Source organism: Streptomyces sp. NPDC002851, assembly GCF_053591935.1.
On sequence record NZ_JBSFUT010000049.1, the window covers coordinates 1 to 50,533 of the forward strand.

Here is a 50,533-nt window from a genome sequence, read left to right on the forward strand (position 1 = left end):
GTTCCGATACATCCGCAGATCCGTGGCGATCATGTAGAACTTGTCGCCCTGCGGCGAACGGATCACGAACGGATCACGCAGCCCCTTCTCCCCGAGATCCGAGGTCAGCACGGGCCTGCCGCCGTTCAACTCCCGCCAGTGCAAAGGATCGTTACCACGGCTGAGGGCCATGCGGATCTGCTCGCCGTCCGCGGTCCCCTCGCCCGTGAAGTACGCGAAGAGATAGCCGGTGTACGGATCCTGGCGGTCGGCAGCGGCGGCGATGCCTGGTGGCCCGGCGAGGAGAGTGGCGCAGAGCGCGGCGACGGCGGCGAGGGCGGCGAACAGCTTGCGGGTGCGGCTCATGGGTTCCTTGCGAGTGCGGCTCATGGGTTCCTTCAGCGTGAGCGGGTGGTTCAGGCGAGACGGATGACGTTCCACGACATCGGCTCCAGTTCGGCGCGGAGTTGCCCGTCGTGCAGGGCTGTGCCGGTGACGGGGTGCGGGATGACGCGGTCCTGCTGGTCGAGGGTGTTGCAGGCGTCGGGGTCGGGGTCGGCGAGGGCGGTGTGCTCGACGGTCTCGGTCACCTCGAGGCCGTGCAGGGCGACTTCGAGGGGCAGGGGCCGGGTCTGGTCTCGGTTGACGGCGAAGACGGTGACCGTGCCGTCGTCGGCGCGGACGGCGGTCGCGTGCAGGAGCGGCACCTCGCCGTACTTCTCCGTCTCGTACGTCGGGCCGTCCACGCGAACGTCGAGGACCTGCCCGCGCCCGTACCGGGAGGTCTGCGCGAACGGGTAGAAGGTGGTCTGTCGCCAGGCGGGGCCGCCGGGCTCGGTGAGGATGGGTGCGATCACATTGACGAGCTGGGCGAGGCAGGCGACGGTGACCCGGTCGGCGTGCCGGAGCAGCGCGATGAGCAGGGAGCCGAAGACGACGGCGTCGGTGACGGTGTAGTTGTCCTCGAGGAGGCGTGGGGCCTCGGGCCAGTCAAGTGCCTTGACCTGCGCGTCGGCCCGGGACAGGTACCAGACGTTCCACTCGTCGAAGGACAGGTTGATCTTCTTGGGTGACTTGAGGCGGGCGCCGATGTGGTCGCAGGTCGCGACGACGGACTCGATGAAGGTCTCCATGTCGACGGCGGAGGCGAGGAAGGAGCCGCGGTCGTCGTCGAGTTCCTCGTAGTAGGCGTGCAGCGAGATGTAGTCGACGAGGTCGTACGTCTCGGCGAGCACGGTGGCCTCCCAGGTGCCGAAGGTCGGCATGGCCCGGCTGGAGGAGCCGCAGGCGACGAGCTGCACGGTCGGGTCGATCTGGCGCATGGCGCGGGCGGTCTCGGCGGCCAGGCGCCCGTACTCCTCGGCCGTCTTGTGGCCGGTCTGCCAGGGGCCGTCCATTTCGTTGCCGAGGCACCACAGGCGGATGTTGAAGGGGTCCTTGTCGCCGTGGGCGATACGCAGGTCCGAAAGGGCCGTTCCGGAGGGGTGGTTGGCGTACTCCTGGAGCTGTAGGGCCTCGGCGACGCCGCGGGTGCCGAGGTTGAGCGCCATCATCGGCTCGGCCTCGCTGCCGAGTTCGCGCAGGAACGTCATGAACTCGGAGAGGCCGAAGTGGTTGGTCTCCGTGGACCGCCAGGCGAGGTCGAGCCGACGCGGCCGCTCGTCGACCGGCCCGACGGAGTCCTCCCAGCGGTAGCCGGAGACGAAGTTGCCGCCCGGGTAGCGGACGGTGGTGACGCCGAGCTCGCGGATCAGGTCGAGCACATCGGTGCGCAGGCCGTTGGCGTCGGCGGTGGGGTGGCCGGGCTCGTGGATGCCGGTGTAGACGCAGCGGCCGAGGTGCTCGACGAAGCCGCCGAAGAGCCGGGGATCGACGGAGCCGACGGTGAAGGCGGGGTCGAGGGTGATCCGGGCCGGGCGGGTGGGAGAAGCAGGAGAAGGCTGCGCCGGGCGGGTGGGGGAAGGCTGTGCGGACATGGGTCCTCTCTGTTACACGTGCGAAGGTCACTGACCGGCGAGGCCCGTGTGGGCGACACCGGCGACTATCTGCCGCTGGAAGAAGACGAAGACGATGATCAGTGGCAGGCCGGCCATCAGACCGCCGGCCATGAGCTGGGCCCACTGGATGCCGTAGGAGTTCATGACGGTCGCGATGCCGTTGGGCATGGTCATCAGGTCGGGGTTGTTGGTCACCATGTACGGCCACAGGAAGTTGTTCCAGGACGCGATGAAGGTGAAGATCCCGACGGCGGCGAGTGAGGGCCGCGACAGCGGGAGCACCACGGTGAAGAAGACCCGCCAGCGTCCGGCGCCGTCGATGAACGCGGCCTCTTCCAGCTCGCGCGGCACCGACTGGAAGAACTTGTAGAGGATGTAGACCATCGCGGCGGGCGCGCACTGCGGCAGGATCATCCCCCAGTACGTGTCGACCATGCCGAGGTCCTGCACGGTGGTGAACAGGGGCACGCCGAGCACGGCGGGCGACACCATGAGCCCGGTCATGATCAGGCCCATCAGGGCGCCCTTGCCGCGGAACTCGGTGCGCGCGAAGCCGTATCCCGCGAGGGCGCTGACGAGCAGCACGATCGCGGTGACGCAGACGGATACGACGACGGAGTTCACGAACCAGTTGGTGAGGTTCCCGGAGCCGAGGATCGCCGTCCAGGCCTGCCCGGTCCACTTTTCGGGCAGCCAGTGCGCGGGCACGGCGACGGCCTCGCTCTCCGACTTGAGGGAGGTGAACAGCGCCCAGGCGAGCGGCGCCACCCACACCGTGGAGAGCAGCGCGCCGAGCGCGGTGAGCACGACCTGGCCCGGGGTCCACGGCCTGCGAAGCGTTGTTGCTGTTGCGGCGGTGGTCATCGTGCGCCCTCCTCACGCTTGCGGAGCAGCCACATCCGGCCGAGGGCGACGGCCGCGATGAGGACGAAGAAGATGACGGAGACCGCGGAGGCGTAGCCGATGCGGTAGCTGGTGAAGCCTTGTTCCAGCGTGTACTGCACGAAGGTGCGGGTGCTGTCCTCGGGTCCGGGCGTGAAGTCGAGCATGACGACGGCCTGGTCGAAGACCTGGAGGGAGGCGAGGATCTGGAGGGTGAGCACGAGGCCGGTGATGTTCCGCAGCATCGGCAGCGTGATGTGCAGCAGGCGCCGCCAGGCGTTCGCGCCGTCCAGGGCGGCGGCCTCGTACAAATGCTGGGGGATCTCCTGGAGCGCGGCGAGGTAGAGCAGGAAGCTGAAGCCGACCGTCCACCAGAGGGTGGCGATGACGATGGCGAGCATGGCGTACGACTTGTCGGTGAGCCAGGGCGTGTCGAGCCCGAGGACGTGGTCGACCATGCCGGTGCCGGGGTTGAACAGCCACTGCCAGAGGTTGCCGACGACGGTCGACGGCAGCAGGAACGGCGCGAAGAAGCAGAGCCGCCACAGCCATTTGGCCCGCTCGATGTGGTGGGCGAGCAGGGCCATCAGGAGGGCGAGGACGACCAGGCAGGGCACGACGAGCGCGGTGAAGTAGGCGCTGTGCCCGAGGGTGTCCCACACCAGTGGATCGGCGAACGCCTCGCGGTAGTTGTCCAGGCCGACGTAACGCGCGCCGGTGCCGGAGATATTGGCGTCCGTGAGGCTCAGCCAGACGCCCTGCCCGATCGGCCAGAGCACGAACACCGCGAAGAGCACCAGGAACGGCGCGACGAACCAGCCACCGTGCTGCCAGTTGGGCCCGCGCCGGGACCGGGCGGCGGCAGAGGTGGAACCCGCGAAGGCGGAGGAAGTGGCGGCGGAGACGGATGAGTTGGGCACTGCGCTGGTCGTCATGCGACGGCACCTCCTTCGGCGGCGGACCGGCCCTCCATGGGGTTCTTCATGGCGAGGAGCTGTTCGAGGACATCGCGCATCCGGCGGGCGGCCACGTCGGGCCGGGCGGAGCCGACGTTGGAGGCGACGATCTCCGGGCCGATGCGCTGCGTGAGGGTGCCGGTGGAACCGGCGAACCACGTCTGCGGTTCGAGCGCCATCTGGTCCATGGCGCCCACGTATTCGCTCTGCGGCCGCAGCTTGCGGTACGCGGGGCTCTTCAGGGTCGGTGTGTACGCGGGGATATGGCCGCCGAGCGCCCAGGACGCGGCGTGCTTGACGATGTATGCGGCCAAGCGGTGGGCGCCCTCGTTGGCGGGGCCGCCCCGGTCGGCCTGGTGCGGCAGGACGAAGGCGTGCGCCTCGGCGTGTGTGGCCGGTTCACCGAAGACGGCGGGCAGCGGGGTGGCCCCGTAGTCGACCTTCTCGCCGCTGAGGACGGGCACGGACCAGTCGCCCTCCCAGATGAAGGGCGCGCCGTTGAGGAACTGCTCCGCGTCGACGGCCACCGGCACCGGCTTGGAGTAGCCGTCGGTGACATGCCGCCGCAGGAACTCCAGGACCTCGGTGGCCTGGTCGAGGTCGAAGACGACGTCGGTCAGATCGCGGTTGTAGTAGGCGCCGCCGAGCTGCTGGTAGAAGGCGACGAAGAACCACCAGGAGAAGTTGAGGTCGGTGGCCTTGATGCCGAGCGCCTGCAGCCCCGACCGTGCGGTGGCCTTCTTGGCCGCGGCGAGCGCCTTGAACCAATCCTCGGTGGAGGTGACAGGCACCAACTGCCCATCATCGTCGAGGAGTCCGGCCTTACGGCAGACATCCCGCCGGTAGAAGCAGAGCTGTACGTGGATGTCCAACGGCAGCGCGTACAACTCGCCGTCGATCGTGGCACGCCGCCACAGCACCGGGTCGAAGTCCTGCTCCCGCACGCCGTACCGGGCAAGCAGCTCGACGTCGAACGGGTCGAGCAACCGACCAGGTGCGAACCCGGCCATCCGGCCCAGGTGCATCACACCCAGATCCGGCGCGCGGTTACCCGCGGCCGCCATCGCGAGCTTGCTGTAGTAAGGATTACCCCACTGGAACGTAGAGTCCTTCACCGCGATCCCGGGGTGCGCCTTTCGGAACCCGTCGAGCATCGCGATCATGTTGCTGCCGTCGCCGCCGCTGAAGAGGTTCCAGTACCGCACCCGCGCCCGCGCGGACGAGGTCAGCTCCGCGGCGCCGCTGCCCGTCGCGGCGAGGCCGAACGCCCCGGCGACGCCGAGTCCGCCGAGCGCGCCCAGGACGTGTCTGCGGCTCAGGTGAGGTGGTCGTGTGAGGTCAGGTCGTCCCATTCCCAGCCCTACGTATCGTCGCGTCCGTTCGATATTTCGTATATCGCTCGTGACTTCGAACGGGAACGTAGGGTCGAACCACTTCCGCGTCAATGGATCTCACAAACTCCCGTCGAAACCATGGGTGTTGTTCGACTGGGCGGACGTGAGGGTTCGGTGCGGGTTCGGTCCGGTCCGGTCAACGGCTCCCGCGTCGCAGCAACTTCGCTATCTCGTCGTAGCCTCGGCGCTCGGCGTGTTGGAGGGCGGTGACTCCGTCGCGGTCAGCGAGGTCCGGATCGGCACCTCCGTCGAGCAGGAGCTCGACGGCCCGCTGGTGGTCACGGCCGCCGTCACCGAGGATCACGGCCTCCAACAGGGCCGTCCAGCCAAGGTTATTGACGTGATTCACGTCGACGTCGATGCCCGGGTTGCGCAGCACCTCGCGGATGTACGCGACGTGGCCGCGCTCCCCCGCCGGTATCAGGGAGGTGCCGCCGAAGCGGTTCACGATGTCGTAGTCGGGGTCCGCCTTCGCGAGCACACGCGCCATCTCCGCACTGCCGGTCACGCCGGTCACCAGCCAGGGAGTGTCGTGCCGGTCGTCCAGAGCGTCCGGGTCCGCCCCGGCCTCGACCAGGACCTTGGCCACCGCGACATGGTCCCCGGCCGAGGCGAGCAGCAGCGCGGTACGGTCCCGCCTGTCCCGCGCCTCCGGATCGGCGCCGTCGTCGAGGGCCCCTGCCACGGCGCGCGCGTCACCATCCGCCGCGGCCGCGAGCAGCGCGCGGTCGGCGGCCGGAGAGTGCGGCTTGCGGGAAGCGGTGCCCTTGCCGGAGTCGGTGTCCTTGCGGGAGGTGGTGTCCCTGCCGGGTCCGGTGGGCTTATCAGGCTCGGCGGAGTCCGAGATGGAGGCGGAGGCCGTGGACTGCTTCTGCGGTGTGGCGTCGGGGTCCTCCGGCTGGCCCGAGGCGCACCCCGTGAGGAGCACCGCCCCGGCCAAGAGCACAACCGCCGTCGTAACCGTGGATCCGTGTCCCCGCACGATGCCTCCTCCGTTGACGTGTTCGATCTCGTACATCCCGATCTCGTACATCCATCGTCGCGGCGGTCGCGGGCGTGGGCGTCGACGGACCGGCCCCCTTCGACGCGCGGGACGGATGACCAAGGCATCAACCGATCGGCCGATGCGGCCCCGGCGGCCCCGGCGGCCGTGTGCGCGCCCTGGCAGCCCGCCCCGCGCACACCGCTGTCCTCGGCGGACGCCTCCCGTCAGGTGCCGTGGCGCGGTTACGCTCGGGGGATGGACTTCTCTGCCGCGCTGGAACTGCTGCGGAAGGGGCGCCGCGTTGCCCGCCGCAGCTGGATCGAACAGGGCAAGTACGTCTACCTGGAACCGGATTCGGTGTGCCTCACGCCCGACGGCCAGGAGCATCCCCTCGCCGCCCACCTCCGGTTCGTCACCGCCTCCGGCGTCGTCCAGGTCGGCGTCCAGCCCTCGCACGCCGGGCTGCTCGCCGACGACTGGTACGACGTGGATGCGGAGGGGTAGCGGAAGAATAATCCGGTCGAACCCACGGCCCGGTGTTACCTAGCCTGGCCACATGGCCCACACGAAGACCTCGTACGTCTGTCTGCCCTGCCGGGGCTCGTACAAGCAGCCCTACGACCGGGACAGGCAGCGGCGCTGTCCGCGGTGCGCACGGCCGATGGTGCACGTGGGGTCGGCCTTCGCCCCGCCGCCCCGCCGGGACACGGCGGCCTGGCGGACGCTCTCCGTGCTGCTGAACGCGGGCGTCCGGTTCCACAAGAGCTGCTGCGGCGGCCCCGGTTACCGGCCGCGCACCCTGCGCGAGATCCGGGAGCGGATGACGTACGCGCGCCGGAGCGGGGAGCCCTTCGCCACGGCGCTCATACGGTGTGAGGTGCCGTGAGCCTGAGCCTGAGCCTGAGCGTGGGCGGTTGCCCGGCGCCGGGCCGGGCGTCCGGCGTCAGCTCGGGCCGACCGCCTGAGTGGCCTCGTCGACGGAGGCGTAGACGAAGCCCGCGCGGCTGATTCCGGCCGCCTGGACGACGCCCGGCACGTTCGGTCCGCCGGTCACGGCCAGGGTGCCGCCATCGGCGCGCAGCCTCGCGCGCGCCGCGATGAGCGTGCGGAGCCCCTCGATGTCGATCCGTTCCACCCCGGTCAGGTCGACGACGAAGTGGCGTACGCCCGTGGCGGCCAGTTTGAGCAGTGGCTCGCTCAGTTCAGGGACGGTGGCCGCGTCGACGACACCGTAAGCGTCGATGACGAGGACGCCGACATCGGCCCAGCGTGGCTCCAGACGCAACCGTTGCTCAGCCATGTCCCGCCCTCTGTCGCCTTTGGTCGGGCGGCATGCCCACCGGTCCGGGCACCACCGCCGCCTCGGAGCGCGCCTTCCCTGCCCGCGACAGATCATGCACGGCAAACCGGCCATCCGGTCGCACCACCGAAAACCGTACCTATCGCACCGCCGCCGGTGAGCTCGCGCCGCGGACGAGAAGCCGTGGCCGCCCGGTGCCGTCGGCCGGGACGGACCATACGTCGCTGCCCCGGCCGTCCGACGCCGGAAGGGCATAGGCGAGGGTGCCGTCGTCGAGCCAGGCGGCCTGGTCGTCCACGCCGCGCCGCTCGGCGACGGGGTGTTCGCGCATCGTGCGCAGGTCGAGGACGTAGAGCCGCCAGGGATCCGAGCCGCCCTTCCGTACCCGCTTCTTGAAGGCCAGGCGGGTGTTGTCCGGAGAGAGCGAGGGGCACTCGACGTTCTCGCGCAGGGTGCGCGCGGACCAGCGGCGCAGGTCGCCGCGGACCAGATACGTACGGCCCTTGGTGGAGACCGTCGCGTAGAAGGTGTTGTCGTCCTTCGCGAAGGTCACGCCCCAGTAGTTGACGTCCGGGGAGAAGTAGCGGCGGCCGTCCAGGGTGAGCGGGATCTGCTCCATGTTCTTGATCAGATAGCCGGTACGGGTGTCCAGGATCGACGTACGCGTGGAGAACGACGAGCCCGCGTACGAGTCGCCGGTCGCGAACATCGTCCACGACAGCATCCGCCCCGACGCCGAGACCCGCGCCCGGTTCGGAATCCCGGTCAGCGCGATACGGCGCCGCTCGCGCAGCCTCCGGTCCAGGACGACGGCGTACGCCTTGGGGGGTATGCCGGGCCGACGCTGCAGGCAAATCGCGGTGCCCCCGGCCGCGTAGAACCGTTCACACGCGGGTCCCCCCGTGGTGCGACGGCCGGTCGTATCGCCGCCACTGAAGGAGAGGCGGGCCACCCGACCGTCCTGCCTCTCCGCCCCGCCCGTACTACGTACGTACAGGCTGTGACCGGTCAGCCCGAACTCCGAGACCGAGTCCGCCGGTTGGGCTCGGCGGGCGGCGTGCACGGTGTAGACGACGGCGACGCCCGCGAGGGCGACGGCGGCCAGCGTCACCGCGAGGATCCGGAAGCGCAGCGAGCCCGGGCGCGGTCGGTTCATACGGGGGCCTCCGTGTTCCCGGTGTTGCCGGTGTTGCCGGTGTTGCCGGTGTTCACGGCGTTGTCGGTGTTCTCCGCCTTCTCGTCTCTCCCCGCCTTCTCGTCTCTCCCCGCCTTCTCGTCGCTCTCCGCCTCCTCAGTACGTCGCAGCAGCAGCGCCGCGCCGATCAGTGCCCCGGCGAGCGCGAGCACCGCCGCCAAGAGCGCCGTCCCGGTGCCCCACCACGTCCAGGCCGCCCCGAATCCGGCCGCGGCCAGGAGGCGGCTGAGGGCCTGGCCGGTCTGTAGTACGGCCAGGCCGCTCGCCCGGCGGGTGCGGGGCAGGACCGGGCCCGCGAGGGCCATGAGCACGCCGTCGGTGGCGGCGTAGAACAGGCCGACCAGGAGCAGGACTCCGGCGAGGAGCGCGGCGCCGCCCAGAGGTGAGAGCAGCAGGACGTACGCCAGGGCGAGCGCGGCGTGGCCGAGCAGGAACGGGACTCGTCTGCCGATCCGGTCCCCGAGCCGTCCGGCCGCCACGGCGAGCAGCAGATACACGGCGGCCGCACCGAGCGGCAGCAGCGGGAACCAGCTCTCGGCGAAACCGATCCGGCGCTGGAGCAGCAGATACACGAAGGCATCCCCGATCGTGGCCGCCCCGAGCAGCACAGCCGCCCCGAACATCCGCCGGAAGGCCGGAATCCGCAGCACATCACGGGTCCGCGACCGGGTCCGGCTCCGGCTCCGTACAGCCGTACCCGAAAGAGCCCCCGGAGCCGCCGCTCCAGTAGCCACCGCTCCCGAAGCAACCGCTCCCGAAGCCACCCCCGACCCCGGCACCCCCGGACCCCCCGGCACAAACGCCACAAGGAGCACCACCCCAAGTACCCCAAAACAGAAACTGACCACAAAAACCGCGTCATACGCGTCAGCGGTCGCCCACAGCAACGCGAACGCGGCAAGCGGCCCGAGCAGCGCACCCGTCGTATCCATCGCCCGGTGCACCCCGAAGGCGCGCCCCAGTTCCGCGGGCGGGCTGCTCAGGGAGATCAGCGCGTCACGCGGCGCGGTGCGTACGCCCTTGCCGAGGCGGTCGGCGGCGAGTGCGGCGCCGATCCCGGCCGTCGCGCCGCCCGCGAGGAGCAGCCCGAGACGGGACAGGGCGGAGAGCGCGTAGCCGCCGCCCGCGACGAGTTTGTGCCGCCCGCCGAGGTCCGCGAGGTGTCCGCCGACGAGCCGGACCAGGGCGGTGGCGGCGTTGTAGAGCCCGTCGAGGAAGCCGAACTGAAGGGGCGAGAGGCCGAGTTGGAGCACGAAATACAGCGGCAGGACGGCGGTGACCATCTCCGAGGAGATGTCGGTGACGAGGCTGACCGCACCGAGTGCGAGCACGGGCCCGGCGACCCTCCCACGCCGGACCCGTCGCCCGCCCTCGCCACTGCCACCGCCACTCTCACCGCCCGCGCCGCTGCCAGTCGTACCGCCGGAGTCGGCCCGCCCGGTGGTGGCGAGGTACATGAATGAAGCCTCCGCGGCTGACGCCCGGACAGGGATCAGTGGCAGTCGTACGAGGGGCTGGTGTCCTCGGTCTGGCCGTCGGCGCCGAGGAACTTCCAGGAGAACCCGTTGTCCGCGAAATCGAGTTGGACGACGCCGTACGTGTCGGTGATCTGCTTCTCGCTGTTCGGCTGCACTTCTTCGATCTTGTACGGGCTGGCGCCTCCCGTGCCCGCGAGGAGCTCGACGATGCCGTTCGGGTCGGCGTTGCCGTCCGGGTCCTGCGGGGCGAACCGTTCGTAGTGGTGGTCGTGGCCGCCGAGGACGAGTTCGGCCTTGGCGTCGTGCAGCAGCTTCCAGACCGGGCGGCTGACGGGGTCGTTGCCGTGCTCGCCGGAGGAGAACAGCGGGTGGTGCCAGTACGCGGCCACGCACTTCTTGCTGTTCGCCTTCAGGTCGGCGGCCAGCCAGTCGAGTTGTTCCTGGTCGTCGAAGCTGTTGGAGTCCAGGGCGATGAAGTGCCAGTTGTCCTGGTCGTAGCTGTAGTAGCTCTTTCCGTCCGGGTAGGCGATGTCGCCGAAGTAGGAGCGGTAGCCGGCGAGCGCGCCATCCGGATCGTACGTCTCGTGGTTGCCCGGGACCGGGTGGGTCTTCTCCTTGAAGGTGCCCCAGGTGGTGTCGTAGTAGCTCTCGAAGTCCTGGAGCCGGGCGTCGTCGTATTGGTTGTCGCCCATGGTCAGTACGAAGGCCGGGTCGATCTGCTTGACCAGGTCCGCGGTCTTCGGGTGCGCGCAGCCGCTGTCGTCCGCGGTGCACTGCTCGGCGATGTCCCCGGCGGCGACCGCCGTGAACGCGGCCTTGGGCCGCTGCTCGGGTGCGGCGCCCGCGGATCCGGGCGGTGACCAGAGCAGCGCGCCCGCGACTACGGCGAGGGCGGCGCCCGCGGCGGGGATACCGAACTTGGGGGTGCGGCTGCGCGACATGAGAGCCTCCTGGGTCTCCGGGGTCGGGCATGGGGGGTGAGCCGTCGCAGGGCATCCTGCCGTTCTGGCATGGACCGGTCAATGCGTTGAACCAGAATCTGTTAGGAAACTTTCCTACTAATGTGAGGAAGGGTTTTCATGACCCCTTTCCCAACCCCTTGTCGAAAGCGACACGGGCCCATAACGTGGCGCACCGCCGGGAGTTGACCGGGCACCGGGAGTTGACCGGCCACAGGCAGGAGGTCCCCGCACGTGAAGCGCACCTCGCGCGACATACGTACCGCCAACCGCTACCAGGTCCTGCGCCAGTTCATCGCCCACTCCCCCACGTCACGGCAGGAGTTGGCGGCGGCCACCGGCCTGAGCCTGGCCACCGTCGCCACGCTGGTCGGGGAGTTGGCGGGGCTCGGCATGGTCACGGAGGTCGGGTTCGCGGACTCCGACGGTGGGCGGCCGCGCGGGCTCGTGGCGCTCGACCCGGCGGGCGGGGCGCTGATCGGCGTGGACATCGCGGAGACGTACGTCCATGTGGAGCTGTTCGACCTCGGACTCACCGTCCGCACGCGCTGCGAGGCACAGGTGGACCCCGGTGAGCGCAGCCCCGAAGAGGTCGTTCAACTCGTCGCCGCCGGCGTCGCCGAGGTCGTCCGCGAGGCGGGCGACAGTGTCGCGGAGCGGGTGCTCGGTGTCGGTGTGAGCGTGCCGGGGCAGGTGGACCGGCAGGTCGGGGTCTCGGTGTACGCGCCCAACTGGGACTGGCACGACGTACCGCTGCTCGAACTGCTCGCCGCCCACGTGCCGTACCCGCTGTACCTGGAGAACCCGCTGCACGCCTGCACCGCCGCGGAGCTGTGGTTCGGGGCGGCGCGCGGGCGCGGGGACGCTGTGGTGGTCAACCTCGGCACCGGCGTCGGCGCGGGGTTCGCGCTCGGCGGCGCGCTGCACCGGGGCATCAGCAACAGCGCCGGGGAGTGGGGGCACACCACCCTGGTCCTCGACGGGCGGCCCTGCCACTGCGGCAGCCGGGGGTGTGTGGAGGCGTACGTGGGAGCGCCCGGGATCATGCGTACGCTGCGTGAACTCGCCCCGGGCTGCGCGCTGTCGGGGGACGGCGACGATCAGACGGCCATCGTCGGGCGGCTCGCGCGGGCCGCTGCCGCCGAGGATCCGACGGCGGTCCGGGTGCTTCGGGAGACGGCCCGTTTCCTGGGGGCCGCCCTCGCCGATCTGGTCAATCTCCTCAATCCGGAGGTCATCGTGCTGAGCAGCTGGGTCGCGGCCCGGCTCGGGGAGCCGCTGCTCACCGAGGTACGTACGGCCGTCGCCCGGCACGCCCTGCGACGCCCGCTCGCCGCCGCCGAGATCGTGCTGTCGCCGATTCCCACCGATCCCGTCTGCCTCGGCGCGGCGACCTTCGCCCTGGAGGGTGCCCTCGCGACGGCCGTCCGTACCGCCACCGTCCCGCCCACGAGCCGCACCACCTGAATCACCCCAAGAGCGCACCACCCCGCACCACCCGAACCCCCACGAGCCGTACGAACAGCACCACCTTCACGACGACGGAAGGGATGCACATGCCGCACGCTCGCACCACCAGAAACAGAGCCCTCACCGCCTCTGCCGCGCTCACCTGCGCACTGCTCTCCGGCCTCCTGGCAGCGCCGCCCGCACCCGCGGCCGACGCTGCCGCCACCGCCGCGATATCCGCCGACCCCGCCCAGACCATCGACAACATCGGGGCGTCCGGGGCCTGGTGGGTCAACGATCTCCAGAACTTCTCGCCCGAGAAGCGGGCCGAGGTGGCCCGGCTGCTCTTCTCCGCCGAGGGCCTGGACCTGAGCGCGTACCGCTACAACATCGGGGGCGGCGGCACCGGCGTCACCACCCCCGCCCGCGCGCCCGAGGATTTCCGGAACGACGACGGCTCGTACGACTGGAGTCGTGACGAGGGCGGCCGCGAGTTCCTCGCCCGGGCCGCGCAGTACGGCGTGGAGGATCTGATCGGCTTCGTGAACTCCGCGCCCGCCGAGTGGAAGACCAACGGCAAGAGCTGTGGCGGGCATCTGAAGGCCGAGAACGAGGGGGACTTCGCCGGGTACATCGCCGATGTGACCGATCACTTCGGAGAGCAGGGCATCAAGCTCGACCACATCAGCCCGTTCAACGAGCCGACCAACAGCTTCGCGGAGTGCGGCCAGGAAGGCATGCTCGTCGACGTCGGCCAGCGCGACGACATCGTGCGCGCCCTCGGCACCGAGCAGGAGCGGCGCGGCCAGCGGACCGGCATCATCGCGGACGAGTCGAGCAGCACCGACGGCTTCAACTCCGAGGTGCCGCAGTGGCTTTCGCAGCCGGGGACGGCACGGCACGTCTCGAAGCTCGCGCACCACACGTACAACAATCCCAGCGACGCCTCGCTCACCCAGCTGCGCGAGACCGCCGCGTCCTTCGGCAAGGACGCCTGGGCGACCGAGATCTGCTGCTTCGGCAAGGGCAGCACCGGCTGGAACAAGGAGTACGACCCCACGATCGACAACGCGCTCCTGATGTCCCGGATCATGTACAAGGACTTCGCCACGGCGCAGGACTCCGCGTTCCACTGGTGGGTCGCACTCTCCGACAAGATCGGCTCGGATCCGGAGGCCAAGAACGACGACGGCTGGAACGACGGGCTCATCTACTACGACCCGGAGTACGCGAGCAACGGCAGCGAGAAGCTGTACATGACGAAGCGGTACTACGCGCTCGGCCAGTACAGCAAGTTCGTGCGGCCCGGCGCCAAGGCGCACCCGGTCAGTGGCGCCCCGGCGGGTGTCGAGGCGACGGCGTACCGGCAGCAGGGCAAGTGGGTCGTGGTCGTCAACAACCACAATTCCGGGGCGACTTCGCTGGATCTGAGCTTCGGTGACGGTGTCGATGTGACCGCCGAGCGAGCGGTGCGCACCTCCGCCGACGAGAACTGGGCCGATGCGCCGCTGCCGGAGACTTCCGGCGCCAAGGCCACCGCGGACCTGGCGCCGCGCTCCATCACGACGTACGTTTTCGATCGCTCGTAGCTCCCTCAACCGCCCTTCACCTCCCCCCTGTTCGGGATGCTGTCCAGGCAACCGTCCGTTCGGAATCCCGAACAGAATCCATGATCTCGTACATCTCGCGACAAGATCTCACGACAAGGACGTCCGCCATGCCACGCAACACCACCCCGTCCTCCGCCCCACAAGGCCCCTGGGACCGCCGTTCCTTCCTGCGAGCCACCGGTGGGCTCGCCGCGCTCGGGGCACTCGCCGCCTGCGGGTCCAACACCGGCCGTGGGAACGGTGGTTCGGCGGGCGGGGCCGGTCTGACGCAGTACTTCCACGCGTACGGCGAGGCCGGGACCGAGCAGGCGATCAAGCGGTACGCCAAGGAGTTCGGCAAGACGGACATCACCACCCAGTGGATCACCGGGTCCAACTACGAGAGCAAGCTGTTCTCCGCGCTGCTCTCCTCGGACGCCCCGGACGTCTTCGAGTTCCACCCGCAGATCCACATGGTCAAGGCCAAGCAGATCGTGCCGCTCGACGACATCGTGGCGCCCGTCAAGGACGACTTCCTCGCCGCCGATCTCGCGTCGCACACGATGGACGGCAAGATCTGGGGCGTCCGGATGATCGACGACCCGAAGTTCCTCTTCTACCGCAAGTCGCTGCTCAAGAAGGCGGGCGTCCAACCGCCCACCACCCTGGACGAGTTGGTCGAGGCCGCCCGCAAGCTCACCACCGACAAGGTCAAGGGGCTCTTCCTCGGCAACCACCTCGTCGATGTCGCCCGGCCCCTGGTCTGGGGCGCCGGTGCCGATCTGCTCACCGAGAGGAACGCCATCGCGTACCACACCGACGAGTTCGCCGCCGCGCTCGGCACCATGCGGAAGCTGTTCAAAAGCGGCAGCCTGCTCCTGGACGCCCCCGCCGACTACTGGGACCCCTCAGCCTTCACACAGGGTCTGACGGCGATGCAGTGGTGCGGCATGTGGGCCATGCCCGTGATGCAGCAGGCGCTCGGCGACGACATCGGCATCCTGCCCTGGCCGCCCTCCACCACGAAGGGCAAGCCGTCGCTCATCAACGGCGGCTGGTCGATGTTCGTCAGCGCCAAGGCCAAGGACAAGGACCTGGCCAAGGAGTATGTGAAGTGGCTCTGGATCGACCGGACGGACCTACAGGAGGACTGGGCGCTCAGCTACGGCTTTCACATCCCGCCGCGCAAGTCGATCGCCGCGAAGGCCGACAAGCTCAAGTCGGGACTCGCCGCCGAGGGCGTCCAACTCGCGGAGCGGTACGGCCGGTTCGACAACCCGCACTGGACCCAGGCGATGATCAATTCACTGGAGAAGGTCATCGCGGACTGCGTGCGCAGCGATATGAGCCCCGAGGCCGCCCTCGACAAGTCCGACCGGCGGGTCGAGCGCGAGCTCAAGTCGCTCTTCGGATAGGCCATGTACAAGACCACCATGAGCCGTCGTCGTACGCTCGACTTCTGGCTGTTCACCGGGCCCTTCCTGATCGGCCTCGTGATCTTCGTATTCGTGCCGATCGGCTGGAGCGCCTGGCTCAGCTTCTTCGAGGCGCGGGCCACCGTCACACCCAGCGTGTTCGTCGGGCTCGACAACTACGTCCAGATGCTGACGAACGGCGACTTCGTCGGGAGCCTCGGCACCTTCACCGTGTTCGCCGCCATCGTCGTGCCGATCACCTGGGCGTTCTCGCTGGCCCTCGCCCTGATGGTGCACCGGCTGCGTTTTCTCCAGGCGTTCTTCCGGTCGGTGTTCTTCCTGCCGACGGCGTGCAGCTTCGTCGCCGCCTCGCTGATCTGGAAGATGTCCGTATTCAGCGGGGTGCGGTTCGGCCTGATGAACACGGTCCTCGGCTGGTTCGGCCTCGACCCGGTCGCCTGGCTCGCCTCGCCCGACCCGCCCTGGTACTGGTTCGTCATCGTCACCGTGCGGCTGTGGCTCCAGTCCGGCTTCTACATGATCCTGTTCCTGGCCGCGCTGCAGAACATCCCGCGCGAGCTGTACGAGGCCGCGGCCGTGGACGGCGCACGGCCCGGCTGGCAGACCTTCCGGCACATCACGCTGCCACAGCTGCGGGCCACGTCGACCGCGGTGATCCTGCTCCTTCTGGTCGCCGCCTACCAGGCGTTCGACGAATTCTTCAACCTCCTGTCCAAGGCCACCTGGGGCCAACCCCCGCTGGTCAACCTCTACTTCACGGCGCTCGGTGAGAACCAGGACTACGGGCGCGGCAGCGCGGGCGCCATGATCCTGACGATCCTCATCTGCGCGGTGACGCTGCTCCAGGGCAAGGTCCTGGGCTTCGGACACGGCGGGCGGAAGGGAGAGCGGGCATGACCGGCGTACGCACGAGACGCAGCACCCTCGGCACTGCCGGGCTTTACGCCGCCGTCGGCGTCTGCGCCCTGCTCTTCCTCGTCCCCTTCTATCTGATCGTCCGCAACGCCCTGTCCACGGACGCCGAGATCACCGGCGAGGACTGGCAGTTCTTCCCCACCGACGTCCAATGGGGCAATGTCGCCGAGCTGTTCGGCGACGAAACGGTGCCGTTCGGGCGCGCCCTGGTCAACTCCCTGGTGGTCGGCGTTGCCCACACGGTCGGCACCCTGCTGCTCTGCTCGCTCGCGGGTTACGGCCTGGCCCGCATCCCCTACCGGCACGCCAACAAGATCTTCTATCTGGTCCTGGTGACCCTGATGGTCCCCGCGGCCGTGACGTTCGTGCCGAGCTTTGTGCTCGTCTCGTCGCTCGGCTGGGTCTCCAGCTTCCGCGGCCTGATCGTGCCGGGCCTGTTCAGCGGGTTCACCTGCTTCCTCTTCCGGCAGTACTTCCTCGGCTTCCCCAAGGAGCTGGAGGAGGCGGGGCGCGTGGACGGGCTCACCACCTGGGGCGCGTACTGGCGGGTCGTCGTGCCGAACTCACTGAACTTCTTCGCCGCGATCGCGACCATCACGTTCATCAGCGGCTGGAACGCCTTCCTGTGGCCCCTGGTCATCGGCCAGGATCAGGAGGCGTGGACGGTCCAGGTCGCGCTCTCCTCGTACATGACGAACCAGACCGTCAACTTCCATCTGATCTTCATGGCCACGGCCGTATCCATCCTGCCCCTGGTGCTCGTCTTCCTCTTCCTCCAGCGCTGGCTGGTGCAGGGGGTCGCACAGACCGGTATCAAGGGCTGAGCCGAGCCCGCTCCCCGCCTTCCCGAAACGCCGGATTCCGGACTCTACGGAGAACGATGTCTTTCTCGTACGTCGAAGATCCCGCCCCCTGCCACGGCGAGCTGCTCCTGCCCCCGCGCGCCCGCTTCCCGGAGGCCACCACCCTGTCCCTGAACGGACGTTGGCGCTTCCGCCTGGCCGCGCACGCGGACGCGCACGACGCGTCGTTCGCCGCGCCCGGATACGACGCGTCCGCGTGGGACGAGGTGACGGTGCCCGGGCACTGGGTGCTTCAGGGCGACGGGGCGTATGGCGCGCCGCAGTACACCAACACCGTGTACCCGTTCCCGGTCGACCCGCCCCGCGTCCCGGACGCCAACCCCACCGGCGATCATCTGCGCGCCTTCGACCTACCCGACGACTGGCCCGGGGACGGGTCCGGGACCGCGGTGCTGCGCTTCGAGGGCGTCGAGTCCTGCGCGAAGGTGTGGCTCAACGGGCAGGAGCTCGGCGACTTCCAGGGCTCCCGGCTGCCGCACGAGTTCGACGTCACCGGGCTGCTTCGCGCGTCCGGGAATGTGCTCGCGGTGCGGGTGCACCAGTGGTCGGCCGGGTCCTATCTGGAGGACCAGGACCAGTGGTGGCTGCCTGGCATCTTCCGGGACGTCACGCTCGTACACCGGGCCGACGGCGCCGTGGGCGACTTCTTCGTGCACGCCGGGTACGACCACCGCGACGGCACCGGCACCCTGCGCGTCGACGCGGATGGCGCGTTGGACGTGTTGTCGGCGGGTCGGGTCACGGTGCCCGAGCTCGGGGTCGACATCGCCACCGGGCAGTCCGTGACGGTGCCGGTCGAGCCGTGGTCGGCGGAGCGGCCCCGGCTCTACGACGGCCAACTGGCCACGCCCGGCGGCACGGTGCCGCTGCGGATCGGGTTCCGCACCGTGGCCCTGGAAGACGGCCTGATCAAGGTCAACGGCACGGCGGTGCTGTTCAAGGGCGTCAACCGGCACGAGTTCCACCCGGAGACCGGCCGCACCGTCGACCTGGACACCATGCGGGCCGACGTCCTCCTGATGAAGCGGCACAACATCAACGCCGTGCGCACCTCGCACTATCCGCCGCACCCCGCCTTCCTCGACCTCTGCGACGAGCTCGGCCTGTGGGTGATCGACGAGTGCGACCTGGAGACCCACGGCTTCGTCGACCTGGGCTGGCGGGACAACCCGGTCGACGACGACCGCTGGACCCCGGCCCTGCTCGACCGCGCCGCCCGCATGGTGGAGCGGGACAAGAACCACCCGTCGGTCGTCATCTGGTCCCTCGGCAACGAGTGCGGCACCGGCCGCGGCCTCACCGCCATGGCCGAGCAGATCCGCGACCGCGACCCGGACCGCCTGATCCACTACGAGGGCGACCCCACCTGCCGCGACACGGACCTGTACGCCCGCATGTACGCGCCGCACGCCGAGGTCGAGCGGATCGGCCAGGGCCTGGACGGCGGCCCGGCGCGCCGCCGCCAACTCCCCTTCATCCTCTGCGAGTACGCCCACGCCATGGGCAACGGCCCCGGCGGGCTCACCGAATACCAGCGGCTCTTCGAAACGTACGACCGGCTACAGGGCGGCTTCGTCTGGGAGTGGATCGATCACGGATTCGCGCACGAGCGGTACGGCTACGCGTACGGCGGCGACTTCGGCGAGGAACTGCACGACGGCAACTTCGTCTGCGACGGGCTGCTCTTCCCGGACCGCACGCCGTCGCCCGGCCTGACCGCGTACAAGAAGGTCATCGAGCCGGTACGGATCGAGGGCGACGGCCCGGCGGGCACGGTACGCGTCACCAATGGGTACGACGTCACGGACCTGTCCCACCTGGCGCTGCGCTGGTCGTACGAGGTCGACGGCTCGGCGGTCGCCGAGGGCGGGTTGGCGGTGCCGGTGCTCGGGCCCGGCGAGTCGGCCGAGGTGAAGCTGCCGGAGCCGCCGGTCGCGGGGCGCGGCGGCCCCGGCCCGGGGGCGGATGTGCGGTGGACGGTGCGCGCCGTGCTCGCCGGGGATACGGCGTGGGCCGAGGCCGGGCATGAAGTCGCTTGGGCCCAACTGGCGGTGGCCGAGGCGGTGTTGCCTGAACCGGCCACTGGGTTCCGGCCCGGACGCGGCGCGGGCGACGGGATCACGCTCGGCCCGGCCGTCTTCGACGCCCGTACCGGATCCCTGCGCGCCCTCGGCGGCATCCCGCTGACGGCCGGGCCACGCCTGGACATCTGGCGGGCGCCCACCGACAACGACGACGGCGCGCCCTGGCAGCCCGACGCCCGTCACGGCCCGCTGTGGCGCGGCCTCGGCCTGCACCGGATGCACCACCGGGTGGATTCGGTCGCGTCGACGGACGAGGCGCTGACCGTGACGACCCGGGTGGCACCGGCCGCCCAGGACGTGGGGCTGCGCACGGCCTACCGCTGGACGTCCGACGGCACCCGCCTCCGCCTGACCGTCACGGTCGCCCCGGAGGGCGACTGGACGCAGCCGCTGCCCCGGCTCGGGGTCCGGCTCGGGCTGCCCGCCGCGGTCGGTACGACAGTGCGCTGGTTCGGCGGCGGCCCCGGTGAGGGCTACCCGGACACGGCCGCGGGCACCCGGATCGGCAGGTGGCAGCGGGACGTGGCGGATCTGCACACGCCGTACGTCCGCCCGCAGGAGAACGGCGCCCGCCCGGATGTGCGCCGGGCGGAGCTCGGCGGGCTGCTCATCGAGGGCGACCCGGTGTTCTCGCTGACGGTCCAGCGCTGGACCACGGAACAGCTGGACGCGGCCCGGCACCGCACCGACCTGGTCCCCGGGGACACGGTCTGGGTCCACCTCGACCACGCACTGCACGGCATCGGCTCCCAGTCCTGCGGGCCGGGCGTGCTTCCGGAGTACCGGCTCGAGGCCGGACCCGCCGAGTTCTCGTTCACGTTCTCTCTGGCTGATGGCGACGATAGGCACGGTGACGACGGGACTGCCGCTGGGTGAACGTCCCGTCCCGTGCCCCCGGCCCACCGAGGACCGTCCCTCGCCTCGCCCGTGTTCCGGGTACACCCGTGCCGAGTGGGAGGCCGTGACCGAAGGGCTCGTCGACTCGGCCTGGCGGTGGGCCAGGCTCTGTCCGGCGGGTCTTGGCACCTGCCACGGGCCTTTCTCCCCTGACCCGCCCCTTCCCGTAACTGGGGGCCTGCGGCCCCCAGACCCCCTCCTGGGGCTTCGCCCCAGACCCCGCCTGGGTGCTGCCGCCCCCCTGGACCCCCGCCCGGGTGCTATGCCCCTTGGACCCCACCCGGGTGCTGCGCTCCCTGAGCCCCTCCGGGGGCTTCGCCCCCAAACTCCAGGGTCCCGGGGCCAAGGGGCCGGGGGCCCGAGGTCCGGGCGGCCGTGGGTCGGGGGCTTGGGGACCCAGGGACCGCAGGGCGGGGTCCAGGGGGCGGGGGTCCAGGGGGCCCGGGGGCCCAGGGGGACCCCAAGGGACCGGGGGCCCGGGGTCGGGGGTCCAGGGGCGAAGCCCCTGGCTACGGGAAGGGGCGGGATAGGGGAAAGATCCGCCGGACTGGGGGGCCAGCGGTCCGGGGGCCGGAAGTCCCGGGGTCCAGGGGGCCCAGGGACTTCGCCCCTGGTTACGGGAACGGGCGGGGTAGGGGAAAGATCCGCTGGAGACGCCCGAGGGTGCGGACGTGCAGGTGGCGCCAGATGTCCGCGCTGGCGGGCGTTGCGCGCGCGAGGGGCACCTATCAGCGGCGCGCGAGGGCGTTCCGCCCGGGCCGGTGCCGCGTGGAGCGCGGGCGCGGGCGCGGGCGCGGGCGCGGGCGCGGGCGTGGGCGTTGGGCCGCGGGTGCGTGGCGGGTGCCGCGGGAGCGGTAGATGACGTAGGGGCGGGTCAGGTAGCCGAAGGGCGCGGTGAAGGCGTGGACGAGGCGGCTGAACGGCCAGAGGGCGAACAGGGCCATGCCGAGCACGGCGTGCACCTGGTAGGCGAGCGGGGCATGGGCCATGGCGGGCACATTCGGGTCGAGGGTGAACAGGGAGCGGAACCACACCGAGACGCCGAGCCGGTAGTCATAGGGGTCGGGGTCGGGCTTGAGGGTGGTGGCGGTGGCGGTGAGACCGGCCAGGAGTACGCAGATCAGGACCGGGTAGACGGCGGCGCGGTCACTGCGGCTTGTCGCGGCCCGTACGGCGGGCACGCGCAGCCGTCGGTAGAGCAGGATCCCTAGCCCGGTCAGGGTGGCCAGGCCCGCGGTGCCGCCGACGAACACGGCGCCCAGGTGGTACAGCCACTTGTGGATGTGCACGCTCTCCGTGAACGACTCGGGCACGAGCAGGCCGATGGCGTGGCCCGCGACCACGAAGAGGAGTCCGTAGTGGAACAGCGGGCCGCCGATGGCGAGCAGCCGGTGTTCGTGGAGTTGGCTCGAGCGGGTGGTGAAGCCGAACCGGTCGTAGCGGTAGCGCCAGGCGGTGCCGGTGACCAGGACGGCGAGGACCAGGTAGGGCAGGACGCCCCACAGGGCGATGTGCAGGTGATGCAGATGATGCTGGTGATGCAGGTGATTCACTGGGGTGTCTCCTCCGCGTGCGGGGCGTCGGCAGGGCCTGGTTGGGGGTACGGCAGCAGGCCGACGGCCTCGGCGGGTGGGCCGGTGCGGGCCAGGCGGAGGGCCGCCTCGCGAGTGGCCGGGCCGGGTCCTGGCAGGGTGCGGCAGACGGCCTCGACGACATCGGCGTACGGGCTGTGGTACGCGGCCAGGGCGAAGCGCAGCAGCTCAAGGGCGGGCCGGTGCTCGCTGAGCAGCCGCGTCCCGCGGTCCGGGGTGCGGGCGGCGAACTCCAGCATGAGGGGAAGGAAGTCGGGCAGCTCGTCGTCGGGCGGCTGCCAGCCGTGGTCGCGGTAGAGGGACTTCAGGTGGGCCAGTGCTGTGCCGCGCCTGCGGGTGTCCCCGTCGGTGTAGTACGTCAGGTACAGGCAGCGTCGGCGGCTGCGGTCGAAGGTGGCGACGTACCGGGTGGCAAGGGCGAGCGGGGCGGTGTCCCGGACCCGGGTGCAGAACCGCAGCAGGAGACCGATGTCGGGGCCGGGCAGCGGCTCAAGGACCGTGCGTACGGTGTGCAGCCGCTCGGGCCAGTTCTCGTCGGGGTAGCCGAGCAGCAGGGCGGCGGCCTGGTGGACGACGGGGCGGCTCACCGGGTGCCGCCGTCCGCGCGCGGGAAGAGGCCGTCGGGGCGCCCTTGGCCGTTCCAGTTCAGGAGGTTGACCCGGCCGCGCAGGGACGCTCCGGCATGCTCCGGATCCCGGTCGGCGGCGGGTGGGAGCGGGGCGTGGAAGGCGGCCGACTCCTCGGCGGCGTACATGCCGGGCCCGCCGTGGCCGTCCAGGCTGCATCCGGCGTCGAGGTCGTCGGCGGGTGTGGTGGCGGTGTAGCTGGTGGGGATGATGTATCGCTCGTCGTACTTGGCGAGGGCGAGCAGCCGGTACAGGGCCTCGATGCCGTCGGCGTCCATACCGACGGCGCGGGCGATGGCGGGGTCCTGCTCCTCGCCGAGGTTGATGCGGCGCATGTGGGAGCGCATCGCGGCCAGGCGGCACAGGGCCGCCTCCACCGGGGCCACGTCGCCCGCGGTGAAAAGCCCGGCGAGGTATTGCAGGGGGATGCGCAGGGAGTCGATGGCGGCGAAGAGCTTGGCCGGGTCCTCGCCGTCGTGGCCGGTGGCGGTCAGGGATTCCACGACCGGGGAGAGCGGCGGGACGTACCAGACCATGGGCATGGTGCGGTACTCGGGGTGCAGCGGCAACGCCACCTTGTAGGTGCTGATCAGGGCGTGCACCGGGGAGCGGCGGGCGGCGGTGATCCAGTCGTGCGGGATGCCCGACTCCTCGGCGGCGCGCACGACTTCCGGGTCGTTCGGGTCGAGGAAACAGTCGAGCTGGGCCTGGTAGAGGTCCTGTTCGTGCTCGGTGGCGGCGGCATCGCCGACCTTGTCGGCGTCGTAGAGGATGACGCCGAGGTAGCGGAGGCGGCCGACGCAGGTCTCGGAGCAGACGGTGGGCTGCCCGGCCTCGATGCGCGGGTAGCACAACGTGCACTTCTCGGCCTTGCCCGTCCGGTGGTTGAAGTAGACCTTCTTGTACGGGCAGCCGGTCACGCACATCCGCCAGCCGCGGCAGCGGTCCTGGTCGACGAGAACGATGCCGTCCTCGATCCGCTTGTACAGCGCTCCCGACGGGCATGCGGCCACGCAGGACGGGTTGAGGCAGTGCTCGCAGATCCGCGGCAGATAGAACATGAATGCCTGCTCGTACTCCAGGCGCACCCGCTCGCTCATCTGCTTCAACACCGGGTCTCCGGCGAGGTGTTCGGGGCCGCCGCCCAGGTCGTCGTCCCAGTTCGGGCCCCATGTGACCTGGGTGGGTCCGCCGTCGATCAGGGAGCGGGGCGCGGCCGTGGGCACGTCGTCACCGAGCGGCGCGGTGATCAGGTTCTCGTAGTCGTACGTCCAGGGCTCGTAGTAGTCGTCGAGCGCGGGCAGTTCGGGGTTGGCGAAAAGGCGGGCGAGGCGCCGGGCCCGGCCGCCGCTGCGTGGCACCAGGCGGCCGTGTTTCAGGCGCCAGCCGCCCTTCCACTTGTCCTGGTCCTCGTAGGTGCGGGGGTAGCCCTGGCCGGGGCGGGTCTCGACGTTGTTGAACCAGACGTATTCGGTGCCCGACCGGTTGGTCCAGGTCTGTTTGCAGGTGACCGAGCAGGTGTGGCAGCCGATGCACTTGTCGAGGTTCATCACCATCGCGACCTGTGCCATACAGCGGCCGATGGTGGACGTGGTCGCCTTGCCACGGGGCATGTCAGTACTCCACGTTTCTAATAGGACACGGCCTGCGTCCGGCGCCGGATGACGGTGACGGCGTCGCGCTGATTGCCGGTGGGGCCGTAGTAGTTGGGGGCGAAGGACAGCTGGGCGTGCCCGCCGATCAGATGGGTCGGCTTGATCAGGAGTCTGGTGAGGGCGTTGTGGACGCCACCGCGCCGCCCGGTGGCCTCGGACTTGGGGACGTTCACGAGGCGTTCCTGCACGTGGTACATGAACACCGTGCCGGGCGGCATCCGGTGCGAGACGATCGCACGGGCCACCACCACGCCGTTGGCGTTGTGCGCCTCGATCCAGTCGTTGTCCGCCACACCGATCGCGTCGGCGTCGGCCACGCCGACCCAGATGACCGGGCCGCCGCGGGCCAAGGTCTGCATCAGCAGGTTCTCCTGGTACTCGGAGTGGATCGACCACTTCGAGTGCGGCGTCAGATAGCGCACCGTCACCGACCGCCCGTCGTCGGTCGCGGCGGGCTGCTCGCCGAGCGCGGCCAGGTCCAACGGCGGCCGGTAGAGCGGCAGTTGTTCCCCGTACTCGGCGATCCACGGATGGTCGAGGTAGAAGTGCTGGCGTCCGGTGAGGGTGTGCCAGGGCTTGAAGTGCTCCGTGTTGATGGTGAACGGGGCATAGCGGCGGTCCGGACCCTCCTTGCCCGACCACTCGAAGCTCGCGCCGACCTGCGCCGGCCGCGCCTGCGTATCGGAGAACTCCACGCGCCGCTCGGCCACCGAGGCGCCAAGCTCCGCGAGCCCGGTGTCGACGCCGCAGCGTTCCGCGAGCCGCTCGAAGCCCTCGGCGGCCAGACGGCCGTTGGTGGTGCCCGACAGCGCGAGGATCGCCTCGCACAGCTTGACGTCCGTGTCGAGCAGCGGCCGCCCGCGCGCCGCCCCGCGGGCGCCCGTACCGCACCGTGCGGCGAGCCGACCGGATTCCGGACCGGGCCGGACGGTCACACCCTTGACCGTGATCCCCTGCTCCTCGACCAGCGGCCCAAGGGCGGCGATCTGCTCGCCGAGCGCGGTGTAGTCCCGCTCCACGACGGTGAGTTGGGGTCCGGTGGGCCCTTCCGGCGGGGCTTCGCCGGGTGTGTCGTGCTGTAGCGCCGTGGCCACCAGGTCGTACGCCACATCCAGGTGCCCCTCGGCCAGCCTGCTGACCTCGGCGGCGAGCCCGTGGAAGATCTCGAAGTCGGTGCGGGCCTGCCACGGCGGGCTGATCGCGGGCGAGAACGCGTGCACATAGGGGTGCATGTCCGTGCTGGACAGGTCGTGCTTCTCATACCAGGTCGCCGCGGGCAGCACCAGATCGGCGAACAAGGTGGTGGACGTCATGCGGAAGTCCAGCGCGAGGAGCAGGTCGAGCTTGCCGCGCGGCGCCCGCTCCCGCCAGGTCACCTCGCGCGGCCCAGGGCCTGTCCGGCGGATCTTGCCTGTGCCGCGGGGGTCTGGCACGCACATCTGCTGCGTTGTCGTCAGTTGCCGACGCTCCGCGTCGCCGCCTTCCTCCGCCTTGCAGCTGCACGCACCAGACCCCCGCTCACCCGCACCGCATGGTGACCGCCCGACGGAGCCGGCCTGACCCGCCGGACAGGCCCTGGCCTCCACGGGTACCTCGTCGGCGCTCGCGTTGTCGGACGCGCCGAGCAGATGGCGTAGGAAGAACTCGTTGCCCTTGGCCGAGGAGCCGATCAGATTGGCCCGCCACACCGTGAGCACCCGGGGCCAGTTGGCCGGATCGTCGGGGTCCTCGCAGGCGTAGGAGAGCCGTCCCGCTTCGCGTTCGCCGGTCACCCAGGTGCCCGGGTCCGCGCCCGCCTCCCGGATGCGCCGCCCCAGATCCAGCGGATTGGCCGTGAAGGTGGGAGCCGACGGCATCCACCCCTGCCGTGTGGCGCGGGCGACCAGGTCCGCGGTGTGCAGGCCCGCCAGAGTGCCGGGTGCGGTGGGTGCCGCCAGGGTGTCCGCGCTGAACTTCTCGTAGCGCCACTGGTCGGTGTGGAGATACCAGTACGGCGTGCCCGCCATCTGCCGCGAAGGGCGCACCCAGTCGGACGCCGTCGCCAACTGCTGCCAGCCCGCGTACGGACGTACCTTCTCCTGTCCTACGTAGTGCGCCCAGCCGCCGCCGTTGACGCCCTGGCAGCCGGTGAGCAGCAGCAGCGACAGGAACGAGCGGTAGATGGTGTCGGAGTGGAACCAGTGGTTGGTGCCCGCGCCCATCACGATCATGCAGCGGCCCCGGGTCTGCTCGGCGGTGCGCGCGAACTCCCGCGCCGCGCGCACCACCGCGCCCGCGGGCACCGAGGTGATCGCCTCCTGCCAGGCCGGGGTGCACGGCGTGGCCGCGTCCTCGTACGAGGAGGGCCAGGAGCCGCCGAGGCCGTCGCGCCGCACGCCGTACTGGGCGAGCATCAGGTCGAAGACGGTGGTCACCAGGCGCCCGCCGATGCGCAGCGCCGGGACCGCACGCCGGATCGTGGCGCCTTCCTGGTCGCATTCCTCGCCACATTCCCCGTCGGATGCCTCGTCGGATGCCTCGTCGAAGCGGGGCAGGAGCACCGTTGCCGTGGTCGTGCCGGGGCGTCCGTGCAGTGTCAGGAGGGGGTCGAGGTCGCCGAGGTCCAGGTTCCAGCGTCCCTCACCGGTCTTGCCCCAGCGGTCCCCCAACGTGCCGTTCGGCACCGCCGGTCGACCGGACGCCCGGTCGTAGAGGACCGGCATCCAGCGCCGCGCCTCGGCCGCCTCGGGGTTCTTGGCCAGGTCCAGGTCCAAGTCCAGGTCCGGGTCCCGGGCGGTCACGAACGCACCCGGCCGGTACGCACCCGCCTCGCCCGTGTCGGTGGCATGCTCGTCCAGGCCGACGAGGAACGGAAGATCCGTGAACTGCTTGACGTAGTCGGTGAAGTACGGCACCTGCCGCTCGACGAAGCACTCGCGCAGGATCACATGACCCATCGCCATGGCAAGGGCACCGTCGGTGCCCGGATGCGGATGCAGCCACTCGTCGGCGAACTTGGTGGCGTCCGCGTAGTCGGGCGAGACCACGACCACCTTCTGGCCGCGGTACCGCGCCTCGGCCATCCAGTGCGCGTCCGGGGTCCGCGTGACGGGAACGTTGGAGCCCCACAGCATCAGATACGCGGCGTCCCACCAGTCACCCGATTCCGGTACGTCGGTCTGGTCACCGAAGACCTGCGGCGAGGCGATCGGCAGATCCGCGTACCAGTCGTAGAACGACAGCATCGGCGCGCCGATCAGCGCGTGGAAGCGGGCGCCGACCGCGTGCGAGGCCATCGACATCGCCGGGATCGGCGAGAACCCGGCGATCCGGTCCGGCCCGTGTTCCTTCAGGGTGTGCACATGGGCGGCGGCCGCGATCTCCAGGGCCTCGTCCCAACTGATGCGGACCAGGCCGCCCTTGCCGCGGGCGGCCTGGTAGCGGCGGCGCTGGTCCGGATCGCCGGTGACCTCCGCCCAGGCCGCCACCGGATCGCCGCCGTGGCGACGCTTTGCGTCCCGGAACATGTCCACCAGGACACCGCGCGCATGCGGGTAGCGGATCCGCGTCGGCGCGTAGGTGTACCAGGAGAAGGAGGCTCCGCGCGGGCAGCCGCGTGGCTCGTAGTCCGGCCGGTCGGGTCCGGTGGACGGATAGTCGGTCGCCTGCGTCTCCCAGGTGATCAGACCGTCCTTGACGTACACCTGCCAGGAGCAGGAACCGGTGCAGTTCACCCCGTGCGTGGAGCGCACCACCTTGTCGTGCGCCCAACGCTCCCGATACGGCTGGTCGTTGACCTCCTGATCGGTGCGGAACACCGCCCGCCCTTCGGGCGTCGTCGGCGCCCGCCGCAACAACTGTCCGGCCGCGAGCAGCTGTTCGCCCGCCTCTGCCGCGATCCGCTCCGCCTTCGCCCTGCCACGTCCCACGCCACGGACTCCCCTCGGGGACCGGCCCGCCGGAATGGTCAACTCCGGCAGACGCCTCTCGACGAACGAGGGCCACACTGCACCCGTCCGGGCCTTGGCGTAGATCTCTTTTTGGCCAGTTGGCTGTACCTAGAACTTATTTTTCTTACGCTTTGCAACGGTCGTGGCAGTCGTTTGCAGTCGCTGCGGCGGAACCGCGGTGGGTCGGAACCGCGGTGGGCGGGCGCGGGCCTAGGCTCCGGTCGTCCCGTCGATGCCCTCCCGGAGGAAGTCCGCATGGCCGTTGTGGCGGGCGTACTCCAGGAGGACGTGCACCATCACCATCCGCAGCGACACCTGCTCGCCCCAGCGCGGCTGGTGGCCGGTCGCGTCCAGGGACGCGGCCGCCTTCTCGATCCGGCGGGACCGCGCCACCTCGGCCTCCCAAGCGGTGAACGCCTCGGCCCTGGTGGACGCGTCCGCGTCGTACGCCGCCTGGAAGTCGATCTCGTCGGACCAGACGAGGGGCGCGTCGTGGTCCTCGAACACCCGGTGGAACCAGGCGCGTTCCACCTCGGCCAGGTGCCGCACCAGGCCGAGCAGCGTCAGCGTGGACGGCGGCATGGACCGCTGCCGCAGCTCGTCGTCGGTCAGGCCCGCGCACTTGCTGGCCAGGGTCGCGCGGTGGAACTCGAGAAAGCCGCGCAGCGTGTCCCGTTCGCTGCCGAGCTTCGGCGGTTCCGGGCGCTCGTCGGCATCCGTGTCGCTCATGGTCACGACTTTACGGCCCCCGACAGGAGGTCGAGGCTCCGGTCGAGGGCGTAGTGGCGGGGCTGACCCGGCCCCGGCCCCGGCCCGGTCCGCCCCGGTCCGCATGAGCCTGACGGACCGGGGCCCGTGCCTGTGCGTCAGGCGGGCGGGGGTGCCGTCGGCCAGGTGATCCAGGAGTCCGGGATGTCATCGTCCAGGCGGCGTACGTCGCCGGGCCCCAGGACGTCCCCGTCGGCCAGGGCCGTGGCTGCGAGGCGGGCCACGGCGATGGCGCCCCGCGGGCTGAAGTGGGTGTTGTCCTGCTCCTCTTCCGGAAGGCCCGGTGCCCAATTGAAGTAGGACTTGGTCTCCTCCGGGCCGAGTTTCTGCCACAGCGCCAGGGACTGTTCGTTGAGGTCGAGCAGCGGCACGTCCTGTTCGGCGGCCAGGGCGCGCATCGCCGCGGGGTACTCGCCGAGGGTGGGCAGTGCCGTGCCTCCGGCATCGAAGCGGCGGCGTTCCACCGAGGTGAGCAGGACCGGGTGGGCCCCTGCCGCGCGTGCCGCGTCGGCGTAGCGGCGTAGGTAGTCCTGGTAGGTCGTCCAGGGTTCGGTGTAGCGGGCCGGGTCCTCGGTCTTCTGGTCGTTGTGGCCGAACTGGATGAGGAGCAGGTCGCCGGGGCGCAGCACGGTCTGGATCGCGGCCAAGCGGCCCTCGTCCGCGAAGCTCTTCGAACTGCGGCCGTTGACGGCGTGGTTGGCGACCGGGAGGCCGTCGCGCAGGAAGAACGGCAGGGCCATGCCCCAGCCGGTTTCGGGCGCGGCGTCGGCGTACTTCTGGGCGGCGGTGGAGTCACCGGCCAGGTAGAGCGTCGGCATGGTCGGGGCCCTTTCGGGTTCGGCATGGGCGAGGGGTGCCGCCGCGCCTGCGAGGGGTATTCCCGCGAGCGCGGCGAGCAGCACCCGGCGTCTGGGAGGCGGGGTCACGGCTTGCGCTGCTCCCATTCGGCCTGCGCCTTGTTCAGCTGCTCGGCGAGGCTGTCCAGGAACGCCTGGGCGGAGGTGCGGCCGAGGAGGACCTTCTGGAAGGCGGGCTCGTTCTCGGACTTGGAGATGGTGTTCCAGTCCGGCAGGTAGTACGGGAGCTGCACGATCTTGGTCTTCGGGTCGTTGAGTGCCTTGGTCGCGAGCCGGGTGGGCTCGGACTCGGACACCCAGGCGTCCTCGGCGGCCATGGTGTTGGCGGGGATGGCGCCGGCCGACTCGTTCCACTTGCTGTTGGCCTCGTGGGACGCGGCGAACTCGATGAACTTCCAGGCGGCCTTCTTGTTGTCGCTGGCCTTGAACAGGCCGAGTCCGTCGACCGGGTTGGAGACCTGGACGCGCGTGCCGTCGTCCAGGGTGGGGTTCGGCAGGCCGCGGAACTTCTTCTCGCCGAGGGCCTTCACGTGGTCCTGGTAGGAGCCGAGGTTGTGGTTGAGCATGCCGATGCGGCCGCTGTCCCACTGGGCGACCATTTTGGTGAAGTCGTTGTTGAGGTCGGCCTCGGGGGTGGTCTTGCGGTAGAGGGCGACGTATTTCTTCAGGGCGGCGACGTTGTCGGGGTGGTTGACGGTCGTCTTGTTGTCGGTGCTCCAGAACTCCGTGATGCCGGACTGGCCGTACATGGCGTCGAGGGCCTGGGCGATGGATCCGGCGCCGCCGCGAATGGTGTAGCCGAAGCTGTTCCTGTCCTTGTCGGTGAGCTTGTCGGCGGCCTTGTAGAACTGGCTCCAAGTGGTGGGGGCGTCGAGCCCCGCTGCCTCGAACAGGTCGGTGCGGTAGTAGAGGACGCCGTTGTTGGCCGAGGTCGGGATGGTGTAGAGCTCCTTGCCGCCCGCGGCGGCGCGCGCGTTCTCCAGCATGACCTCGTTCAGGTCGCCGCCGATGCCGCTCATGGCGAGGCGCCGGTCGAGCGGTTCGAGCGCGCCCTGGGCGGCGATGGCCGCGGTCATGGCGGCGCCGACACCGCCGACGTCGGGCAGCCCGCCGCCCTGAATGGCGGTGTCGTACTTGGACTGGACCTCGGTGGCCGCGACGCCGACGTACTTGACCTTGATGTCCGGGTACTTCTTCTCGAAGTCCCGGATGATCTCCTTCCAGATGTCGGTACGGACACCGCCGTTGTTGTCCCAGAAGGTGATCTCGCCCTTGCCGCTGCCCTCGCCGCCCTTGCTCGTGGCGGCACCGCTGCCGTCGTCGCCACAGGCGGTGGCGGTGAGCGCGAGGACGGTGCCGAGGGCGAGGGCGGCGGTGCCGCGCCTTCTTCTGTAGGTGCGGTGGTTCGCGTGCGTCATGGTCGGCTCTTCTCTTGTAGAGGTGCTGTGCCTGGGCGTGCCTTCTCTTGTGGTGCCGGTTCTGCTCGTACGGGCGTGCTGGTGAGTCGGAAGTGCGTGAACGTGGCGGTGCCGGGGTCACGGCTGCCCTCGGGTGCGGCGGCGAACAGGCCGAGGAGTGCGCCCACCCAGCGCCACGGCGTGGCGGTGAACACGGGCCCCGACTCGCACCAGCCGCCGCCCACATCGGCCAGGAACCGGCAGCGCGCCCCGGCACCGATGGCGACCCGGAGCCGTGCCCGTCCCCCGGGCGCCGGACGCGGCGGCGCGGCGTCCCGTTCCGCCTCGGAGGAGGCGTCCGCGAACCGGTGCACGAGCCGGGCCGCGCCGTCCGTGCCCCGCTCCAGGCCGATCCAGGAGAACGCGTCGCCGAGCACCGCGAGACCCGCCTTCGCCCCGGGCTCCGTACTGTCGAGCCGGAGTTCGACCTCGGCCGTGACGGCCAGGGCGGGCAGCCGCTGGGTGAGCACGTGCGGGAGAAGGCGCAGGTCGTGCGCGTACGGGGTGCGCAGGCAGGCGAGCCGAAGCCCGTCGCCGCCGTGCCGCACGGAGCGGCCGGGCGCCGGGTTGGCGGTCCACTGCCACTGCGGCCCGTGCCGCCCGCCGGGGAAGTCGTCGTCGGTGGCCGGGGCGGACGGCGGCTGCACGGGCAGGCGGGGCTTGGTGTGGACGCTGACCGGGGTGCCGTCGGCGCCGATGACCGGCCAGCCGTCCGCGCCCCAGCGCAGCGGCTGGAGGTGCACCACCCGTCCATAGGCGCCGCGTTCCTGGAAGTGCAGGAACCAGTCCTCGCCGTGCGGGGTGCGCACCCAGCCGCCCTGGTGGGGGCCGTTGACGTCGGTGTCGCCCTGGTCGAGGACGATGCGTTCCTCGTACGGCCCGAAGAACCCGCGCGACCGCAGCGCGCCCTGCCAGCCGGTGGCCACGCCCCCGGCCGGGGCGAGGATCCAGAACCAGCCGTCGTGCCGGTACAGCTTGGGCCCCTCCAGGGTGAACCAGCCGGGGATGCGGTCGCCGTCGACGATCGTCGCGCCGTCGTCGAGCAGGCCGGTGCCGTCGGGACGCATGCGGTGCCCGGTGAGGCGGTTCTTGATCCCGGCGCGGGACTTCGCCCAGGCGTGCACGAGGTACGCCTCGCCGGTGTCCTCGTCCCACAGCGGGCAGGGGTCGATCAGGCCGCGGCCCGGCTTGACCAGGTGGGGGCGGCTCCACGGGCCGCGTACGGACTCGGCGTTGACCTGGAAGATGCCGTGGTCGGGGTCGCCCCAGAAGATCCAGAAGCGGCCGTCGTGGTACCGGATCGCGGGCGCCCACACGCCGCAGTCGTGCCGGGGCGTGGCGAACTCGGCGGCGGGTTCGAGGCGTTCGAGTGCGTGCCCGATCAGGGTCCAGTTGACCAGGTCACGGGAGTGCAGGAGCGGCAGGCCCGGGGCGCGGCCGAAACTGGAGGCGGTCAGGTAGTAGTCGTCGCCGACGCGGACCACGTCGGGGTCGGACCAGTCGGCGGCGAGGACCGGGTTGCGGTAGGTGCCGTCGCCGAGGTCGGCGGTGAAGGGCGCACGCGGCGTGGCCGGGGTCATGCGGTCACCGCCTTGCGCACCAGGGCGGCCGCCGTGTCGCGGTCGAGGTGGCCGTCCGCGACGACGGTCACGATGCGGCGTACGACGGTGCCGCCCGGCGGCACGGCCAGGCGCTCGGCGTGCGCGAGCGAGGAGCCGACGCCCGGGTACTCGGCGGCGCGCACGAACCACGGGTCGCGGCGGGTCTCCTCGGTGGCACCGGCGAAGACAAGGGTCCAGGGCTGCCAGGCGGGGCTGGTCCCGGACAAGGCCAGCCAGTCGGCGCGGCTCTCGTGCGCCGACTCCTCGCCGTCCGTGTCGGCGGTGAACACCTGCGGAGCGCGGGCCTCCTTGGGGGCGCGCCAGAAGAACCCGCCGTAGGCGGCGCCGGGGCGGCCGTTGGTGGCCGGGCTGCCGAGGGTCAGCGGCTCCCGCGTGGGGTTGGTGAGGCTGAAGGTGAAGTCGAGGGCCCAAGCGGTGTCGGTGAGTTCGGTGACCGCGACGGTGCGCCGCTCCCGCAGCAGCTCGGGACCACAGGAACCTCCGTGAGCACCGGCGGTCCCCGCGGTCCAGCTCAGGTCCGCCACGAACCCGTCCGGGTCGCGGAGTTTGAAGCCCTGGTGGTGCTGGATCCCGTGGTTGTCGAGGGCGACGGGACCGGTGCCGCGTACGAAGGTGTTGCCGCCCCAGAAGTTATGCCCGCGCACATCGGCGACGGCGACGCCCACGCCGAGGTGGTGCGGGTGGTCGGCGGGCCGTTCCTCGGTGACGGTGGTGCCGCCGAGGGTGCGTACGGGGTGCAGATAGGGGCGCGGGGACAGGGTGGGGGCGACGTCGGGCCGGTAGGAGTAGAGCCCGACGGTGCGGCCCGAACAGCGCAGCAGCAGAGTGGAGTTCATGGGTGACTCTCCTCGGTGTCGGGCGCCCAGGGGGCGCCTAGGGCCTGTCGTCAAACTCCCGTCGTCGCCCGGAGGGCGGCCCCGCCGGGGGCACTTCCCGCTCGAGCGAAGCCGAGAGTGGGGGAGTCTGGTGCGGCGATCGCAAGGTCGAAGGGTCGCCCCGATACCGGATGTATCGGGGCGAGCCCGACAACGCAGCGAGCGTGCGTGCCAGGCGTCGCGGGGCAGGCGGGAGTTCGGCGACAGGCCCTAGCTCGGAGTAGCGGCTCAGGGTGTGCGCGCTCGCCGCGACCAGCGCGTCCACGCCGTGCACGACGCGCCGGGGCGCGCTGCCTGAGGCCTCGCCGGGTGCGGTGTGCCATGCGGACGGCGGCAGCGGCGCGGGGTCGGGGGCACGCCGTACCGCCTCGACGACCCGCATGAACGCGCCGGTCGCCGCGGGCGGCACCAGGAGCGGTACGCCCTTGGTGACGTGCTCGACGAGGTTCTCCAGGAGATCGGTGCGGCCGAACGCGAGCTCTTCGGGGGCGTGGCCGGTGCGCTCGAGGAGCATCCGGTCGTCCTTGTACCAGAGGGTGATCCGGCCGTGGCTGCCGTGCACCACGACGTACGGTGCGCCGGGTTGCTCGGCGCAGAGCGTCGCGGCGACGGTGACGCGGGCGCCGTCCGGGGTGGTGACGCGGACGCAGGAGGTGTCGTCGGCCTCGATGGCGTTGGCGCGGAACAGCTCCAGCTCCACGTGCGCCACGTCCTCGTCGGCGGTGGCGCCCTGGACCGCGAGGGCGGTGGCGACGGCGTGGGCCAGCGGGTTGGTGAGCACCCCGTCGACGACGTCGGCGCCGTCGAGCCTGCGCCGCCCGGCCCACGCGGCCCGCCGGTAGTACGCCTCGTCGCGGGCCCAGGCCCCGGCCGCGCCGACCCCGCGCGGCTCCCCGATGGCGCCGTTCGCGATCAGGGAGCGGATCGCGGGTACGGCGTGCGAGCCGAGCGACTGGAACCCGATCTGGCAGGCCACGCCCGCCTGTTGGGCCGCGTCGGCGATCCGCCGGAAGTCGGCGAAGGACGGTGCGGGCGGCTTCTCCAGGAGGAGGTGCGCGCCGTGCCGGGCGGCGGTGAGGGCGAGTTCGGCGTGGGTGGGGATGGGGGTGCAGATGACGGCGATCCGCGCGCCGGTGGCGGCGAGCAGCCCGGCGAAGTCGGCGGACTGGGCCGGTGGCTGGTCGCCGGGGCCGTCGAGCTCAGCGGCCGATAGTGGCGTCAGCTCGCACACCCCCGCGAGCCGGACGAGCCCGCGACGCTCCAGGCGGCGGATGTTCCCCAGATGCCACCGGCCGTGCCCCCGGGCACCGGCGAGCAGAACGGGCACGGCGGTCATGGAAGTTGAGATGTGGCTCATCCCTTCACCGCCCCGGCGCTGAACCCGGTGATCAGCCACTTCTGGATGAACGCGAACACGACGACGACCGGCACGGCCGCGATGACCCCGCCCGCGGCGAGCGCGCCCAGGTCCACGCTGTCGGCGCCGAGCAGGGTGTTGAGCCCGACGGGAATGGTCTGTTTCTCCTGGTCGCTGAGGAACATCAGGGCGAACAGGAAGTGGTTCCAGCTGTGCACGAAGGCGAAGGAGCCCACCGCGATCAGGCCGGGCCGAAGGAGCGGCAGGACGACGGCGCGGAATCCGGTCAGCCTGGAGCAGCCGTCCACCCAGGCCGCCTCCTCCAGGGACGGCGGGACGTTCCGGATAAAGCCGCTGATCAGGATGATCGACAGGGGCAGTTGGAAAACGGTCTCGGCGATGATCACGGATCCCAGGGAGTTGATCATCCGTAGCCCCGCGAAGATCTCGAAGAGCGGCACGAGCAGCAGCGCCCCCGGCACGAACTGCGAGCACAGCAGCGCCAGCACGAAGCCCTTCTTCAGGCGGAAGTCGAAACGCGCGAGCGCATAGCCACCGGCCACCGCCACCACCGTGGTCATGACGAGGGTGGCGACCCCGATCAGGGCACTGTTCTGGAAGTACGTGGCGAAGCTGCGCTCGGTCCACACCTTCTCGAAGTGCTCGAACGTGATCGGCCAGGGCACCAGGGAGGTCGAGCCGGTGGGCCGAAGCGAGAAGAGCAGGATCCAGTAGAAGGGGACGAGCGTGAACAACAGATAGAGCGACAGAGGTACATAAATCTGCCAGCGCTTCACTTGCTCTCACCCCCGAACTTGCTCAGGCGCAGATAGAGCACCGAGAAGAACAGCAGGACGACGAAGGCCACGGTCGTCAGGGCGGAGGCGTAGCCGAACTCGTGCGCGTCGACGCTGGTGTTGGCGACGTACAGCGGCAGTGTGGTGGTCTCGCCCGCGGGGCCGCCGCCGGTCAGGGTGTAGAGGAGGTCGACGTTGTTGAACTCCCACACGGCGCGCAGCAGCGTGGACAGGATGATGGCGTCCTTCAGGTGCGGCAGGGTGATGTGGAAGAACTGGCGCAGCCGCCCGGCGCCGTCCATCTCGGCCGCCTCGTACAGGTCCTTGGAGACGGACTGGAGGTCGGCGAGCAGCAGGATCGCGAAGAAGGGCACGCCGCGCCAGAGTTCGGCCACGACCGCGGCCGGGAAGACGGTGCCGGTGTCCGAAAGCCAGGAGGTGCCGTAGTCGGCGAGGCCCGCGTCGGCCAGGTAACGGGTCAGGCCGGTCTGCGAGTTGTAGAGCAGCACCCAGATCGCCGAGGTGAGCACGCCGGAGACGGCCCAGGGCGAGAAGACCATGGCCCGGGACAGGGCGCGGCCGATGAAGGTCTGGTTGACGATCAGGGCCAGGGCGAGCCCGAAGAGGAGCTGTAGGCCCACCTCGACGACGACCCATTTCAGGCTGAAGGTCAGGCTGCTCCAGAACAGCGGGTCCTCGGTGAAGATCGCGGTGAAGTTGTCCAGGCCGGCGAAGCCGTCGCGCCAGGGCTTGGTGGGGTTGTAGTGCCGCAGGCTGTAGGCGAAGACGCTCAGCACCGGGTAGGCGATGAAGCCGAGCATCAGCAGTGCGGCGGGCGCGATCAGCAGATACGGCAGCCGTCTTCTGGCGGCTGCGGTTGGTGCCATGACGCTTTCTCCGTTCTGGTGGTACGGCGTGCAAGCGCTTCCCGAATGACGTTCGAGATCTCGAGCAAATAAAAGGGGCGGTGGTCAGCCCGCGTACGGGTCCGGCACCTTTTCCGTACCGGTGAGGAAGTCGAAGTCACAGCCGGTGTCGGCCTGTGTGATGTGCTCGGCGTAGAGCGCGCCGTAGCCGCGCGGATACCGCTTCGGCGGCGGTGCCCAGGCGGCCCGTCGTCGCGCCAACTCCGCTTCGGATACGTCGAGTTGGAGCCGCCGCGCCGGTACGTCGAGGGTGATCGGGTCGCCGGTGCGGACCAGGGCGAGCGGGCCGCCGATGTGCGACTCGGGTGCGATGTGCAGCACGCAGGTGCCGTAACTCGTGCCGCTCATCCGGGCGTCGGAGATCCGCACCATGTCCCGTACGCCTTGGGCGAGCAGGTGCTCCGGCAGCGGCAGCATGCCGTACTCGGGCATGCCGGGGCCGCCGAGGGGGCCCGCGCCCCGGAGCACCAGGACGTGGTCGGCGGTGATGCCCAGGGACGGGTCGTTGATGGTGGCCTGCATGGTGCGGTAGTCGTCGAAGACGACGGCGGGCCCGGTGTGCTGGAGCAGCCGCGGCTCGGCGGTGATGTGCTTGATGACGGCGCCGTCCGGGCACAGGTTGCCGCGCAGGACGGCGACTCCACCCTCGGCCGCGACGGGGTTCTCTCGGGTGCGGATCACGTCGTCGTTGTGCACGCGGGCGCCGTCGAGCTGCTCGCGCAGGGTGTCGTACGCGACCGTGGGCCGGTCCAGATGGAGCAGGTCGGGGATGCGGGAGAGGAGGCCGGGCAGGCCGCCCGCGAAGTGGAAGTCCTCCATCAGATACGTCTCGCCGCCCGGGCGGACATTGGCCAGGACCGGCACGGTGCGGGCGGTCCGGTCGAAGTCGTCGAGGGTGAGCTGGACCCCGGCGCGCCCGGCCATCGCGATGAGGTGGATGACGGCGTTGGTGGAGCCGCCGAGCCCGAGGACGCAGGTCACCGCGTCCGCGAAGGCCTCGCGGGTGAGCAGCTGGGACAACATCCGGTCCCGGCGGACGAGTTCGACGATCCGCAGGCCGCTCGCGGCGGCCATCCGCTCGTGTTCGGAGGCGACCGCGGGGACGGAGGAGGCGCCGGGCAGCGTGACGCCGAGGGCCTCGGCGGCGGCGGTGAGCGTGGACGCGGTGCCCATGGTCATGCAGTGGCCCGGGGAGCGGGCCAACCCGGCCTCCAGTTCGGCCAGTTCACAGTCACCGAGGAGTCCGGCCCGCCGGTCGTCCCAGTACTTCCACATATCGGTGCCGGAGCCGAGCGTCTCGCCGCGCCAGTGGCCGGGGAGCATCGGCCCGGCCGGTACGAAGAGGGTGGGCAGGTCGACCGAGGCGGCGCCCATGAGCAGCGCGGGCGTGGTCTTGTCGCAGCCGCCGAGCAGCACGGCGCCGTCGACCGGATAGGAGCGGAGCAGTTCCTCGGTCTCCATGGCGAGGAGGTTGCGGTAGAGCATGGGGGTCGGCTTCTGGAAGGTCTCGCTGAGCGTGGCGACCGGGAATTCGAGCGGGAAGCCACCGGCCTGCCACACCCCGCGCTTCACCGCTTGGGCCCGGTCCCGCAGATGGATGTGGCAGGGGTTGATGTCCGACCAGGTGTTGAGGATCGCGATCACCGGCTTGCCCAGGTGCTCCTCGGGCAGATAGCCGAGCTGCCGGGTGCGGGCACGGTGGCTGAAGGAGCGCAAGTCCGACGAGATGCCGCTGCCGTACCACTGGTGGCTGCGCAACTCGCGTACCGGATCGGTCATATCCCCCACCCCGCCACGATCTTGGCGACCTCGGCGCGCTCTTCGGCGCCCACGAGTCGGCTGGGCGGGCGGACATCGCGGCGGCACAGGCCGAGGTGGGCCAGGGCCTCCTTGACGACGGACACGTTGTTCGCGGAGGCGTCGGCGGCGCGCAGCTCCTCGAAGCGGCGGATCTGCTCCCACACGCGCATCCCGGCCGGGTAGTCACCGGAGCGCAGCGCTTCGAGCATGGCCAGGGAGAGCTTGGGCGCGACGTTCACGAGCCCGGAGGTGAAGCCGGTGGCTCCGGACGAGAAGTACGAGGGCGCGTACGGCTCGGCGAGCCCGGCCACCCACACGAACCGCTCCAGGCCAGCGTCCCGCGCGAAGCCCGCGAACCGGGCGGCGTCCGGCACCGCGTACTTCACGCCCACCACGTTCGGGCAGCGCTCGCCGAGCTCCGCGAGTTCGGCCCCGGCCAGGCGCGGGGTGCGCAGATAGGGCACGATGCCGAGCTCGGGCACGGCCTCCGCGATGGCGCGGTGGTAGTCGACCCAGCCGCCCGCGGACACATACGGGTGTGCGGGCTGGTGCACCATCACCATCCGCGCCCCGGCGTCCCGGGCGTGCCGGGCCTCGGCCACGGCGGTCGGCACGTCGTGCCCGACCCCGACGACGACCGCGGCCCGCCCGGCCGCCTCGGCGAGCGTCGCCTCGGTGAGGGTGCGCCGCTCGGCGGGGGTGAGGGCGTAGAACTCGCCGGTGTTGCCGTTCGGCGTGAGGGTGCGCACGCCGGAGTCGAGGAGGCGGCTCAGCAGGGCGCGATGGGCGGGCAGGTCGAGGGCGCCGTCCTCGGTGAACGGGGTCACGGGGATGGCGACGACCTCGGCGAGCGCGGCCGCGCAGTCCGCGTAGGCGGCCGGAATCATGCGTCAACTCCTCTGCTGTCAGGGCCGATTGCTTCAGGTGCTTCGGGGAAGGCGCGGGCCACGAAGGACGCGATGTGGGCGTGCACGGCCGCCGCGGCGCGGTCCGCGTCACCGTCGGCGGCGAGCCGGAGGATCTCCTCGTGCTCGGCGGCCTCGCGGACCCAGGACGGGTCGGCGGCCCAGGCCACGGTGGACACGAGGGCGGCCTGGTCGCGGACCTCGTCCAGCATCCGGGCGAGTAACGGGTTGCCGCACGGCAGATAGAGCGCCCGGTGGAAGTCCCGGTTGGCGAGGGACCGTTCGGCCGGGTCGTCGGCGGCGTCCGCGCGGGCGAGGGCCTCGCGTGCGGTGGCGATGGGGGCGGTGGCGATGGCGGCGGTGGCGGTGGCATCCGTTCGGGCGGCGCGGCGCACGGTACGGCGTACTGCCTCGGGTTCGAGGAGCAGCCGCACGTCGTAGACCTCGCGGGCCATGGTGGCGTCGACGGTGCGCACGGTGGCGCCCTTGTACTCGCTCATCGCGACCAGGCCGGTGCCCGCGAGCGTCTTCAGGGCCTCGCGGACCGGGGTCTTCGACACCCCGAACTGCGCGGCGAGTTCGGCCTCGACGAGCGCCTGACCGGGGCTCAACCGGCCGGTCAGGATGCGGTGTTTGATCGCGTCCTGGACGTACTGCGTCCGGGAGGGGATCGACGGAGGTGGTGCGAAGGACATGGAGTGGCCCTCGGTTCGGTGCGACGGCACGGCTCTGCGGCTGTGCGGCTGTGCTCACGGTGCGTATCGCGTCTGATATATGACGTACGAGGTACGACGCGATGAAGCTAGGCCCGCCTCCGGGGTTCGTCAACGGTTCGGACAGAACTCGCTGCGGCTTTTCGGTCAACCGTCCTGTGCGCTGAAGTCGCCGGTCACCCGGGCGAGTTGGCCGTTCTGCTGCCGCCCCGTGATGGTGTACCGATCGCCCGTCGCATCCCGCCCGCCCCGCGCATGGTCGTACTGGGCCGCGAACTCATGGCGCCCCTCGGGCACCGTACGGCCGGGCTTGAGCTCCCAGCGGTGCAGCAGGTAGCCGTCGCGCTCGGTGACGGTGTGGGTGAAGTCGGCCTCGGGCAGGGTGCGCCACGTGCCGGTCGAGGAGACGCCGGGGGTGAGCCGGACCAACAGGTCGACGGTGAGCTGGTCGAGGGGGCGCGTCGTCTCGAGGGTGAGGTTGTTCTGCGCCCAGAAGTCGTTGCTGTGCGGGTCGACGGCGCCGCGGCTGCGCAGCGGCCCGTCCGCCCGGCCTTTCCGGTCCGCGCCGCCGCGCGGGGCGGGGTCCGGGGTGTGCGACACCTTGGGCGGGTTCGAAGCGGTGGCGAGTGGGGAAGCCGCCGTGGCGGTGCCGCCCGCGGGATCGTTGTCGGGCAGGACCGAGGTCACGGCGTAAGCCCCCGCGACCAAGGCGCCGGAGACGGCGGCGGTGACGGCCGCGATCCGCGGCCAGGAGGCCCGTCGCGCGGGCGGCCGTACGCCCAGGGGCATGTCGGACGGTGCCATGCCGCGCTCGACCCGGGCGAGGATGCGCTCCCGGTCGGGCTGGTGCGCCTGGGCCGCTTCGCGCAGCCGCTTGTGCAGCTCTTCCATCAGCGCCTGCCTCCGACGAGTGCCGACGCGGCCACGGGGGCCGTGCCGAGGAGCCGCGCCAACTGCGCCATTCCCTTGGACGTCTGGCTCTTCACCGTACCGACCGATATCGCGAGGGTCTGCGCGGTGTCCCGTTCCGACAGGTCGAACGCGTGCCGAAGCACCACACAGGCGCGCTTGCGGAACGGCAGGGAGCGCAGCGCTTCCTGGACGTCGACGACGGCCGGTATGTCGGGGCCTTCGGTCTGCTCGGCGTACCGGGACCAGAAGAGCGCGACCCGGCGGCGTTCGCGGACGGCGCTGCGGATGTGGCTGCGGGCCATGTTGGCGACGACGCCGCGGGCGTAGGCGGCGGGGTGGTCGGCCGCGCGCACCCGGTCCCAGCGGTGCCAGAGGGCGACCAGGGCGTCCGCCGCCAGGTCGTCGGCGCCGTCCGCCTCGCCGGTCAGCATCCGGGCGAGCCGGGCCAGTTCGGCGTAATGGCGCTCGAAGAAAGCGTGGAATTCCGCGGCCGCCGTAGTGGCGGGATCCACGGTCGCCGTGGTGGTGACAACGGCGGCCGCGTCATAAACGGGTCTGTCCGGTCCATTGATCACGGGGCGCCTTCCTGTACTGCTCTGTCCCATTACGCGCCGCGTTCTGACCCCCCATGCGCATTCCGCGCCCGGTTGTGACGGGTCGCGGGGTGCGCGAGCGTAGCACCAGCCACCGGCCGCGGGGAGTGGACGACGTTGGTACGACCCATTGACACCCCATGGGCGGCCTGTTTACGTTCTGGCCACAATCTCGAACGGCTGACGAAATATCGAACAGCAAGGGGTCAACTGCCGTGCGCATCACGGGAATCAGCACACACGTCGTCGGAACCCCCTGGCGGAACCTCACGTACGTGCTCGTCCACACCGACGAGGGTCTCACGGGGGTCGGCGAAACCAGGATGCTCGGGCACACCGACGCCCTGCTCGGCTATCTGCACGAGGCGGAGGCCAACCACATCACCGGCTCCGACCCGTTCGCCGTGGAGGACCTCGTACGCCGGATGAAGTACGGCGACTACGGGCGGGCCGGGGAGATCGTGATGTCCGGCATCGCCTGCGTCGAAATGGCCTGTTGGGACATCAAGGGCAAGGCCCTCGGCGTTCCGGTGTGGCAGCTGCTCGGCGGCAAGGTGACCGACCGGGTCAAGGCGTACGCGAACGGCTGGTACACCACCGAGCGCACCCCGGAGGCGTACCACGAGGCGGCCCAGGAGGTCGTCGCGCGCGGCTACCGCGCCCTGAAGATCGACCCGTTCGGGACCGGCCACTTCGAGCTGGACGCCGAGCAGACCCGGTACTCCATCTCCCTGATCGAGGCGGTACGGGACGCCATCGGGCCGGACACGGAGCTGATGCTGGAGATGCACGGCCGGTTCAGCCCGGCCACGGCGGTGCGGCTCGCCCGCGAACTCGCGCCCTTCAACCCGGCGTGGCTGGAGGAGCCGGTGCCGCCGGAGAACCTCAAGGCCCTGGCGAAGGTGGCCGAAAAGGTGGACCTGCCGGTCGCGACCGGTGAACGGATCCACGACCGGATCGAGTTCCGGGAGCTCTTCGAGTCGCAGGCCGCCGACATCATCCAGCCGGACCTCGGCCACATCGGCGGCATCCTGGAGACCCGTAAGCTCGCGGCGACCGCCGAGACCCACTACATGCTGGTGGCCCCGCACAACGTCGGTGGCTCGGTCCTCACCGCGGCCTCGCTGCAACTCGCCGCCTGCACCCCGAACTTCAAGATCCTCGAGCACTTCAACGACTTCGCGGACGCCGAGATCAAGAAGGTCGTACGCGGCGCCCCGCAGGTCGACCCGGAGACCGGCTGCTTCACGGTCTCGCACGAGCCGGGCCTCGGCGTCGAGCTCGATGTCGACGCGGCCGCCGAATTCCCGCAGCAGCAGGCCCGGTTCGACCTGTGGGCCGACGGCTGGGAGCAGAGGAAGCCGAAGTGAGCACCTCCCCCGGAACGGCCCGGACGGGCCGTGCGGTCGTCATCGAACGGCCCGGTGAACACCACCTCGTGACCGGCCCGGTGCCCGAGCCGGGCCCCGGCGAGGTGCGGGTGCGGGTCGCCGCCGCCGGGATCTGCATGAGCGACCGCGAGGTGTACGACGGCCACCGCGACGCCGCCTACGTCCGCTACCCGGTGATCCCCGGGCACGAGTGGTCCGGCACCGTCGAGGCGGTCGGGGACGGTGTGGACGCCGCGCTCGTCGGCCGGGCCACGGTCGCCGAGGGCTTCCGGTCCTGCGGGGTGTGCGAGCGCTGCCGGCACGGTGAGACCAGCCTGTGCACCGGTGGGTACGCCGAGACCGGGTTCACCGAGCCGGGCGCCTTCGCGGACCACGTGGTGGTGCCCGCCCGCCTGTTGCACCCGCTGCCGGACGGCGCCGACCTGCGCGCCGCCGCGCTGCTCGAACCGGCCGCCGTGGTCGCCGCCGCGGTACGGGCCGGACGCCCGGCGCCCGGCGAGCGGGTCGCCGTGGTCGGCGCGGGCACCCTCGGGCTGCTCGCGGTGCAGCTGCTCGCGGCCTCCTCACCCGGCGAGCTGACCGTGATCGACCCGCGAGCCGCGCGCGGGCAGCAGGCGGTCGGCTTCGGCGCCAGCGAGGCCCGTACGCCCGACGAGGCCGATTCCCCGGACGGACGCTTGCACGGCCGCTTCGACCTGGTCGTGGAGACCGCCGGGGCGCCGTCCACCGCCGCCGACTCCTGTCTGCTCGCCCGCCGGGGCGGCCGCGTGGTGCTCACCGGGATGTTCACGCCCGGCGCCCAGGGCATCGACCCGGTGCATCTGTCGCTGAGCCAGCTGGAGGTGCGCAGCGTCTTCGGCGCCCCGTCGTCCGCCTGGTGCGACGCGGTGCGGGCGTTCGGCACCGGGGTGCTCGACCCGGCGCCGCTGATCACCCACGAGTTCCCGCTCGAGCGCTTCGGCGACGCCGTCGCCCTGGTGGGCAGCGGCGATCCGTCGGCCGGGAAGGTGCTGCTCCGTCCCTGAAGCCGTACGCCGGTACGGACGCTCCTGACGCTCCGTACCGGCGTACACCCCAAGTCCAGGCCGCCGCGTATGGCTTGAACCGAACCGCATCCGAAATACCGAACATTGGAGTACCGTGCCTGAGCCCTCCGGCCCGCGTCGGCCCGGCGCCGCCGCCCTCGATCGCATCGGCCGTCCCGCGCCCCCTCTCGACCCCGCGGACACGTCGCCGCACACCTTCCCCGACGGCGGTACCTGGCGTACCGAGATCCCCTCCGTGGAGGGCCCGGAGGCGCTCGCCACGGTGCTCAAGGAGAGCTCGCGGCTCGATGTGCCGATCCACCGGATCAGCCAGGGCAGCGGCGTATGGATGCTCACCGACGCCGAGATCACCGAGATGGTGGAGTCCTGCGCCGAGCGCGACATTGAACTGTGCCTGTTCACCGGGCCGCGGGGCACCTGGGACACCGGCGCCGCGACCCGTACCGACTCGGGCGGCGCGGGCCTGCGCGCCCGCGGCCACGACGCGCTCGCCGGATGCGTCGAAGACGCCCTGCGCGCCACCGAGTTGGGCGTGACCTGCCTGCTCGTCGCGGACGAGGGCGTGCTGTGGACGCTGCACAAGATGCGCGCCCAGGGCCTGCTTCCGGCCACCACGACGTTCAAGGTGTCGGCGCTCATCGGGCCCGTGAACCCGGCCGCGTTCGAGGTCTACGAGCGGCTCGGCGCGGACTCCCTGAACGTGCCCTCCGACCTCACGCTCGACCACTTCACCGAGATACGGCGGGCCTCGCGCGCCCCCGTGGACCTGTACGTGGAGGCCCCGGACGACCTCGGCGGTTATGTCCGGATGTACGAGGCGGCGGAGCTGATCCGGCGCGGCGCCCCGCTCTACCTGAAGTTCGGCCTCAGTAAGTCGCCCGGCATCTACCCGTACGGCGCCCAGCTGCGCGAGACCGCCCTGGCCGGCGCCCGCGAGCGGGTGCGGCGCGGCCGGCTGGTGCTCGATCTGCTCGCCCGGCTCGGTTCCGATGGCGGCATGTCGCCGCTAGGCTCCCGCGACCCCGGCGCGCTGCGCCGCTTCCCCGTCCCGGAAGGAGACTGACATGCGCACCCGCACGCGCCGTGCCACCCTCGCCGCATCCGTCGCAGGGCTGCTCGCCCTGTCCCTGACGGCCTGCGGCCAGGAGGCCCTGGGCGGCAGCAGATACAAGCCCAAGGGGGACGACGAGGTCACCGTGGGCCTCGCGATGCCCACCAAGTCCTCGGAACGCTGGATCGCCGACGGCGAGAACATGGCGAAGCAGTTCCAGAAGGCCGGATACAAGACGGATCTCCAGTACGGGGACGACAAGGTCGAGAACCAGGTCGCCCAGATCGAGAGCATGATCACCAAGGGGGCCGGGCTGCTCGTCATCGCGGCGATCGACGGTTCCGCGCTCTCCGACGTCCTCAAGCAGGCCGACGAGGCGGGCATCCCCGTGATCTCGTACGACCGGCTCATCCTCGGCACCAAGAGCGTCGACTACTACGCGTCGTTCGACAACGAGCGGGTCGGGCGGCTCCAAGGCCAGTACATCGTCGACGCCCTGAAGCTCGGCAAGCCCGACAAGAACGGCAAGAGCTACACCATCGAGCTGTTCGCCGGGTCTCCGGACGACAACAACACCAAGTACTTCTGGAACGGCGCCCAGAAGGTGCTTCGCCCGTACATGGAGAGCGGGCAGCTGGTCGTCCGCAGCAAGCAGACCACCATGGCCAAGGCGGCCACGCTGCGCTGGTCCGGGGAGACCGCGCAGAAGCGGATGGACGACATCATCACCAAGAGCTACGGCCAGGAGCGTCTCGACGCGGTCCTGTCGCCGTACGACGGGATCTCCATCGGCATCATCTCGGCGCTCCAGAGCGCCGGTTACGGCACCAAGAGGCAGCCGCTTCCGGTGGTCACCGGGCAGGACGCGGAGCTGGCCTCGGTGAAGTCGATCATCCGGGGCGAGCAGACGCAGACCGTCTTCAAGGACACCCGCAAGCTCGCCAAGCAGGCCGTGCAGATGGGCGACGCAGCACTCACCGGCAAGAAGGTCGAGGTCAACAACACGACCGACTACAACAACGGCGTCAAGACCGTGCCGTCGTACCTCCTCGACCCGGTCAGCATCGACAAGAAGAACGCCCAACGTCTCGTGGACGAGGGGTACTTCACGGCGGGACAGCTCAAGTGAGCGCGGCACCGAGCGAGGCCGTGCGGGATGCCGCGCCCGTGCTGCACATGGCGGGCATCACCAAGACGTTCCCCGGCGTGAAGGCGCTCAGCGACGTCCATCTGACCGTGCGCGCGGGCGAGATCCACGCGATCTGCGGTGAGAACGGTGCGGGCAAGTCGACCCTGATGAAGGTCCTCAGCGGGGTGCATCCGCACGGGAGTTACGACGGCGAGATCCTCTTCGAGGGCGAGCCGGTGGCGTTCAAGGACATCCGGGCCAGCGAGCGCCACGGCATCGTCATCATCCACCAGGAACTCGCGCTCGTCCCCCATCTGTCGATCGCCGAGAACATCTTCCTCGGCAACGAGCAGCAGGGCCGCGGCTTCATCGACTGGAACGGCACCCTGCGCCGGGCCGCCGAGCTGCTCGCCCGGGTCGGGCTGCGCGAGAAGCCGCAGACGCCGGTCGGTGACCTCGGGGTCGGCAAACAGCAGTTGGTGGAGATCGCCAAGGCGCTGTCGAAGGAGGTGAAGCTGCTCATCCTCGACGAGCCGACCGCCGCGCTCAACGACGAGGACAGTGCGGGGCTCCTCGACCTCATCCTGGAGCTGCGCGCACAGGGAATCGCGTCCATCGTCATCTCGCACAAGCTGAACGAGATCCGGGCGATCGCCGACTCGGTGACGATCCTGCGCGACGGACAGACGATCGAGACGCTGGCGGTCCGTGAAGCCGCGGGCGCGGACCCGGAGTTGTCCGAGGACCGCATCATCCGCGGCATGGTCGGCCGCGACCTCGACCACCGCTACCCCGACCGCACCCACTACACGGGCGACGACGCGGGCGAGATCGCCCTGAGCATCAAGGGCTGGACGGTGCGGCACCCGGTCGACCAGCAGCGTACGGTCGTCGACGATGTGTCCCTGACGGTGCGGCGCGGCGAGATCGTCGGCGTCGCCGGGCTGATGGGCGCGGGCCGCACCGAGCTGGCCATGTCGGTCTTCGGCCGCTCGTACGGGAGTTATGTGTCCGGCACCGTGGAGGTGGCCGGGCGCGAGGCCCGTACCCGGACCGTCCCGGCGGCGGTCGAGGCCGGGCTCGCGTACGTCACCGAGGACCGCAAGCAGTACGGCCTGAATCTCATCGACACCATCAGCCGCAATATCTCCCTGGCGTCGCTGCCGGGCATGGTCCGCCGGGGCGCGGTCGACGAGCACCACGAGCGCTCCGTCGCCGAGCGGTACCGCGCGTCGATGAACATCAAGGCCCCCACGGTCTTCGAGCAGGTGGGCCGGCTCTCCGGCGGCAACCAGCAGAAGGTCGTGCTCAGCAAGTGGATCCACGCCGACCCCGAGGTCCTGATCCTCGACGAGCCGACCCGCGGCATCGACGTGGGCGCCAAGTACGAGATCTACACGGTCATCGATGAACTCGCCGCCCAGGGAAAGGCGGTGCTGCTCATCTCCTCCGAGCTGCCCGAGCTGCTCGGGATGTGCGACCGGATCTACACGATGGCCGAGGGCCGCCTGACCGGTGAGGTCGACCGCGCCGACGCCACCCAGGAAGTCCTGATGCGCCACATGACCATGAACAGAAGCTGAGGCCCGCCATGACCACCACGACCACCCCGCCCAAGGACGCGGCCGCCGCGCCCACACCCCCACCCTCGACCGGCACCCTGCTGCTCCAGAGCCTGCGCACGAACATGCGCCAGTACGGCATGCTCATGGCCCTCGCCCTGATCGTGCTGCTCTTCGGCTTCTGGACGGACGGCGCCCTGCTGCGCCCCGGCAACATCTCCAACCTGCTCCAGCAGAACGGCTACATCCTCATCCTGGCCATGGGCATGATGATCGTCATCATCGCGGGCCATATCGATCTGTCGGTCGGCTCGGTGGCGGCGTTCGTCGGCGCGATATCCGCGGTCCTGATGATCAAACAGGACCTGCCGTGGGGCGTGGCGCTCCTCATCGCCCTGGCGATCGGTGCGCTCGCGGGCGCCTGGCAGGGCTTCTTCATCGCGTATCTGGGAATCCCCTCATTCATCGTGACCTTGGCGGGCATGCTGCTGTTCCGCGGCCTGACGCAGATCACGCTCGGCGGCCAGTCCCTCTCCCCCTTCCCGGAGGGCTTCCAGAACCTCGCGAAGGGCGTGCTTCCGGAGGCGGGCCCGGCATGGAGCATTCCGCTCCCCTTCGAGCTGCACCTGAACCTCGGCTTCATCGAGCTGAAGACGGACGCGATCGGCCCGTACCACAACCCGACGCTGCTCATCGGCCTAGCCGTCATCGCTTTCCTTCTGATCCGTGAGGTCCGCGACCGCCGCCGCCAGCAGGCGTACGAGCTGGACGTGCTGCCCCGGAACATCTGGATCATGAAGTGTGTCGCCATCGTCGCGGCGGTGTTCGCCTTCACGCTGACGCTCGCGAGCTGGCACGGCATGCCGGTCATCATGCTGATCGTCTGCGGTCTGCTGCTCGCCCTCGGTTACGTCATGCGCAACGCGGTCGTCGGCCGCCATGTCTACGCGCTCGGCGGCAACAAGGCGGCGGCCAAGCTGTCCGGCGTCAAGGACAAGCGGGTCACGTTCCTGGTCTTCGTGAACATGGGCGTCCTCGCGGCCCTCGCGGGCTGTGTCTTCGCCGCCCGCCTCAACTCGGGCACCCCGCAGGCCGGTATCAACTTCGAGCTGGAGGCCATCGCGGCGGCGTTCATCGGCGGCGCCTCGATGAGCGGCGGCATCGGCACGGTCCTCGGCGCCATCATCGGCGGCCTGGTCCTCGGCGTGCTCAACAACGGCATGAACCTCGTGGGCGTCGGCACCGACTGGCAGCAGGTCATCAAGGGCCTGGTGCTGCTCGCCGCGGTCGGCGTGGACGTCTGGAACAAGCGCAAGGCCGGTTCGTAGACCCGTACTTACCACCCTGGAGTCACCCATGACGCTACACAGACGCACCGTCCTCGCCGCAGGGGCCGCGGGCCTGACAGCGGCGGCCGTCGGCACCGCCCACGCATCCGACGGCGCCGCCCGCCGCTCGCCGGTCAAGGAGCCGTTCGGCCGCCTCGCCGACGGCACCAAGGTGCACCGCTGGACGCTCGCCAACGGCGGCACCCGCATGAAGGTCCTGTCGTACGGCGGCATCGTCCAGTCCCTCGAAATACCCGACGCCCAGGGCACGTTGGCGAATGTCTCCCTCGGCTTCGACAGCCTGGAGGCGTACGTCGCCGACTCCCCGTACTTCGGCGCCCTCATCGGCCGCTACGGCAACCGCATCGCGAAGGGCCGCTTCACGCTCGACGGCACGGATCACCAGCTCTCGGTCAACGACGGCCCGAACAGTCTGCACGGCGGCGAGCGCGGCTTCGACAAGCGGGTGTGGGACATCGAACCGTTCACGCGCGGCACGGACGTGGGCCTCGTCCTGTCGTACGTCAGCGAGGACGGCGAGATGGGATACCCGGGCACGCTGCGCGCGACGGTGACGTACACCCTGACGGGCACCGGGGCGTGGCGCATCGACTACGAGGCGACGACGGACAAGGCCACGCCGGTCAACCTCACCAGCCACGTGTACTACAACCTGGCGGGTGAGGGCTCGGGCAGCATCTACGACCACGAACTGTCGCTGGCGGCGGGCCGGTTCACGCCGGTCGACAAGACCCTGATCCCGACCGGCGAGCTGGCCCCGGTGGCCGGGGGACCGTTCGACTTCCGCCGCGCCAAGCCGATCGGCGCCGACATCCGGGACGGCGGGGACCAGCTCTTGTACGGCCAGGGCTACGACCACAACTGGGCTCTGGACAAGGGGATCACGGCCCGTCCGGTGCCGGTGGCGACCCTGCGGGACCCGGGCTCGGGGCGCACGATGACGATCGCGACGACCGAGCCGGGAATGCAGTTCTACAGCGGCAACTTCCTGGACGGCACGCTGACGGGCACGTCGGGCCGCACGTACCGGCAGGGCGACGCGCTGTGCCTGGAGACCCAGCACTTTCCGGACTCGCCGAACCAGCCGGGGTTTCCGTCCACAGTGCTGCGGCCGGGGGCGACTTATCGGTCCACGACGGTCCATTCGTTCGGGGTGAGTTAGGAGTCTCTCCCCAGTCCCGCCCCTTCCCGAAAGCGGGGGGGGGGGGGGGGCGGGCCCCCCCCCCCCCCCCCCCCCCCACCCCCCCCCCCCCCGGAGGCCAG

At 70.7% G+C, this 50,533-nt stretch carries 41 protein-coding genes and 1 pseudogene; 15 read left to right on the forward strand and 27 right to left on the reverse strand.

Features of this window, described 5'->3' with window-relative positions:
• From ACWD10_RS34255 to ACWD10_RS34280, 6 genes and pseudogenes are all read right to left on the reverse strand, one after another.
• Positions 1-345: pseudogene (locus ACWD10_RS34255) on the reverse strand (family 43 glycosylhydrolase); the annotation flags it as partial.
• A 50-nt stretch (positions 346-395) separates the two neighbouring features.
• Positions 396-1,955 (reverse strand): arabinosylfuranosidase ArfA, encoded by a 1,560-nt coding sequence (arfA, locus tag ACWD10_RS34260; protein ID WP_451097585.1) that lies wholly within the window; start codon positions 1,953-1,955, stop codon positions 396-398.
• A 27-nt stretch (positions 1,956-1,982) separates the two neighbouring features.
• Positions 1,983-2,840 carry a carbohydrate ABC transporter permease gene (locus ACWD10_RS34265; protein WP_451097586.1) on the reverse strand — a complete coding sequence of 286 codons (858 nt, stop codon included), beginning with the start codon at positions 2,838-2,840 and terminating at the stop codon, positions 1,983-1,985.
• A complete protein-coding gene (locus ACWD10_RS34270) occupies positions 2,837-3,793 on the reverse strand; it encodes a carbohydrate ABC transporter permease (RefSeq protein WP_451097587.1) in 957 nt (318 codons plus the stop codon). The genes ACWD10_RS34265 and ACWD10_RS34270 overlap by 4 nt, the downstream gene beginning before the upstream one ends.
• Positions 3,790-5,166, reverse strand: coding sequence for an extracellular solute-binding protein (locus ACWD10_RS34275; protein ID WP_451097588.1), 1,377 nt, complete (start codon positions 5,164-5,166; stop codon positions 3,790-3,792). Before ACWD10_RS34275 ends, ACWD10_RS34270 begins: the two co-directional genes overlap by 4 nt.
• A gap of 178 nt (positions 5,167-5,344) precedes the next feature.
• Complete coding sequence (locus tag ACWD10_RS34280) at positions 5,345-5,929, reverse strand: ankyrin repeat domain-containing protein (RefSeq protein WP_451097622.1); 585 nt, start codon at positions 5,927-5,929, stop codon at positions 5,345-5,347.
• Positions 5,930-6,448: 519 nt separating this feature from the next.
• Between ACWD10_RS34280 and ACWD10_RS34285 the strand changes: the two genes are divergently transcribed.
• Together ACWD10_RS34285 and ACWD10_RS34290 are read left to right on the forward strand one after the other, a co-directional pair.
• On the forward strand, positions 6,449-6,697 hold the full coding sequence (locus ACWD10_RS34285) for a Thoeris anti-defense Tad2 family protein (protein ID WP_451097589.1): 249 nt from the start codon (positions 6,449-6,451) through the stop codon (positions 6,695-6,697).
• A gap of 52 nt (positions 6,698-6,749) precedes the next feature.
• Positions 6,750-7,079, forward strand: a complete 330-nt coding sequence (locus ACWD10_RS34290; protein ID WP_451097590.1) for a deoxyxylulose-5-phosphate synthase — start codon at positions 6,750-6,752, stop codon at positions 7,077-7,079.
• Positions 7,080-7,136: 57 nt separating this feature from the next.
• Here ACWD10_RS34290 and ACWD10_RS34295 read toward each other — a convergent pair whose 3' ends face one another.
• The 4 genes from ACWD10_RS34295 to ACWD10_RS34310 all read right to left on the reverse strand — a co-directional run bounded on the left by ACWD10_RS34295 (position 7,137) and on the right by ACWD10_RS34310 (position 11,107).
• Positions 7,137-7,493 carry an STAS domain-containing protein gene (locus tag ACWD10_RS34295; protein ID WP_451097591.1) on the reverse strand — a complete coding sequence of 119 codons (357 nt, stop codon included), beginning with the start codon at positions 7,491-7,493 and terminating at the stop codon, positions 7,137-7,139.
• Between the two features lie 139 nt (positions 7,494-7,632).
• Positions 7,633-8,649 (reverse strand): TolB family protein, encoded by a 1,017-nt coding sequence (locus tag ACWD10_RS34300; RefSeq protein WP_451097592.1) that lies wholly within the window; start codon positions 8,647-8,649, stop codon positions 7,633-7,635.
• Positions 8,646-10,145, reverse strand: coding sequence for an MFS transporter (locus ACWD10_RS34305; RefSeq protein ID WP_451097593.1), 1,500 nt, complete (start codon positions 10,143-10,145; stop codon positions 8,646-8,648). The genes ACWD10_RS34300 and ACWD10_RS34305 overlap by 4 nt, the downstream gene beginning before the upstream one ends.
• A gap of 35 nt (positions 10,146-10,180) precedes the next feature.
• On the reverse strand, positions 10,181-11,107 hold the full coding sequence (locus tag ACWD10_RS34310; protein ID WP_451097594.1) for a metallophosphoesterase family protein: 927 nt from the start codon (positions 11,105-11,107) through the stop codon (positions 10,181-10,183).
• Positions 11,108-11,359: 252 nt separating this feature from the next.
• Here ACWD10_RS34310 and ACWD10_RS34315 point away from each other — a divergent pair, with 252 nt between their 5' ends.
• The 6 genes from ACWD10_RS34315 (at position 11,360) to ACWD10_RS34340 (ending at position 20,337) form a co-directional block, all read left to right on the forward strand.
• On the forward strand, positions 11,360-12,592 hold the full coding sequence (locus ACWD10_RS34315) for an ROK family protein (RefSeq protein ID WP_451097595.1): 1,233 nt from the start codon (positions 11,360-11,362) through the stop codon (positions 12,590-12,592).
• Between the two features lie 89 nt (positions 12,593-12,681).
• The gene (locus ACWD10_RS34320; RefSeq protein WP_451097596.1) at positions 12,682-14,163 is read left to right on the forward strand and encodes a glycoside hydrolase family 30 protein; all 1,482 of its coding nucleotides are present in this window, start codon (positions 12,682-12,684) and stop codon (positions 14,161-14,163) included.
• Positions 14,164-14,291: 128 nt separating this feature from the next.
• Positions 14,292-15,578, forward strand: a complete 1,287-nt coding sequence (locus ACWD10_RS34325; protein ID WP_451097597.1) for an ABC transporter substrate-binding protein — start codon at positions 14,292-14,294, stop codon at positions 15,576-15,578.
• An 18-nt stretch (positions 15,579-15,596) separates the two neighbouring features.
• Positions 15,597-16,496 carry a carbohydrate ABC transporter permease gene (locus ACWD10_RS34330; RefSeq protein WP_451097598.1) on the forward strand — a complete coding sequence of 300 codons (900 nt, stop codon included), beginning with the start codon at positions 15,597-15,599 and terminating at the stop codon, positions 16,494-16,496.
• A complete protein-coding gene (locus ACWD10_RS34335; protein ID WP_451097599.1) occupies positions 16,493-17,338 on the forward strand; it encodes a carbohydrate ABC transporter permease in 846 nt (281 codons plus the stop codon). Before ACWD10_RS34330 ends, ACWD10_RS34335 begins: the two co-directional genes overlap by 4 nt.
• Positions 17,339-17,394: 56 nt before the next feature.
• Positions 17,395-20,337, forward strand: a complete 2,943-nt coding sequence (locus ACWD10_RS34340; protein ID WP_451097600.1) for a glycoside hydrolase family 2 TIM barrel-domain containing protein — start codon at positions 17,395-17,397, stop codon at positions 20,335-20,337.
• A 749-nt stretch (positions 20,338-21,086) separates the two neighbouring features.
• Here ACWD10_RS34340 and narI read toward each other — a convergent pair.
• From narI to ACWD10_RS34425, 17 genes are all read right to left on the reverse strand, one after another.
• Positions 21,087-21,884 (reverse strand): respiratory nitrate reductase subunit gamma, encoded by a 798-nt coding sequence (gene narI, locus ACWD10_RS34345; protein ID WP_451097623.1) that lies wholly within the window; start codon positions 21,882-21,884, stop codon positions 21,087-21,089.
• Between the two features lie 23 nt (positions 21,885-21,907).
• Complete coding sequence (narJ, locus tag ACWD10_RS34350) at positions 21,908-22,537, reverse strand: nitrate reductase molybdenum cofactor assembly chaperone (RefSeq protein WP_451097601.1); 630 nt, start codon at positions 22,535-22,537, stop codon at positions 21,908-21,910.
• Positions 22,534-24,189 (reverse strand): nitrate reductase subunit beta, encoded by a 1,656-nt coding sequence (gene narH, locus ACWD10_RS34355; protein WP_451097602.1) that lies wholly within the window; start codon positions 24,187-24,189, stop codon positions 22,534-22,536. Before narH ends, narJ begins: the two co-directional genes overlap by 4 nt.
• Before the next feature lie 17 nt (positions 24,190-24,206).
• On the reverse strand, positions 24,207-28,139 hold the full coding sequence (locus tag ACWD10_RS34360; protein WP_451097603.1) for a molybdopterin-dependent oxidoreductase: 3,933 nt from the start codon (positions 28,137-28,139) through the stop codon (positions 24,207-24,209).
• 231 nt (positions 28,140-28,370) lie between these two features.
• Positions 28,371-28,889: a DinB family protein gene (locus tag ACWD10_RS34365; protein ID WP_451097604.1), complete on the reverse strand. Its 519-nt coding sequence runs from the start codon at positions 28,887-28,889 to the stop codon at positions 28,371-28,373.
• Between the two features lie 137 nt (positions 28,890-29,026).
• Positions 29,027-29,854 (reverse strand): rhamnogalacturonan acetylesterase, encoded by an 828-nt coding sequence (locus tag ACWD10_RS34370; RefSeq protein WP_451097605.1) that lies wholly within the window; start codon positions 29,852-29,854, stop codon positions 29,027-29,029.
• A complete protein-coding gene (locus tag ACWD10_RS34375; RefSeq protein WP_451097606.1) occupies positions 29,851-31,203 on the reverse strand; it encodes an ABC transporter substrate-binding protein in 1,353 nt (450 codons plus the stop codon). Before ACWD10_RS34375 ends, ACWD10_RS34370 begins: the two co-directional genes overlap by 4 nt.
• A complete protein-coding gene (locus ACWD10_RS34380; RefSeq protein ID WP_451097607.1) occupies positions 31,200-32,822 on the reverse strand; it encodes a family 43 glycosylhydrolase in 1,623 nt (540 codons plus the stop codon). Before ACWD10_RS34380 ends, ACWD10_RS34375 begins: the two co-directional genes overlap by 4 nt.
• Positions 32,819-33,700 (reverse strand): DUF6807 domain-containing protein, encoded by an 882-nt coding sequence (locus ACWD10_RS34385; RefSeq protein WP_451097608.1) that lies wholly within the window; start codon positions 33,698-33,700, stop codon positions 32,819-32,821. The genes ACWD10_RS34380 and ACWD10_RS34385 overlap by 4 nt, the downstream gene beginning before the upstream one ends.
• A gap of 37 nt (positions 33,701-33,737) precedes the next feature.
• Positions 33,738-35,075, reverse strand: a complete 1,338-nt coding sequence (locus tag ACWD10_RS34390; protein ID WP_451097609.1) for a Gfo/Idh/MocA family protein — start codon at positions 35,073-35,075, stop codon at positions 33,738-33,740.
• A 17-nt stretch (positions 35,076-35,092) separates the two neighbouring features.
• Positions 35,093-35,893 (reverse strand): carbohydrate ABC transporter permease, encoded by an 801-nt coding sequence (locus ACWD10_RS34395; RefSeq protein ID WP_451097610.1) that lies wholly within the window; start codon positions 35,891-35,893, stop codon positions 35,093-35,095.
• Positions 35,890-36,780 (reverse strand): carbohydrate ABC transporter permease, encoded by an 891-nt coding sequence (locus ACWD10_RS34400; protein WP_451097611.1) that lies wholly within the window; start codon positions 36,778-36,780, stop codon positions 35,890-35,892. Before ACWD10_RS34400 ends, ACWD10_RS34395 begins: the two co-directional genes overlap by 4 nt.
• Before the next feature lie 84 nt (positions 36,781-36,864).
• The gene (gene araD / locus ACWD10_RS34405; protein ID WP_451097612.1) at positions 36,865-38,598 is read right to left on the reverse strand and encodes an L-arabinonate dehydratase; all 1,734 of its coding nucleotides are present in this window, start codon (positions 38,596-38,598) and stop codon (positions 36,865-36,867) included.
• Positions 38,595-39,506: a dihydrodipicolinate synthase family protein gene (locus tag ACWD10_RS34410; protein WP_451097613.1), complete on the reverse strand. Its 912-nt coding sequence runs from the start codon at positions 39,504-39,506 to the stop codon at positions 38,595-38,597. The genes araD and ACWD10_RS34410 overlap by 4 nt, the downstream gene beginning before the upstream one ends.
• Positions 39,503-40,219 (reverse strand): GntR family transcriptional regulator, encoded by a 717-nt coding sequence (locus tag ACWD10_RS34415; protein WP_451097614.1) that lies wholly within the window; start codon positions 40,217-40,219, stop codon positions 39,503-39,505. The genes ACWD10_RS34410 and ACWD10_RS34415 overlap by 4 nt, the downstream gene beginning before the upstream one ends.
• Positions 40,220-40,384: 165 nt before the next feature.
• Positions 40,385-41,128, reverse strand: coding sequence for a hypothetical protein (locus tag ACWD10_RS34420; protein ID WP_451097615.1), 744 nt, complete (start codon positions 41,126-41,128; stop codon positions 40,385-40,387).
• Positions 41,128-41,661, reverse strand: a complete 534-nt coding sequence (locus ACWD10_RS34425; protein ID WP_451097624.1) for a SigE family RNA polymerase sigma factor — start codon at positions 41,659-41,661, stop codon at positions 41,128-41,130. Before ACWD10_RS34425 ends, ACWD10_RS34420 begins: the two co-directional genes overlap by 1 nt.
• A gap of 296 nt (positions 41,662-41,957) precedes the next feature.
• Here ACWD10_RS34425 and ACWD10_RS34430 point away from each other — a divergent pair, with 296 nt between their 5' ends.
• From ACWD10_RS34430 to ACWD10_RS34460, 7 genes are all read left to right on the forward strand, one after another.
• The gene (locus ACWD10_RS34430) at positions 41,958-43,112 is read left to right on the forward strand and encodes a mandelate racemase/muconate lactonizing enzyme family protein (RefSeq protein ID WP_451097616.1); all 1,155 of its coding nucleotides are present in this window, start codon (positions 41,958-41,960) and stop codon (positions 43,110-43,112) included.
• A complete protein-coding gene (locus tag ACWD10_RS34435) occupies positions 43,109-44,158 on the forward strand; it encodes a zinc-dependent alcohol dehydrogenase (protein ID WP_451097617.1) in 1,050 nt (349 codons plus the stop codon). Before ACWD10_RS34430 ends, ACWD10_RS34435 begins: the two co-directional genes overlap by 4 nt.
• 115 nt (positions 44,159-44,273) lie before the next feature.
• On the forward strand, positions 44,274-45,242 hold the full coding sequence (locus tag ACWD10_RS34440; protein WP_451097618.1) for a hypothetical protein: 969 nt from the start codon (positions 44,274-44,276) through the stop codon (positions 45,240-45,242).
• A gap of 1 nt (position 45,243) precedes the next feature.
• Complete coding sequence (gene chvE / locus ACWD10_RS34445) at positions 45,244-46,359, forward strand: multiple monosaccharide ABC transporter substrate-binding protein (protein ID WP_451097619.1); 1,116 nt, start codon at positions 45,244-45,246, stop codon at positions 46,357-46,359.
• A gap of 47 nt (positions 46,360-46,406) precedes the next feature.
• Positions 46,407-47,942: a multiple monosaccharide ABC transporter ATP-binding protein gene (gene mmsA / locus ACWD10_RS34450; protein ID WP_451097625.1), complete on the forward strand. Its 1,536-nt coding sequence runs from the start codon at positions 46,407-46,409 to the stop codon at positions 47,940-47,942.
• Positions 47,943-47,950: 8 nt separating this feature from the next.
• A complete protein-coding gene (gene mmsB / locus ACWD10_RS34455; protein WP_451097620.1) occupies positions 47,951-49,249 on the forward strand; it encodes a multiple monosaccharide ABC transporter permease in 1,299 nt (432 codons plus the stop codon).
• A 28-nt stretch (positions 49,250-49,277) separates the two neighbouring features.
• A complete protein-coding gene (locus ACWD10_RS34460; protein ID WP_451097621.1) occupies positions 49,278-50,432 on the forward strand; it encodes an aldose epimerase family protein in 1,155 nt (384 codons plus the stop codon).
• Positions 50,433-50,533 lie beyond the last annotated feature (101 nt).

What these genes read in the sequence shown, in the direction of transcription:
- ACWD10_RS34340 (WP_451097600.1), top strand. Translation starts at nt 17,395, where the DNA reads ATGTCTTTCTCGTACGTCGAAGATCCCGCCCCCTGCCACGGCGAGCTG.
- ACWD10_RS34380 (WP_451097607.1), bottom strand. Translation starts at nt 32,822, where the DNA reads ATGACCCCGGCCACGCCGCGTGCGCCCTTCACCGCCGACCTCGGCGAC.
- ACWD10_RS34285 (WP_451097589.1), top strand. Translation starts at nt 6,449, where the DNA reads ATGGACTTCTCTGCCGCGCTGGAACTGCTGCGGAAGGGGCGCCGCGTT.
- ACWD10_RS34335 (WP_451097599.1), top strand. Translation starts at nt 16,493, where the DNA reads ATGACCGGCGTACGCACGAGACGCAGCACCCTCGGCACTGCCGGGCTT.
- ACWD10_RS34275 (WP_451097588.1), bottom strand. Translation starts at nt 5,166, where the DNA reads ATGGGACGACCTGACCTCACACGACCACCTCACCTGAGCCGCAGACAC.
- ACWD10_RS34365 (WP_451097604.1), bottom strand. Translation starts at nt 28,889, where the DNA reads ATGAGCGACACGGATGCCGACGAGCGCCCGGAACCGCCGAAGCTCGGC.
- ACWD10_RS34320 (WP_451097596.1), top strand. Translation starts at nt 12,682, where the DNA reads ATGCCGCACGCTCGCACCACCAGAAACAGAGCCCTCACCGCCTCTGCC.
- ACWD10_RS34410 (WP_451097613.1), bottom strand. Translation starts at nt 39,506, where the DNA reads ATGATTCCGGCCGCCTACGCGGACTGCGCGGCCGCGCTCGCCGAGGTC.
- ACWD10_RS34310 (WP_451097594.1), bottom strand. Translation starts at nt 11,107, where the DNA reads ATGTCGCGCAGCCGCACCCCCAAGTTCGGTATCCCCGCCGCGGGCGCC.
- ACWD10_RS34400 (WP_451097611.1), bottom strand. Translation starts at nt 36,780, where the DNA reads ATGGCACCAACCGCAGCCGCCAGAAGACGGCTGCCGTATCTGCTGATC.
- ACWD10_RS34385 (WP_451097608.1), bottom strand. Translation starts at nt 33,700, where the DNA reads ATGAACTCCACTCTGCTGCTGCGCTGTTCGGGCCGCACCGTCGGGCTC.
- ACWD10_RS34330 (WP_451097598.1), top strand. Translation starts at nt 15,597, where the DNA reads ATGAGCCGTCGTCGTACGCTCGACTTCTGGCTGTTCACCGGGCCCTTC.
- chvE (WP_451097619.1), top strand. Translation starts at nt 45,244, where the DNA reads ATGCGCACCCGCACGCGCCGTGCCACCCTCGCCGCATCCGTCGCAGGG.
- ACWD10_RS34300 (WP_451097592.1), bottom strand. Translation starts at nt 8,649, where the DNA reads ATGAACCGACCGCGCCCGGGCTCGCTGCGCTTCCGGATCCTCGCGGTG.
- ACWD10_RS34270 (WP_451097587.1), bottom strand. Translation starts at nt 3,793, where the DNA reads ATGACGACCAGCGCAGTGCCCAACTCATCCGTCTCCGCCGCCACTTCC.
- ACWD10_RS34460 (WP_451097621.1), top strand. Translation starts at nt 49,278, where the DNA reads ATGACGCTACACAGACGCACCGTCCTCGCCGCAGGGGCCGCGGGCCTG.
- arfA (WP_451097585.1), bottom strand. Translation starts at nt 1,955, where the DNA reads ATGTCCGCACAGCCTTCCCCCACCCGCCCGGCGCAGCCTTCTCCTGCT.
- ACWD10_RS34265 (WP_451097586.1), bottom strand. Translation starts at nt 2,840, where the DNA reads ATGACCACCGCCGCAACAGCAACAACGCTTCGCAGGCCGTGGACCCCG.
- narH (WP_451097602.1), bottom strand. Translation starts at nt 24,189, where the DNA reads ATGCCCCGTGGCAAGGCGACCACGTCCACCATCGGCCGCTGTATGGCA.
- ACWD10_RS34420 (WP_451097615.1), bottom strand. Translation starts at nt 41,128, where the DNA reads ATGGAAGAGCTGCACAAGCGGCTGCGCGAAGCGGCCCAGGCGCACCAG.
- ACWD10_RS34290 (WP_451097590.1), top strand. Translation starts at nt 6,750, where the DNA reads ATGGCCCACACGAAGACCTCGTACGTCTGTCTGCCCTGCCGGGGCTCG.
- ACWD10_RS34415 (WP_451097614.1), bottom strand. Translation starts at nt 40,219, where the DNA reads ATGTCCTTCGCACCACCTCCGTCGATCCCCTCCCGGACGCAGTACGTC.
- ACWD10_RS34390 (WP_451097609.1), bottom strand. Translation starts at nt 35,075, where the DNA reads ATGACCGCCGTGCCCGTTCTGCTCGCCGGTGCCCGGGGGCACGGCCGG.
- mmsA (WP_451097625.1), top strand. Translation starts at nt 46,407, where the DNA reads ATGGCGGGCATCACCAAGACGTTCCCCGGCGTGAAGGCGCTCAGCGAC.
- ACWD10_RS34375 (WP_451097606.1), bottom strand. Translation starts at nt 31,203, where the DNA reads ATGACGCACGCGAACCACCGCACCTACAGAAGAAGGCGCGGCACCGCC.
- ACWD10_RS34325 (WP_451097597.1), top strand. Translation starts at nt 14,292, where the DNA reads ATGCCACGCAACACCACCCCGTCCTCCGCCCCACAAGGCCCCTGGGAC.
- mmsB (WP_451097620.1), top strand. Translation starts at nt 47,951, where the DNA reads ATGACCACCACGACCACCCCGCCCAAGGACGCGGCCGCCGCGCCCACA.
- ACWD10_RS34295 (WP_451097591.1), bottom strand. Translation starts at nt 7,493, where the DNA reads ATGGCTGAGCAACGGTTGCGTCTGGAGCCACGCTGGGCCGATGTCGGC.
- ACWD10_RS34305 (WP_451097593.1), bottom strand. Translation starts at nt 10,145, where the DNA reads ATGTACCTCGCCACCACCGGGCGGGCCGACTCCGGCGGTACGACTGGC.
- araD (WP_451097612.1), bottom strand. Translation starts at nt 38,598, where the DNA reads ATGACCGATCCGGTACGCGAGTTGCGCAGCCACCAGTGGTACGGCAGC.